Below are 57671 nucleotides of genomic sequence, written 5' to 3'. Positions count from 1 at the left end.
GCGCCGACCCTTCCGCTGCCGGAGACCGATGCGTTCGACAGGGTCAGGTCCCTGACGGTCCCCCACAAGGCGCCGATCAGTCCGGTGATTGTTTGCCCAGGACGGTTGATGGTCAATCCGTCCACCGTGTGCCCGAGACCGCTCAGCGTGTTGGCAAAGGAGGCGATCGGGATGAAGCCGGCGCCGGCGTTCCAACTGGCGGTCGCAGAAGCATCGATGTCGTTGCCCAGCGCGTAGTTCGTGCCGTCGACCATAGCCTGCAGGCCGGCCACATCGTGGATCAGCGTATAGGCGTTTCCCCCGATGGAGAGGCTCGCCGCCGATCCCGACAGGGTGACGCGAGCACCGTTGTTCAGGCTGTAGCCGGTTCCGTAAGTGAGAACCAGGCCAGCATTGGCACCGGTCGCCGTGATATCCTTATTGATCAGCACGCTGCCGGCGGCGCTCAGCGTCAGAATGGTGTTGGCGCTCCAGGTAATCGGTGTGGCGACCGTGATGTTGCCCGCCTGCGACCCGCTGCTCCCCGTCGTGACGGTGACATTGGCCAGCGCGAGTGCGTTCGTCAGCGTCGTCACATTGAGGACGCTGTCGGCGGCGCTGGCGTCGAAGCCCGACATCCCGCTGCTCGCCGCGCTTGAAATCGTCAGGTCGTAGGGATCGAGGAGCAGGTTGCCGAAGGCGCCGCTCTCGCTCCTGAGATCCGCCGCACCGTCATAGACCAGCACGGCCTTGCCCGATACTTCCGCGTCGCCACCCGAGGCGCTGCCTGCGCCGGTGGCGCTGATGGTGCCGGCAAATGTCGTCTTGTTATCCGACCACACAACGACATTGCCGCCCGCGCCCTGCGTGCCGTCCGCCCGGATGGCAGCGCCCTTGGCGATCGCCACCGTGTCGGCCGTTGCGACCGTCTCGGCCAGGTATTTCGTCGCAGCGTCCTTGCCGCCCTGGTAATCGCCTCCGATCAATACGGTACCGCCGGTTGCGCCGGAGGCATCCACCGCTGCAGCGGAGCCCAGCTTAATCTTGTCGCCGGTGACGACGACGGTGCCGCCGGAGCCTGTCGTGCCGGTTGCCTCGACCGTGCCGTTGATCGTGACGCTGCCGCCGGAAATGCGGATGTCGCCGCCGCTGTCCGGCCGCGCCTGCGGAACCGGGACGCGCGTCGGCAGGCTCGCGATCGCCGTTTGCGGGCGGGTCGCCTTGAGCTTGCCGGTCACCTGGACCTTGCCGCCTTCCCCCGCCGTCAGGAAGATGCGCCCACCTTCGCTCGTCACGCCGGTCGCCTTGACGACACCGCCGGTATTGCCGGCAAGCGCATAGACATTGCCGCCATTGGCGCGCAATTCCGAATTGGCGGCGGCAATCGCGCCGGAATTCGTCGCTTGCGTATCCGATCCACCGACTACGACCGCGAAGAGGCCGTTCTCGTCGGCCTTATCCTTCGCCAAGATCTCGTAACCGGCCACCAAGCCTACCGTGCCGTTCTCAGCGCTTATGCTACCCTTGTTTTCCACCGCGCGCGCGATCAGCGCGACGTCGCCCGCCTTCGAGCTGATCGTGCCAAGATTAACGACAGAGGCTGTCGACCGGCCGGCAAAGGTCATCGGGCCTCGGTCTAGGAAATCTTCATTGGCGACATCGTGAGTGGAGGCAAAGAAACTGCCGCCAGTCGAGATCATGCCGCTTTCTCCGACAACGATGCCGGCTCCATTGACAAGATAAAGTGACCCGGTTGCGGTCAGCGACCCGTCGATGCGTGAGCCGAGATTGCCTGTGACCCTATTGAGCGTCGCACCTGAGCCGTTATCGAAATGCACCGCCGCACCGGATCCGATCGAGAAGCTACCCCATTCGATAATGCCGGTCGCGCTTGTCTGATTGATGAGCAAGCCCGAGGCTGTACCCTCTACAGAGCCGGATCCTCGAATGAAGCTACCGCCGGAAGGAATGACGTCCTGGGAGAACGCAACGGAAGGAACCGCCACTGTTGCCAAGAGCAGGGCCACATGGCGCTGCCATCTAGATTTATGCATTCGATCCCCCAGAGCGGAGCGCAGCGCCCGCTCAAATCAAAAATCACGTCAAAATAGATATGAGTCTTCCTGATAAGATAAAGAATCCACCACCCGAGGCAACGCCGACTTCCAAGCTGAGTGAATAATTTCTAGAGCGAATGCAACAATTTGACGGTGGCTGCCGACTCGCGCTTGTCCTTATTTCCCTCATTCGATCGTTTTTCCGTTCTGTCTTCGAGTGGATGTCTTGCTCAGAATTTAACGCCGAGTTTGGCGGTAAAACCATGGTCTCGAGCGCCATTTGCGATTTGTCCCTGATAGGCGATGGTGAGGTTGGCGCCGGGTGCGACGTCGACATCGATACCAGCCTCCACCACGGCTGCGTCCCTTGCGATCGGATTGCCTGCCACGGTGAAGGCATCCGAACCGGCGAAGGCATGGGTGACGGTCGGCGTGGTGTCGCCAAACGCACGCCGCCAGCCCAGCATGCCGGTGATGCCGATCTGCATTCGTCCGATCGCAACCTTGTTTTCGGCACGAAGCCCGAGCGTGGTAAAGGTCGTATCGGTTGTCTGGCTGGAGGAGGTGAGGGCGGCCGCACCGCCGGTTTCCCGGTAGCCATCTGAGCCGACGCGAACATGGGCAAGATTGACGAATGGCTCCAAACGGGCGACCGTCGTTTCCATGCCATAGGCGAATTCCCCGAAGGCCTGGAAGGTGGCGGCGTCGTAGTTGGCCCCAAGGCTGTCGGCAAATCCGGTAAAGCCAACAGAGCGGTCGGTCGCGATGTCGTTCCAGGTATAGGCGAGGCCGGAGCGGAAGGCAAAATCGCCCGATCGCGAGCCGGCATAAAACCCGACATGATAGTTATCGCTCGAGGAAGACGAGGCGCGATCATTCGTGCTGGAGGACGACTGGCTGTAGCCAGCCAGAAATCCGACCCGCCACGCATCGGTCAACATGGCGTCAGCTCCGCCGACGAAGCCGCCGACGGAGCGATCGAGATGAGCGGCATTGCCGTTCTCGTCGGTCGATCCCCATGAGCCGAAACCGCTTCCCCAGACGGCGATGCCGGCATCGGCGGAGGCAGGGACGGGGGCAAGTCCATCGGCGCCATAGGCAATGACTGGATCCGTGGAGGCAGCCACTCCCTGAAAGGCCGCCCGCAGGCGGTCGTTGGCGGCGCTGCGGATATGGCGCGAATCCTCAATCAAGCCTGTCGTGACCGAGGCGTGGATCTCACCCGAGATCTGGTCGAAGGCTGCGCGTGCGGTCGTCTCATCGAGTTGGACGATCGCGTCGTAAAGATCATTGCCGAAGGTGAGGCTGTCTGCCCCTTGCGCTGCAGCGATCTGGTTGCGTGTCACGGCAGCCTGTGCAAAATCGATATCGTTCCGGCTCAGCATCAGCGTCACATTATTTGTGCTATAGCCGAGCTTCGGGTCGAGGAAGGCAAACGCGGACGTGACCGCATCAAAGGCGCCGCTTACCCCTTCGTCGGCGGTGATGATCGTGTAGGTGGCGGCCGGATCATAAGCACCTGTCATGCCGATATGGACGACGGTGCCGCCGTTGAGCGTGGCCGATCCGGTCACTTTGATCAAGTCGGTGTCCTTGCCGCCGGGGGCAACTTCCACCTCGTAACGAGAGCCGACATCAAGGACCAGATCTCCATCCACCGTCAGCGTTCCGATCGAGTTACCAGGCGCCAGGGTGGAACCGGGCGCAAGTGTCACCGTCGAGCCGTCGCCCGAGCCGATCGTACCTGAGCCTTGAAGGCGCCCGCCGTTTCCGATCAATGCCGAGCCGCCGAGTGCCTCGTTGACGATCAGGGTCGTGTCAGACACTTCGCTGAAGCCTGTAAAGGCTGCGTTGTCACCGGTGAGCGCGATTCGGCCCCCGCCAAGGAAGCTAACGGTTCCCGATCCCGAAATCGCTCCGTCATAGGTGCCGTCATAGATCTGGTCGAAGGTGAAGCCGGTACCCTGCGCCAGATCGAGGTCGCCTGCGAAGCGGTCTGTCGTCGAAACCATACCACCTTCCTCGATATCCCAGTCGAGCAGGGACACCCCAGTCAGTATGAGCGTGCCAGCTCCACGCTTGATCATCTCGCCCCGGTCACCGCCGAGACCGGCGATGTCGCCGGCAAAGGCGGCATCGGCGTCCTGCTCGAATACCACGGCGCCGGCATTGCCGATCGAACCGCGGATTGCGTCTGCACTACCGATCAGGGTTCCAGCGCGCACCAGCGTATTGCCCTCATAAAGGTTATTTCCCGCCAACTTCAATGTGCCGGTACCAGACTTCTCAATCCCTCCCGCCCCCGATATTGCGCCGGACAAGGCAAGCTCGCGATCGCCGAAAACGTCGAAACGGCCGATGTCGTCGAGGGTGATCGTACGACTGGAGTTAAAGCCTGTCGTGGTCGCCAGCGTTCCTCCATCAAAGATCAATCCACCCGACGCGGCGCCCAGATTGGCATCCGAGGACAGCCATAAGGTCCCGGAGGCAATCCGGGTGCCGCCCGTGTAGGTGTTCTTGCCGCTGAGGACCAGGGACCCGGCGCCGGTCTTTACCAGGCGCGACACTCCGCCAAGGGACGCGGATATTCCTGCGGCCATTCCACTGTCCGTTGCACCACCGTCGCCAACCCTGATGATGCTTTCGCCATTTATGCCCAAAAGCGTGACCGTATCGCCTGCGATGCCATACCCGTCGCTTGCAAACTGCATTCCCGTGACGCCGACTGCTCCTGCTGAATTGTCGACAGTCACCGCTCCGGAAGGTCCCTGAAAGATCGCGAAGGTCGGATTGGGTTTGAACGATCCGTTGAACGCACCATCGCCGGAGGTCCAGTTGCGCCCGTCGGCCGACCAGACGCCGGAACCGCCATCTACCGCACCGTTATCGTGCAATGCAGCATTGGCACCATCCCAGAAGCCAAGCTCTGCCCCCGCGGTCGAGATCAGGTTGACCTGACCGCTAACCGCCGTCTGGATCCTCAGATCGTCAGCCACGATCCCTGCCGGTGTCGGGCCGATCCCAAGGCCATGGTCGGTCAAGCTTCCAGCATAGTCGAAAAGCCGGTAGACACCGGCCCCGAACCCGCCCTGATCGGCGACCGCAAGCGTGCCGTCGAGCGTCAAGTTGCCGCCAATGTCGAACAATGCCGAGGTTAGAGCGCCACCGAGGGCGACGTCAATGATCGAACCGTCATCCAAATCGAGATCGCCGCCGATCGACAGCGTCGTACCCTGTGCACCCAAAAGAATGCCGCCGTTAGAGAGCGAAAGATCACCGTCAATCGTGCCGGTTCCTGTAACTGTTCCCATGTCAGATGCTGTCACATCGCCGCCGAAACTGCCGTTCACCAGCAGTTGCCCGCCACGAACCGAGGCTGAACCGCCGAACCGATCGGCGACCGTCAAACGGCCCCCCGTGACTTCCGTCACTCCCGTAAAATGGGACCCATTGCCACCCAAGATGGTGTCGCCGCTCTCATGCAGGATCGTTCCGTGTCCAACAATATCCGCAACGAACTTTACCGACGAACCATCGGCGAGGCCGCTATGATTGAATACCAGCGTGCCGGTTCCTGCTCCGAAGGCAAGTGATGCAACGTCTAGCGTGCCGGCCGCGGCCGCGGCATTGCCCGCTGCTGCACCAATGTTCAAGGTGCCGGTCGAGCCTGCCTGAGCGCCAAGTGTGATTGCGCCCCCTGCGGAGACCTTGCCGTCCTGCTCAACCGTCAGCGTTCCATAGCCCAGATCGCCGATGGCGAGATCCGTGCTGTTGATCCACGTCGAGCCAGCACCCGTCACCGTGGCAGACCCGTTGCTTCCACTGTTCCAGCCCAAAATCCCGAGCGCGCTGGAAACGGTGCCACCTTGCGCTATCGTCAGTTTGCCGGTGCCGACCAGTCCCACGAAAATGCGTTCGCCGGTCCAGGTAGTTTCCTTTCCCTGAACCACGACCTCGCCCGCGCCACCGGAGTGACGAGCGATAAAAGCGTCTTTGTTGATGACCGCGCCACCATTTGCGATCGTCAGGCTGCCTGTGCCCGAACCTCCGATAGTGAGGTCAGCGCTATTGGTCCAGGTCGAGCCAATGCCGGTAACCGTGGCTGTTCCCGTCGCCCCGGTTTCTTTCCCGATAAAGGCGAGGGCGTTTAAAATTTGCCCTCCGTCCTCGACAGATAAAGTGCCCGCACCGTTATTGCCAATCGTGACATCGGCAGCATCGTTCCAGGATGAGCCGATGCCACTGATTGTGATCGCGCCACTTGAACCAGCGAAGTCGCCGATAAACCCGCCGTAGCTGGAGATCCTCCCGCCATTCGTTACGGCAAGTTCGCCGTTGCCAAATACGCCGACACTAAGATTGAGTGCACTCGACCATGAAGAACCGGCCCCTGAAACGACAGCAGTGCCGACCGCTCCTACCCCGTAGCCGACAAAACTGCCCCAGCCGGTAACGACCGAACCGCCGTCTTCAACGGAGAGCCGACCTGTACCGGAATTGCCAATATTGAGGTCGCCCAGATTGTCCCATTTGGAATGCGCTCCAGTCACGATGACGGTGCCATCGGTTCCAGTGCCGGTGCCGCTGCCGATCACCGCGTAGCCATTGGCGACTGAGCCGCCATCTGCGATCAAAAGCCAGCCGCTGCCACCGGCATCGCCGACAAAAAGACTGTGGGCGGCGGTCCATTGCGAACCGGTGCCGGTGACGGTAACGCGGCCTTCCGCTCCGGACCCGGTGCCGACATAACCGAATCCGCTGCGAACTTGGCCTGCGGCCTCAACAGATAGCGTGCCGGCGCCGCCATCGCCGACAGCGAGATCATCGACCATGGTCCAGGTGGAGCCTGTGCCAGTGACGGTCGCTATGCCAGTGGAGCCGGATTTGGCGCCGATATATCCGTATTTGTTGTTGACGGTGCCGCCGGCCTCGATATCCAGCGTGCCATATCCGAAATGGCCGACATAAAGGTCTTGGCTGTTCGACCAGGTTGATCCGGCTCCAACCACTGTCACCCTGCCTATAGAGTGCGGGCTGAAGCCGACATAACCACTCGTGTTGTCGACAACACCGCCGTCCTCGATCGACAACGTACCATTTCCAGACTGGCCGATGGTCAGCGAGCCGGTATTGTGCCAGGTCGAGCCGTTGCCGGTCACGATCGTGGTACCGGTGGAGCCCGAATTGGCGCCGATATAACCGTATGTGGTGTTGACCGTACCGCCGCCTTCGATGTTCAAGGTGCCGGAGCCGAAATAACCGATGGAAACATACCCGTTATTCGTCCAGGTCGATCCGTGACCGATGACGGTTGCCGTGCCACTGGACCCTGCCTGATTGCCGACAGAGGCCGAGGTGTTGTTGACAACGCCGCCACCTTCCAGAACCAAGGAGCCGACGCCGACGTCACCGACATGCAGCTCGCCACCGACGTTCCAAACGGGTGACGTCGCGGGAGAGGGATTGACCTCTCCGGACGTCGTCACGCTTTGAGCCGATGCGGGAGCGTTGGCCACCAACCCGGCAAGACAATTCACGAGCGCCGTGGAAGCCAGAAGCGTCCAGGTGCGCCCAGACACGGTCCTTCTTCTCGAAGCTTGCTTGATCATCAAAACTTGATGCCAAGGCCGACCTTTACCGCATGCTGGTCAACATCGACGCTGACCCCTTGCAGTTCCTTTTTTCCAAAGTCGTTGTAACGATATTCGATGCGGCCAAAGATGTTGCCGGTGAAGGCGTAATCCAGACCCGCACCGACCGTGTAGCCGTTGAAGGTTTCTTCGTCCTTGCCCAATCCCGGCACGTCGACGTAACCTTGGGTGGCGGCCCATCCCGCTGTGGCGTAGATGAGAGCGCGATCGAACGCATATCCCACGCGGCCACGCACCGAACCTGCCCAATCGGTGCCGAAATCCGCCCCGAAAATCTCTTGTTCGTTCCAGTTGTATTCGACGTCGCCCTCGATGCCGACCACGAGATCATTGTCGAACTGGTAATTGTAGCCTGCAAAGGCTCCAAACAGACCGCCATTGGCGTCTTCGGAGCTGGAAATGCCGAGGCCGGAGAATTTCCCATTGGCCCAGCCGCCACCGCCCTGGATACCAAGATAGGCGCCCGACCAGGTGTAAGCCGGCGCCTCAAAAGCGACGGAGGGTGCGGGATGTTCGGCAACGACATCAGCAGCCTGTACCGTTGACGCACCGAGCGCAAGGAAAGTGGAAAGAACAAATATTCTCATGGGTGTCGTACTCCGATTGCCGGGAAGCTGGTTGGCTGGAAGAGGTTGTGGATCTGATCGTCGCCTGATGCCGGACGACGAATTTGCGGGACGACGGCTACGCGTCATCGTGGGGCGGGCAACAAGCCATGCGCAGGTTGTGCGATTATCGGCTAAGGCCACCAGGAGTATTGAGCCCGACAGGTCTGTTTGGAAAGACGCGACCTGGCGTCCGGTCAACGAAAGGCGCTCTGGCAATGCCTCGGGTAAGTCTTTCGGCCACACTTCGATTTTCCCCCGGCCCGCCAATCATTGAAAACCATCGCGCTGGCACGCCGTCGTTCTGCGTGGGGGCAGGCGAGGACGCGCCGAGTGCTAGGCGGAGCGAGGCTAAAAAATCAAAATTCTGAAACGAATATAAGAAGCTGCAAGCGCAGTGGGGTAAATCTATCCCAGCGCGCAAACGAGAGCCGATAACATACTCAAAGCGCGCAAGGCGGCGTCACCCATCAAGCACACAGGATCCGTTACCTCCCCATAAGGCGGCGCGAGCGAACCAGCTTTGTGATTCGTTTGTGCCGGATATCCAGTTCCTCTGTGCGACAGCCCGGATCTCGCGTGGCGTGAGTCCATGAAGACGCTGGAAGGCGCGTGTGAAGTTATGGGCGTAGACGAAGCCGTGTTCGAGGCCGATCGCAGCTATCGACTTGTGAGCTTGAGCCGGATCGCGAAGAGCCGAACGCGCCAGCGTCAATCGTCGCCTTTGAAGGTAGGAGGCGACGCCGCCATCGCCGGAAAAGAGGTAGGTGAGCTTGCGTAACGAAATGCCAAAAGCCGCGGCAATGCGGACCGGCGAAAGATCCGTATCAAGTGCGTTTGCATCGATGTAGCGTCGAATTTCACCAAGCTGCACTGCGGCTACGCCTTGCGATGTATCCTCTCTCGCACCGCCGTTGAGGGTGGCGGCAACAAGTTCGGCGGTCGGTAGGGCTAGCGCTGCGGCTTGCTTTTCATCGAGTAGCGGAAGGACCTGCCAAAGAGCGTCGAGGTGATTGCGAAGAAGTCCCACAATTGGCTCATGAGCCGCCAGAACCCTCATATTGTGCTCGTCGGGGCTCATCAACAATGGTGCGAGCAGTGACCGGGGAACGAAGAGGGTCAGATTGGAAAAATCGCTCGCAGATCCCGCGTGGGCTTGCGCGGTATCGTGAATGATCAGGTCTCCCGGTGCGGCGTGTGCTTCCTGCCGTCCGTCTTGGCGGCTCCAATGACCCTTGAGAAAAAACTGTATCTCGAAATGGTCGTAGCCATCCGCGGCAACGCGATAGCTGGAACGGTTCAGCTTTTGGGCGACGCTGATGCAATGGGTCAGCAGCAATTCTCCAAAGCGGAATGTGCAGTGGGTGGTGTGAAATGCTTCCGGTTGGGATATGGTGACGTCATAAAGCGAGCCAGCGGATTGCTGCCAGAATTCAAGAGCCGATTTTAAGGGCATCCCACGCGTGTTCGTCTTGAATAGAAGTGTCGGCCGGTCGCCCTTCATCGCCTCATTGTCAGACTTTTCAATCATGCAGCCTCATTTTCAATTGGCAGGGAGATGGGACCCTGTGATGGCTAAACGGCGACGAGAAAGAATCTTCGCGGTGATACTGCTTCTCTCACAGGCCATCGTCAAAGCTGCCATGCAAGTGACTTCCTATTCCCTCATCTCGCATAAAATAGCGAATGCTTCATAGGGCTTAAGGTCGACATTTTCTCCAAGCGTATCGACCGGCTCATAGTTCCAGATCAGGCATGTTCCCGGATTTGCGAGTTCGCGTGGAAGCGTCAGCTGAACCTTGTGAGGTGCAAAATTGGCGATCACCACCAGTCGGTCCCTGTCGAGCGCGCGGGAATAGACGAATGCATCCGGATGCTGGTCGAGCCAGGACTGATAGAGCCCATAGACGATGACGGGATGCGTCTTCCTGAGTGCGATGAGCTTGCGGTAATGGTTCCAGATCGACCGCTCGTCGGTCATCGCCGCTTCCGCGTTGACGGTCGCATAATTGGGATTAACTTCGATCCAAGGCACTCCTTTCGTGAAGCCTCCATGCGCAGCGGCGTTCCATTGCATCGGTGTGCGAGCATTGTCGCGTGCGCTCTGGTTGGCACCTTTGATGAAATCCTCCGGCGACAGCCCGGCCTCGACATGCAGCCGGTGCATGTTGAGCGTCTCGATGTCGCGATACTGATCGATTGTGGTGAATGGCACGTTGGTCATGCCGATCTCTTCGCCCTGGTAGATAAACGGGGTCCCCTTCATCAGGTGCAGCACGGTCGCCAGCATCTTGGCCGACTGCGAGTGATAACCGGCTGCATCCCCATACTGCGAGACCGCGCGCGGCAGGTCGTGATTGCCCCAGAAGAGCGAGTTCCATCCGTCCTCGGACAGAGCATATTGCCATTTGCTGAGCACAGACTTCAGCTTCACCAGGTCGAAGGCTTTCGGGCGCCACTTACCGTAGATCTCGTCCCATTGCTGGGTGACGTGTTCGAACTGGAAGACCATCGAGAGCTCGCTGCGGTCGCGGCCAGAATAAAGGAGCGCAGATCCCGGCGTGGCGCTCCAGCATTCGCCGACGGTGAGGATGTCGTGGCGTCCGAACGTCCTGCGGTTCATCTCCTGCAGGTATTCATGCAGGCGCGGCCCATCCTTCACCAGCCCCTGGTCGACCTGTTTGCCAATATAATCGATGACATCCATGCGGAAGCCGGCAATGCCGCGCTCAAGCCACCAGTTCATCATTTTGTAGATTTCCCGGCGGACCGCAGGGTTCTCCCAGTTGAGGTCCGGCTGGCGGCGCGAAAACAGGTGCAAATAATATTCGCCGCTCAATGGATCGAGCGTCCATGCTGGCCCACCGAAGGAAGACATAAGATCGTTGGGCGGTCCGCCGTCCGGCCCGGGTCTGCGCCAGATATAGAAATCACGAAACGGATTGCCCGGTCCCTTGCGGGATTCCAAAAACCAAGGGTGTTCGTCGGATGTGTGGTTGACGACGAGATCGAGCATGATACCGATGCCGCGCCTGCGCGCCTCGACAACCAGATGATCGAAATCGGCGAGTGTGCCGAATTCCGGGGCGATGTCCTGGTAATCAGAAATATCGTAGCCGTTGTCATCCATGGGCGACCTGTAGATTGGGGACAGCCAAATCAGGTCAATGCCAAGCGATTTGAGGTAGCCCAGCTTGGAGGTGATACCGGCAATGTCGCCGATGCCGTCACCATTTGAGTCGCAGAAACTGCGCGGATAGATCTGGTAGACCGTCGATACATGCCACCACTTGCGTCCGGCCGGTAAGGCTTCCTGCTCGCTGGCTCGATTCATGGGGTGATCGTGGAACGGATCCATCGGAGGCCTTTCGCAATCGTCTCGTTGAGCCGAACGTCAAGGACGAGTGCTGGTTCCGTCGTTTGGGTGTCTCCCCGAGACCTGCGCACGGAGACGGGCTCGCTTCGCCCGGAACTGACGATAACCAAATCTATCCAAGATAAGCCATCTTGCCGTCTTTGGGGCGGGCATGGTTCCGGGTGCCGAATATCTCCTTGGGCGCCGTCGCACCGGCAAGAAAATCGAGTTCCATGCGGCGGCGCCGGCGGGTTCGTTGCAGGCCATGTGCAATCAGGAAAGCCCAGGGGGAACTTGCCTCGTTTGGAGCCGTTTATGCCCTTTTAACAGGGCAATGACAGGAGATTGCAGGCGTGCCGAACCGGAGCAGCACCTGGTACGAAGAAGCAGTGATCTACTGCATCGATGTCGAGAAGTTCGCAGACGGAAATGGCGACGGTGTCGGTGACTTCGTCGGGCTCACCGAAAAGCTGGCCTATCTTTCCGAATTGGGTATCACCTGTATTTGGCTTTTGCCCTTCTATCGCAGTCCCGACCGCGACAACGGGTACGATGTCAGCGATTTTTATTCCATCAATCCCAAAGTCGGCACGCTCGACGATTTCCTGACATTTCTGCACGGTGCCGGAGAGCACGGCATTCGTGTGATCATCGATCTGGTCGTTAACCACACTTCCGACCAACATCCTTGGTTTCAGGCGGCGCGCCGTGACGACAAGGCGCGTTATCGCGATTATTATGTCTGGAGCGCCGATCCTCCACCGGTCGCTGCCGGCGCCAAATCGATCTTTCCCGGTGAGGTGGATAGTCTTTGGACGTACGATGAGGTTGCGCGAGCTTATTATTTCCATAATTTTTACGAGTTCCAGCCGGAGCTGAATGCCGCCAATCCCCAGGTGCGTGAGGAAATCCTCCGGATCGTGGACTATTGGATTGCCTTCGGGGTCAGTGGGTTTCGGTTGGATGCAGCTCCGCTCATCATCGCGGACAAAGGGCTCGAACATGCCAATCCTCGCGATCCGCACGGTATTCTCAGACAAATCGGCGGCTATCTGCAAAGCCGCCGGCCAGGCGGCGTGCTGCTCGGAGAAGTAAACCTTCCGCCAGAGGCGTCCGACGCCTTTTTCGGAGAAGGGGACCAAATCCAGCTTCTGCTCAACTTCATGCTGGCCTGCTATATGTTTGCCGGTTTTGCCAAGGAGGATGCTGCCGCAATCAACCAGGGATTGAGCCTTCTTCCGGAACCTCCCTTGAACTGTGGTTGGGTCAATTTCCTTCGCAATCTGGACGAGCTCGATTTTTCCCGCGTGCCGCCCGATCTGAAGCAGGCGGTTTTCGACGTCTTCGCGCCGAAAAAGGAAATGCAGGTATTCGAGCGCGGCGTCCGGCGGCGTGTCGCGCCGATGCTGAATGGTGATCAGCGCCGGATCGAGCTGGCATTCAGCATCGTCTTTTCGCTGAAGGGGCCGCCCCTCATCGTTTACGGAGACGAGATCGGTATCGGTGAAGATCTTTCCCAAGCCGGACGGAACTCTGTGCGGGTGCCGATGCAGTGGTCAGGCGAGAGGAATGGTGGCTTCTCAACCGCGAATGTCGGAAAGCTGTGTCAGCCGGTCGTCACCGAAGGGCCGTTCTCATACAAGAACGTGAATGTCGCAGACCAGAACAACGACGCCGGTTCGTTGTTGAACAGGATGAAGCGATTTATCAGCCTTCGCCGAAATCAGCCGATTTTCACGAAGGGCCGGCCGGTGAGGCTGAGTGCGGACGATCCAGCTGTTCTTGTCCACGGGTTCGAAGACGCGGGTGACCTGCTGTTGCTCGTCCACAACCTGGCGAGCCGACCGATCAAAGCCGAGATCAATTTTGGCGGCATGCAGCCCAGATACTTTCGTGATCTGATGGGCGACCTGGAATTCGATGTCGCGAAGAATTCACGACTGGAACTCGAACCTTACGCCTATCGCTGGCTCATTTCCGAAGGCAATGGACAATGACGCTCATCGGCTACCATGCCTCTCATGAACAGTTTCCGCCGAGCGAACTGATCGGCTACGTCCGGACCGCGGAAGCCGCGGGCTTTGGAGCGGTGATGTCTTCGGATCATCTGACCCCCTGGAGCGAGAGACAGGGCCAATCGGGCTTTGCCTGGGCGTGGCTGGGGGCGGCAATGCAGGCAACACAATCCATTCCGTTCGGCATCATCACCGTTCCGTCCGGGTGGCGTTATCATCCCGCAATCACGGCGCAGGCTGCGGCGACGGTCGCCGAGATGTTTCCGAGGCGTTTTCCATGGATGGCAGTCGGCAGCGGTCAGGCCATGAACGAGCACGTGACGGGACAACGCTGGCCGTCGAAGCGGGAGCGGAACGCAAGGCTGCAGGCGGCGATCGGGATCATCCGTGAACTGTGGTCGGGAGAACTCGTCAGCCGCGAAGGACCGATCAGGGTAGACGAGGCGCGCATTCATACTCTTGCCGAAGAAATGCCCCGCATCGTTGCCGGTGCATTGTCGCCCGAGACGGCGGAATGGGCGGGAAGCTGGGCGGATGCGCTGATCACCATCAATCAGCCGCGGGAAAACCTTCGCGATATCGTCGAGGCATTTCGGCGTGGCGGCGGCGAAGGCAAGCCGCTCTACTTGCAGGTGCATATCTCTTATGCCGCCTCCGACGATGAAGCGCGAGCCAATGCCTTCGACCAGTGGCGCAGCAACGCCGTTACCGCTGCGGTCGCCGAGACGCTCCGGCTGCCCGAAGAGTTCGATCAGGCATGTGCCAAAATACGGCCGGAAGATCTGGATGAGCATGTGCGCGTCTCGGCTGATCCGCATCGGCATGTCGAGTGGTTGAGAATGGACGCCGCGATGGGATTTCAGGAAATCTACGTCCACAATGTCGGCCGAAATCAGCATGAATTCATCGATGTCTTTGGGCAGGAGGTTTTGCCCCGGCTTAAAGATAGCGGTCCTGAAACCTAAAATCATTGCTGTCCAGGAACTCTTCCCCCTCTCCGCAGTTCGGACAGCCTGCTCGATCGGCAATGGAGGAGAGGGATATGTGGAAATTTCGAAGATCCGGCGCATTCTTCGGGGCATCGTTTACCGGGATAAGCGTCCTGGCGGTCGCAGCCGTTTCCGATCCACTGCCGCCTGATGCTACATACCGGCCATTGCCGACCATGCCATTTTCGGAAGTCCGCAAAATTGACGAGGCGCAGAAGCCGGACGTAATGCGGCGGCAACGCGATCTTCTCGATCGCCGCTACGATCTATCGGATCGTCCGATGCCGGAAGTCATGATGTCTGGCGGGATGAAGCCTGTGCAGGATGGGGTTCGCGTCAAGCTTCCAGCGGATACAAGCTGGGATCAATTAGCGGAGATGACACCGGCCGAGATCAGGGACAAAAACCTGTTCCCGGAAGGGTTTTTGCCCCTGCCGCATGTGAAACAGGCGACGGGCGGACAAGTCTTTCCCAACCGTCAGATCGATGAAATCCACGTGCAGGAAATGCGGGATCTTCGCCGGTTCGACGTCGACTTCGATCTTCCCGACAATCTGACGCCGGAATTTCCTCCGCCCATTTTTCTGACAACGCATCCCGAACTCGGTGACGTGTCGCGAGGACAATTGCTGACGATCAAGAACTTCTACGAGATCATGAACGGCATCATCACGCCGGTGCAGATGGAAGGATTGCGGTTGCTTTTGACCCCTTTTCCGCAGGAGGAGTTCAATCAGACCGAAGATCGCAAGGTTGCAGACCAGAGCACGGGTGTTTCCTGTCTCGATTGCCATTCCAATTTCCATACCAACGCAGCTTTCCACCTGACGCCGGATGTCCGCCCCCAAGCGGATCGTTTCCGGCTCGATACGACAAGTTTGCGGGGATTGTTCAACCAACATATCCATGGGTCCAAGCGATCACTGCGGTCGGTCGAAGATTTCACCGAATTCGAGCAGAGAACCGCCTATTTCAACGGCGACCATGTCAGTGCGACGCGCAAGGGCGTCAATCTGCCCGATCGGCCGAACCAGGTCGCGATGATGGCGCAGATGCAGAACATCATCGATTTCCCGCCCGCACCGAAGCTCGATCCGTTCGGCCGACTGGATCCGGCTCTTGCCACTGCGCAAGAGTTGTCCGGGGAGCAGATATTCATGGGCAAGGGGCGTTGTGCCGACTGTCACGTGCCGCAGACGGAGTTCATGGACAACAACATGCACGACCTGAAGCTCGAACGCTTCTACAAGATCGGTCAGGTTTTCAACGATTTCGTCACGCTACCCGACGGCCCCATCAAAACCTTCACGCTGCGGGGCATCAAGGATTCACCACCCTATATGCATGACGGACGCCTCATGACGCTTGCCGACACAGTCGAGTTTTTCAATCTGGTCCTGGGAGTCAAGCTGACCGAGCAGGAAAAGAAGGATCTGGTCGCATATCTGCTTACGCTGTGAAGGATAAAGGAGGAGAGCGCCATGTATCGCCATCGTATCATTTTGTTGGGAGGATTGATGTTGCTGAGCGGCAGCGCTGTTGCCCAGATTGGAAACCCAGCCGGAATGGGCGTCGACACGAAGATGTCGAAGCCCGGTGTGCCGGCGCCGCATCAGACCAACAATCAGGACCGGCTGTTTGCGCAACTTATCACCGCAGGCGGACTTGCAGAGGTGGAGTTGGGCAATTTGGCCAGCGGTAAGGCCAAGGCCGATGCCGTCAAGCAGTTTGCCGAGATGATGGTCCGCGATCACAAGGATGCCAATAGCAAATTGAAGGACCTCGCCGATGCCACCAAGATCCCGCTTCCGACCGGGCTTGATCCGGATCACCAGGTCGTGCGCGACCACCTGGATAAACTGAACGATGAGGCCTTCGACGTGGCCTATATCAAGGCGCAGATCGTTGATCATCAAAAGACGGCGCAATTGCTGGCATGGGAGATCTCATTGGGCGAGGATGGGGAAATGCAGCGGCTGGCGGCCTCAATGTTGCCCACCGTGCTCGATCATCTCCGGCGTGCCCAGGAAATAAACAGTATACTGACCGGGGCTGCGGTTCGTATTCCGCCGGTCGTGGCGATGAAGGAGCAGAAGCCATAGCCGCAGGAGTGGTCATTTCACTTGCGTCATTCCACGTCGGGAAAGCAGGTGGCCGACGGCTCTATGGCGCGTCGTCACATTCGGTTCCCGAACCACGTCGCGTGCGCGACGCAGACGCGTTGGTAGCTTTTAATGTTCCCGCCAGATTCACAGGCCGGCTTGCCGCGTGCTTTTGCCTGGGAGAGCCGCTGGGAGTTTCGAAGGCTTTCCGAACGGTGTCGGGGGCTTGCAGGACATGATTTCGGCCAGGCTCGCCAAGCGACCTCGTCAATTGTTTTTGAGATCGCGTGAATGAGGCAACCGCTTCTCAGTAGCCCGCCTTCGGCGCTGATAGCGACATCGTCTATGCGTTCGACAGTTGTAGGTTCGCCACGACCTCTGCAACCCGCTAGATCTTTCGGTGACGAGCGCTGCCCCTTCAGGAAAGAAGGTGAGACCCCAGGGCATGTCGAGGTTGGATGCAATCTCGGTCTGACCATAATTTCTTCGCCGGGACACGCTTCCGTCACCTGTGCCATTGGTGACGGAAGCTAGCTGTTATCGACTCAGGGTGGGAATCACTGGGCCGACTAGGCGATGCCTCCGTTCGCGTAGATGGCCTGGCCGTTCACCCAGCGGGCGTTGCCGCTGCACAGAAGCGAAATGACTTGGGCGATGTCTTCCGGTTCTCCCAGCCGCCCATGCGGCGTGCGCTGTACGAAACCTGCAATCTGCTGCTCCGTCTTTCCGTCGGTGAACAAGGTCGTATTGACGACGCCAGGCGCGATCGCATTGACGGATATGTTTCGCCCGGCCAGTTCCTTCGCCAAAACGGTAGCGTAAAGCTCTTGGGCCATTTTCGAGGCTGCGTAGGGTCCGTAGGTTTCTGTACGGAACTTGGCGATGGTGGAAGAAAGAGCAAATATCCGGCCGCCGTCGCGAACACGCCGAGCTGCTTCACGCAACGTGTGGAAGCTTCCGCGTATGTTGACGTCGATCATGTGATTGACGTCCTCGTCCGTCATCTCGGCGAAAGGCGCAAGATGCATCACGCCGGCATTGGCCACGACGACGTCGACGCCGCCGAATGCCTCTTCTGCCGCATCGAACAGCGCTCGCACCGCTGCCGGATCCCGCACGTCCGCCTGTCGCCAGATGGCTTGGCTTCCGTCTGCCTCGATATCTGCGGCCACCCGGGCTGCGAGATCAGTGTTCACGACGCAGTTGACGACCACTCGATAGCCGTCACGGCCAAGCTGCCGCGCGGTTGCTGCACCGATTCCTCTTGACGAGCCCGTTACCAGTGCAACTCCTGGATTGCCGGCAGTCCCCGACGCCGCTCCGGCAGTGGTGGCCGGGGATTGTGCCCGAGCTATGCCTGCTATGGTGGCCGTTGTGGCAAGAACACCGGCTCCGGCCAGCATCTTGCGCCGCGACACTGCAGGGATGACCGGTTCGTTCTGACGATCTGTCATTTTCATCTCCTTTTCGTGGTTGTGTCGACGTTGCGTCGACCGGTAGCGAGGTTCATGGCTCAATCGAGGTCGAAGCCCACGCTTTTCCTGCCTGACCCGCACGGCGGCGGACGTACCGATGAGAGGGCGCCCTCTTTGTTGGGAGATTTTTTACATCGAGGCGGGCTGGGAGACTTGCCGCGGTCTGCGCAAAACTTGCCTAATCCTGCAAGGTTGCTGAAATGCTCGCGCTGACGTGCTAGGTTCACGACAAAAACGGGAGCAAGCGATATGGATGCACTCAAGCAGGCTGTTCGCACGTATGCGCGACATCACGCGAACCGGGAGGGCTTGGCCATAACCCCGGTGCCAGGGCTGCGCATGATGTGCGTTGAAGAGTCTACTGGCGACTTGCACTCCGTCTATCGGCCACTCGTCTGCTTCGTGCTGCAAGGCGCAAAGCGCATGCTTGTGGGGACTGAGGAACGGATAGTCTCTCGTGGACAGTCGGTCATCGTGGCTGCCGACATGCCCGTGGTTGGCCGGATCATCGAGGCGACCCCTGAGGCGCCCTATCTTGCGATTGCCGTGGAACTGGAGATTGCGCTCCTGCGCGAGGTTGCGGCCCAGATCGGCACGGATGCCTCGAAACGTTCATCGGGAACGCAGAAGTTGTTCACGGGCGATACCGAAGCAGCGATGCTGGATTGTGGGTTGAGACTGATGCATCTTCTGGACCATCCGGATGCGACGCCCATCGTGCGGCCCGGCATCATGCGGGAACTGCATTACTGGCTCCTGTCGGGTCCGCATGGTCCCGCACTGCGCACACTTGCAGACCCCGATAGCTATGCCGGTCGCCTGGCTGAAGCTATCGCGATCCTCAGGTCGGAATATCGCGCACGTATTGCTGTCGAGCGCCTGGCAGCCGCAGCGGCTATGAGCCTGACTGCGTTTCACAAGCACTTCAAGATGATGACGTCGCTGACGCCGGGGCAGTACCAGAAGCGACTGCGTCTCATCGAAGCACGGCGCCTCATGCGCGATGAAGGCTTTTCGGCAAGCAACGCGGCGTTCGAGGTGGGATATGAGAGCGTTTCCCAGTTCACCCGCGAATATGGTCGCCTTTTCAAGGTGCCGCCAAAGCAGGACACTTTGCGGGTGCGCCGCAACCCGGCTGCCGAACGTAGACCGGAGGTGCGGGCAGGTGGGCTTACGTAGTCAGCTCGACTTACTCACGCACGCCGTACGGGGTAGCATTGCCATTGTGCCGAAGAGCCCGCTGAACTTTGCACCGGACCTCCAGACAGCTGCTGAGCGTAGGCCATCGCGAACCGTTGCGGTTTGTCCGCACGGACAGATACTCAGGAAGGCGACGGCCTGTTTATCAAAAGCGCAAACGCAGTCGCGAGTGGATGGGCCGATGCGTGCAATCGCGGCAGAGGCCGGCGTGGCGTCGATACCCTTCATCGGCACTTCTTGCGGTGCTCCGACATCATCCAGTGCGAGCAAGCATCTGCGGAGCTAGGCGTTCAGGGCCGCTAGGACCCGGTCGGGCAGGAACGGGTAGTGCCGGAGCCTCGCCCCGCCCGTGAGCCGCGCGACTGCGTTGGCGATTGCCGGCCCCACCGGCGGCAGGCCTACCTGGCCCATGCCTCCAACCGGGCTTCCACTTGTTGGAACCACCGACACCTCGATTTCGGGCGCCTCGGACATACGGATCACTCTATAGGTGTCGAAGTTTCCTTCCTGCACCTCGCCATCGACGATGTTGACCTGCTCGAACAGTGCATGGCCAGTTCCGTTCGTGATCCCGACGATCAACATGCCCTCAATGTGGCGCGGCTGGATCGCGACCCCCGGGTCCACAGCGCACCAAACCTTATGTACCCTGATCACCCCGGTTTCACGATTGAGCGACACTTCCGCAATCTGCGCACAATGAGAGCCAAAGGCATCGGAATAGGCGAGGCCGAGTGCTCGGCCATCGCGCTCCCGATCCCATTCGGCCATCCGGGCGACGGTCTCTATAACGTTGCGCGCCCGTGGCTGGTCCCGCAGCAGCTCCAGCCTGAGTTGCAGGGGATCGGTTCCCCTGGCGGCCGCGATTTCGTCGATAACGCATTCGATACCGAACCGGGTGTAGCCAACCCCGACCGCGAACCAGAAGCCGATGTCCAAGCCGTTATCTTGTCGAATGTACTCGATCCGATGAGCGGGAACGGCGTAGTTGAAATGCGCCCCCTCGGTCACGACGTCGTCGTGACCGCCCGCGTTTGCGAACAATTCGGCGTTGGTTCGAGCGAAGATGGAATCGGCCACAATACGATGCCGCCAGCCGGCGATGTTGCCATCGGCGTCCAGCCCGACCTGAATGTGCTGCGCTTCGAGTGGCCGGAATTTATCATGCCGGATATCGTCCTCGCGGCTCCAGATGACCTTGACCGGGCGTCCCTCCACCTCCTTGGCCAGCGACGCGGCATCGACAATGAAGTCCGCCTCGGCCTTGCGGCCGAAGCCGCCACCGAGCAGGGTCACATTGACCTTGACCTTGTCAGGTGTGGTGCCGATGACCTCCGCGGCAAACCCCTGTGTACCCGTCGGCCCCTGCGTCGGCGCCCAGATCTCCACGGTGTCCCCGGTCACCAGCGCCGTGGCATTCATCGGCTCCATGGTGGCATGGCAGACGAGATCGCTCATGTAGTCGACTTCGATGACAGTCGCCGCATTCGCGATCAGGGCATCTGCGTCACCTTCGGAGAAGGCCTCCACGCCCGTTTGCGAGAGGTCGCCCGCCACGCTGCGATAGTGTTCCAGCAGGCGGGTGCTTGCGTAGTTGCGAACCCGCGACGTCGTGCTCCACGTCACATTGAGAAGGTCCTTTGCCCGCAGCGTCGCCTCGACCGTATCGCCGATGATTCCGACCCCGTAGGAAAGCGGTACAATATGCGTCACGCCCGGCACGGTCCTGGCCGCGGTGTCGTCAATGGCCTCCGGTCGTTCACCCTGGACGGGTGCCCGCAGCACCGCGCCATACAGCATGCCGGGAAGCTGCACATCGATGCCATAGATCGCGGTGCCGTCGACCTTCGCCGGCACGTCGACACGGGGGATGTCACGCCTGCCGATATAGCGCCATTGATCGGCGGGTTTCAGGTCGGCCCCTGTGGCCTGCGGCAAAGGATCGGGAAGTGGACCGGCCGCCGCGATCTCGCCATAGCCGAGCGACCGACCGGATCGTGCATGTACTACGCGGCCTGGTTCCGTCTTGAGCTCGATCGCCGGCACGTTTAGCATTCCGGCTGCACTTGCCAGGATGACCTTTCTGGTCTGCGCGCCGATCAGCCGTAGCAGGTCGTAATAACCACGCGTGGATTCGCTGCCGCCCGTGAGCTGGATACCATAAAAGCCCGGATTGCCGTAGGTTTCCGCGTTGGACGGAGCCTGGACAATGCGGACCCTGTCCCAATCGGCATCCATTTCTTCCGCGATGAGAAGCGGCAGCGTTGTCATGATGCCCTGGCCCATCTCGGAGGCTGGCGACATGATACTGACTATGCCATCGGCCGCGATGGTCACCCAGGCGTTCGGGCGGTAGTCGCCCTCAACGGCTGGCGCCACGGCGGCACCCGATGCATTCCCGGGCAGACCGGCGAATGCAACCGCGACACCGAAGCCGCCCGCCGTGATCAGGAAACTGCGCCGCGAGATCGCGCGGCTGTGAAGCTTGAATGATTGGGTCATGTGTCAGCCCTCCCGTGCAGCGCGCTGAATGGCGCTGATGATCCGCACATAGGTCCCGCAGCGGCAGATGTTGCCATCCATATATTCGATGATCCGCTCACGCGTGGGGTTCGGCTCTGTCTCAAGAAGCGCCGCCGCCTGCATGATCTGTCCGGACTGGCAATAGCCGCATTGCGGCACCTGCTCGGCGATCCAGGCCTTCTGAAGCGGATGGCTGGCATCCGGCGAGAGGCCTTCGATCGTCGTGACCGCCTTGCCGGCGACATCCTCAAGGAAAGTCTGACAGGAACGTGTCGGCTCGCCATCGACGTGGACGGTGCAGGCCCCGCATTGTGCAATCCCGCAACCGAACTTCGTGCCGGTGAGCTTTAGATGTTCCCGGATTACCCAAAGAAGCGGTGTATCAGGTTCGGCTGTGACATCGACCGCGCGCCCGTTGATGGTGAAGGCTGTCATGATTGCTCCAATGAACTTTAATCGGCCGATTGGCCTTCCAGATACTGAATGATCGCCGCTCGCTGGGTTGCATTGGGGATCGCGACAGTCATCCGTGTGCCGCGAACCATGCGGCCCGGCGCCGTGAGAAAGGTGTCGAGGGATTGGCCGTCCCAAGTGATGCCGGAAGACCGCATCGCGTCGGAATAGGCGGCGCCTTCGATGTTGCCGGCAGTCCGGCCGATGACGCCTGACAGGTGCGGACCCAACTTGTTCTGGCCCGCTTCCAGGCTGTGGCAGGTCGCGCAGCGTTGCTGAAACAGGCGCGCTCCATCAGCATCCTGGGCGGCGGCCGGAAAAGGACAGAACAAGCCCGACGATGGCAGAAGGGCTGCCATCAGGGCGCGTCTTTGCCCTTTGCCCCGGTGGTCCCAAAGACCGGATATTTTGCGAAGTATGGTAGAGATCATTGCATCGCCTCCATGGCTAGAGGCACGATAGACAAGCGCGCTGATACGAGCTATTCGTCTCCATCCACAATATCTTTGCGATCGTCCAGGATTACCTCATGGACCCTCTGTCAGACGTGCTTTCGCTCCTGAAACCGCGCAGCTACGTGTCCTCCGGCTTCGATGCGGGCGGCGACTGGTCGATCCAGTTCGGCGATCAGAATGAGCGGATCAAATGTTATGCCGTCGTCTCCGGCGGATGCTGGCTGGCCGTGGAAGATGTTCCCCATGCGGTGCGATTGGAAAGCGGAGACTGCTTCGTGCTGCCGAGCGGCCGTCCATTCCGTCTTGCGAGCGATCTGAGCCTTCGCCCTGTCGAAGCTGGCACGGTCTTTCCGCCGGCCCGGGCCGGCGGTGTCGTCACGGTGAATGGCGGCGGGGATTTCTTTCTTGTCGGCAGCCGCTTTGCCGTCAGTGGGCAACATTCCGGCACATTGCTGCGAACCTTGCCTCCGATCGTGCACATCCACAAAGAGTCGGATCAGGCGGCTCTGCGTTGGTCCGTGGAGCGGATGATGCAGGAACTGCGCGAGCCACAGCCTGGGAGTTTCCTTGTCGCTCAACACCTTGCCCATATGATGCTGGTTCAGGCCCTTCGGCTCCATCTGGCAGACGAGGTGGAAGGCCGTGTCGGCTGGTTCTTTGCCCTCGCGGACAAGCAGATGTCCGCAGCGATCGCCGCCATGCACGCCGATCCTGCCCGTCGCTGGACGCTGCAGGAACTTGCCGAGCGCGCCTGCATGTCCCGATCCGCCTTCGCCATGAAATTCAAGGCAACCGTCGGCGAAACGCCCATGGACTATCTGACCCGCTGGCGGATGCTGCTGGCGGCAGACAGGCTGGCAAATTCGAATGACCCGATCTCAATCATTGCCCTATCGCTGGGTTACGAGTCCGATGCCGCATTCAGCACGGCGTTCAAGCGGAAGATGGGTTGCGCACCGCGACAGTATGGTCGCAATCGAAATCCGGTTCTTGCTTCGTCGGCCGGCGACGGAGCGGCTCGTTCCCAGACAACGGATGGGTATTACTAGTTTCCCTTTTTCGTGGTTCGAATCATATCAAGCGGGCTCGGCCTGGGGGCACAACGCCATGCAGATGATGGCCTAAAGAGCAATCTTGCTGCAATGGGGGCGTGGGGAACTGCGCTCATGGAAAAACACAGGCCGTTTTAAGTTTTTGAGCTGCTTCACGCTGGTTCAAACCAGCGTGGCGCCATCGATCCGCAGCAACGGGAAGGGGGTGATGTAAGATCGAGGAGGTTGGCCAGCCGATTGACCGCAGCGGTGGTGAGAAATCCGACTCTGCGGAATTGAATTTCATGCCGTCCGGTTGGATTCCATCGAATTTCATTGTCCGGAATTTCTTTTCATGACATTTCTTATCCAAGGACAGGATTTCACGGGTCAATATCGAAGTTCATGGCGCATGAGCAAAAGAAGCCATTTTCAGACGCGGTGAGCGTTTTTCACGGGCGCTGGTTGCCCGAGCGAGCGCTCCCTGTCGGCTACGCTGCCCTGATCGATGCTTTCGAACTGCCCGTACCCCTGCCGATCAGCCTTGCCGCCATCGGCCCACGCCACAAGATTTATCAGGCTGACGGGTGGAAGCTTTACACGCCGCGTCACCAACCCGAACCCAATCTCACGGGCCATCTGACCTTCGCGTTGCGTTACGAAGGACTGGATCTGGCCGTGCTCAAGTCCCTGTTTCAGGTGACCGGACCGCAGCCCGTTACCGAGATCGTGCGAGCTGCGCCGACCGGCGCGTATGCGCGGCGTCTCTGGTTTCTCTATGAATGGCTGCTAGACACCAGGCTCGATCTGGATGATGCCGCCCAAGGCTCTTATGCTCCCGTCGTCGATGCCGATCTGCAATGGGCGGTTGATGGGACGACATCGCCGCGCCATCGGCTGAAGAACAACCTGCCGGGAACACCCGCCTGGTGTCCGATGATCTTCCGGACACCCGCCCTGGACGCATTTGTCGCACGTAATCTCGGCGAGGAAGCACGGCGCTTGATTGCAGACGTGCCGGCCGATCTGCTCGCCCGCACCGCCACCTTCCTGCTCCTGAAGGATTCGCGGTCGAGTTTTCAGATCGAGGGCGAAAATCCGCCCCAGGATCGCATCCAGCGCTGGGGGCAGGTGATCGGGGAGGCTGGTCGCCATCCAGTCGACCGGGCCGAACTGGAGCGGTTGCAGCGCATTGTCATCGGCGACGCGCGTTTCGTGCACCTTGGCCTGCGCACTGATGGCGGTTTTGTCGGCGAGCATGATCGCGTGAGCGGCGCGCCAATTCCGGACCACGTCAGCGCCCGCTATGAGGACCTTCCGGATCTGATCGACGGACTGACTGCCTTCGACCGCGGTGCGCGGCAGCTCGATCCGGTTCTCGTGGCCGCCGCGCTCGCCTTCGGCTTCGTCTATATCCATCCGTTCGAGGACGGGAACGGACGCCTGCACCGTTACCTCATCCACCATGTGCTGGCTGAGCGCGGCTTCAATCCGCCAGGGCTGGTGTTTCCCGTCTCGGCCGTCATCCTCGATCGCATCGACGAATACCGGCGCGTGCTGGAGACCTATTCGCGCCGTCTGTTGCCCCATATCCGTTGGCGACCGACCGATCGCGGCAATGTCGAGGTGCTGAACGAGACGGCCGATTTCTATCGCTATTTCGATGCGACGCCCCACGCGGAGTTCCTGTTTGAATGCGTGGCGCGGACAATCGACGTCGATCTGCCCGCAGAGACCGCCTTCCTTAGAGCTTATTATAGCTTTAAGGCCGAGGTCTCGCGGATGATCGACATGCCGGACAGGCTGCTCGACCTCCTGTTCCGCTTTCTGCGCCAGAATGACGGCAAATTGTCGAAGCGGGCGCGGGAACGCGAATTCGCCGCCCTGACGGACGGGGAGGCCATGCGCATTGAGGCCATCTACGCCGATCTTCAACATCCCTGATCAGGATTGTCCCAGCACTGCAAGGCGCCGCGACTCCATTGCCAAGATACTCCCTGGATCAGTTGGGGCATCGAGATCGACCTTCACGGGGTGCGGCTCGGAGCCGCCTTACGCCTCGAGGACGCGCCCAGAACGCTTCGAAGAGGAGCAGGGGTGCTGCCGACTGCGGCCGGCGCACCCTCATTGCAGGCTTGCCTCCTGCCAAGCGAGGTGAAGAATTGGCCCCTCTTGCCTCACCCAAGAATATTAGTGAAGTTGAGGGGGCTGAGATGCCCCCTAATCTTCTCCCAAGGCGATTGCCGATTAGGACGGTGACAAGTATCGCGAACCACTTGCATGATGCGCCGGGTGAACACTGAGGCCACTATTCTCTTGATAGTGGAAATCACTCTTAGGTGGAGAGGTGACGGCCGTTGAAACCTGTCTGGATCTTCCAGTGTTTTTAGGCGCCTAAAAGTTATACGGAAGAGCGGGCGTTGGTTCGATTCCCCAAGAGTCCATGAACGAAATGCGGCGAAATAGCACCGCGCGAAACGCGTAATGACGATATCTTTACGATGCTTGTAAAGATGATGTCGTTACGCTATATAAATGCCTGCAAACAGGAGTTTCCATGCCGACCTCACGCCCGAGTAAAAGTCCAGACGCAAGTGTGCCGCTGAATATGCGCATCAAGCCTGCGACCCGCAACTTGATCGATCGCGCCGCCGAGTTGCTCGGTAAAACGCGCACGGATTTCATGTTGGAAGCTTCCGAGCGCCGTGCCGAGGAAGTGCTGCTCGACCGTATTATCTTCACGGTAAGCCCCGAAATCTTTGCCGAATACCTTGCCCGGCTTGATGCGCCCGCCCCGCTCAATGAGCGTCTAAAACGCACCATGTCGACCAAAGCGCCGTGGGATGAGGCGTGACCCTCAGTGCACCGGCCCCCCTGGCCGATCATCATGAACTGGCCGATTTCAATTCCGGTGTCCCTGAACTGGAGGACTGGCTGCGTCGCCGCGTCCGCGCCAATCAAGCAGGCGGCGCATCGCGTACTTTCGTCGTGTGCGAGGGAATCGGCGTTATCGCCTATTACGCGCTCGCCTCGGGCGCGGTAAAACAGCCGGAAGCACCTGGCCGTTTTCGGCGCAATATGCCGGATCCAATCCCAGTCGCTGTGCTTGGTCGCCTCGCCATTGATCAATCCTATCAGGGGCGTGGTATCGGCAGGGCATTAGTGCGCGACGCGGGCCTGCGCTTGCGTAATGCCGCTGAAGTACTCGGCATCCGCGGCGTGCTGGTCCATGCGATTTCCGATGACGCACGAGCCTTCTACGAGGCCGTCGGCTTCCTGCCTTCTCCGTCCGACCCCATGATGCTGATGGTCGGATTGCACGACCTCAACGACGCGCTGAACAGCTAAACGAAACTCATCAAAAATTTCGGTTGAGTCTACTCCATTTCGTCAATAAGTCACTGAAATTACTGATGTAATTCCGACAAGAAATGAGGTGTCGTGGGTTCGTATGCCAGCAATTGCAGCCAGACGTCGATTGACTGTTCTCAGATTGCGCTCCCATCGTGGCGAAGGGCTCGCGGGCTGAAAAAGGCGTTCCGCGACTACGAGCGGAATGACGAGGAGGCATGGCAGTGAAGATTGACCGCCGGATTTCAATCTCATTGCAAAGCGGCATACGAACTGCGATGTGCGCGACATTGGGAACTAGGAGGGGGCGCTGAAACCGGCGCCCCCAAACCGTTGTCGAGACAATTAACGGCTATCCGACAAGCGCATTGTCGGCGCGCTTGATTGCAACGACCGTCGAGCGTGGCAATTTGCCTTCGCCGTCGGGGAAGGGCGCGTCGGGGTGCTGAATGCCGACGAACACCGTCCGCTTGTCCGCCGACCAGGTCATGCCGGTGACTTCCCCGCCCTTCGGGCCGGTCAGGAAACGTTCGATGCGGCCGGTCGCCGGATCTCCGGCGAGCATCTGGTTGTTGCCCTGGCCGAGGAAGTCGCCTTCATTGGTGTCTTCACCATCCGTCTGGATCCACAAGAGGCCAGTCGAGTCGAACATCATGCCGTCCGGGGAATTGAACATGTTGCCGGAGTTGATGTTGGACGAACCGGCATAGGCGTCCTTGTGGACGTCCGGGTTGCCGGCCATCACGAAGAGGTCCCACTTGAACTTGCCGCCGGCATGATCCTCGTTTTCCGGATACCAGCGCACGATCTGGCCGTATGCGTTCTTCTCGCGCGGGTTCGCACCACCAACCGGCATTTCGTCGCCGCCGGCATTCTTCTTCACGCCACGATTGGTGTTGTTGGTAAGCGCGCAATAGGCTTCGATTGCGACCGGGTTGATGGCGACCCATTCCGGACGGTCCATGGTCGTGGCGCCGACCTTGGAGGCCGCCTGGCGGGTAAAGACGCAGATCTCGTCCATTTTCATACCGGTCGTTTCCGGCGTCAGCGCCAGCCACTCGCCGTTGCCGTCATCGACGAACTTGGCAACGTAGAGCGTGCCTTCGTCGAGCAGCTTGGATGTGTCGCCGCCCGGCACGTAGACGCCGTTTGAGACATATTTGTAGAGGAATTCGCCACGCTCGTCGTCACCCATATAGACGACCACCCGGCCATCGCGAGCGATCACGACGGCGGCGTTCTCATGCTTGATGCGGCCGAGCGCGGTGCGCTTGATCGGCGACGAGGAGACATCCGACGGATCGATTTCCACGACATAGCCGGCGCGGCGCGGCTCGTTCGGGTTCTTCGAGACGTCGAAACGGGGATCGAAGGTCTCGTAGCCATATCGCGTTTCGACCGCGATGCCGTAGCGCTTGAAGTCGTCGGGCATGATAAAGTTCGGATCGGTCGAGCCGAAGTAGCCGTTGAAGTTCTCCTCGCAGGTGAGATAGGTGCCCCACGGCGTCTTGCCGGCGCCACAGTTGTTGAAGGTCCCGAGACAGTCCGTGCCGTTCGGGTCGGCTTCGGTCTTGATGAGATCGGAGCCGGCGGCCGGCCCGGCGATCTTCATGGGCGTCAGATGGGTAATGCGGCGGTTGAACGGGCTGTCGAGCACGATTTCCCAGCCGTTTTCGCGTTCGGCGACTTCCATGACGGTGACGCCCTGCAGGTTCTGCAGGATCTTCACGTCGTCGGCGCTCTTCGGCATGCCCTTTTCATTGTGCGGAAGATTGGTTTCGTTGTTCACATATTCATGGTTGACGGCGATGACCTGATGATCGCCAATCACGAACAGTTCCATGCCGTCGGTGTTTTCGCCAAAGACCTTATCCGAGTTTTCGACGCTGACGCCGTTGACAGGATCGATATCCGGAACGTTGGAAAACAGGGGTTGGCCCCACTTTGCGAGCGGCTTCCAGGTATAGCCTTCAGGGACGTGCACGGTGTTGTCCGTGAAGGCCGGGATCGGCTTGAATGCGAAGCGCGAAGCGGCGTCCTGCGCCTGGGCAGAGGTGGAGGACGCCAGATTGCCGAGCGTTCCCATGACGGCGGCGGCCGAACCGACGGCGAGGATACCGCCGAGGAAGCCGCGGCGCGAAATGGCCGATTCGACAACGCGGTCGAAATCGGTCTCGGCCGGGGGCGGATTCTGTAACTCGTCCCATTCGTCCCAAGACAATTTGCTGGTGTCGATATCAGCCATAGCGGTTCTCCTTTGTTGCATTCGGGACAATTCCAACAAAGCGCTTATCTCTTTAAAAACACACCCTTGTGACACGTGAGGGTCCTCTAGCCTCAAGGTTGAAGCTCTTGACCGGCCGCCTCTCAGCGAAAAACCGAGGAAGGACGTGCGCGACGATCTGGCGAAGGGAACGGGTATTTGAGCCGGCATGGTTTACCCGGCGGCCATATGGACTGACTGATGGCGTCAATCCCAGTCCCTCCAACCTTCGCTCGAGCTTTTGCTAATCCGTTCTCTCGATGAGTTCGGTTTTCCGTTGCCTGGCGGATTCGCTTTCCGATCAGCTCCTTGCTGATTTGATCTAACCTGGCGAGGGTTCGGTTCCCTTCACAAGCGTCGCTCGGCCACAAAACAGCGGGTCAACAGCTCCTTCCCCATCCAGGAAAGAGCGCAGGCGGGGCCAAAGTCGCGCTGAGCCACAGTCTACAGGGATAATCCTAATCCAGCGGAGGGCGGTCAGTTGCTCGCCACCGGTGGATTGGCGGGCGCGGTGTCTCGGTCGTTATGTGGCCGTGCTTCGAAAGCTGGTTCGATCAGCGTGATCGTAAGCGTGATTTGTCGCTCTATGGCGATCGCCTCCTGGGTTTCCGTCAGGCGCCAATAACTCCATGTCGCATTCACCAGCGTATAGATGCTGATCCCGAGATCAAACAACTCGTTCTCGCTCCAAGGGGAACCTAGCCGCTTGAGCAACTGCACGTAATTGGATGCGAACAATTGCGAATGGGCACGAGCGATGCGCAGCAGGTCCTCGTAATAGTAGGAGGCGTCGACGATGGTCCGGTCAAGTCCGATGCCAAGCTGATAGCTCCATGTGTCGCGCAGGAGATCGGCAAGCTGCGTGCGCCAGGCTTTCCTTTCGATCTTCTGCGATCCTGCTTCGAGGAAACTTCGCACCTGCGCCAGCTTTTCCTCGTAGATCTCTGCGATGATCGCTTCCTTGTTGGGGAAGTAGTCGTAGATCGAACCGACCTTGACGCCGGCCCGTTCGGCAACCGCATTGGTGGTGATCGCACGGATGCCCCGGTCACGCATCACATCATGCGCTGCTTCCATGATGGTTGCCTTGATCTTGCGCGACCGCGCCTGAACCGGGCTTCTCTTCTCCGCCACGCCGTCATTTCCCGTTTATATGCCTTCTGGCCTGGCTTCTTTGCATATTTGGCAAGAAATTTGCACTGCAAAAAACATCCTCTTGCGCCGTTCACAAATCCGAGTAAATATTCGGATTAGAGGGGCGTGAGGCTCTATATGATCAGGGGCACCACGGAAAACATTCCCTCATAAAAAAGGGGAATTTCATGCTGAATCGCCGTCAATTCACGCTTGCATCGGCCTCGGCCCTGGGTGCGCTGGCAATGGGCATTTCCCAACCGGCTTTCGCCCAGGCCGAAAAAGTGGCGCGTTTTCGCCTAACCATTGATCCCGAGGGCCTTTATAATGTGCAGAGCATCTCGCTCGTGGTCAGTGAGGTGCTCGGAAACTATCTCCTGGAATCGCTCGTCTACCTGGACGAGAAAGGACAAGCGAAGCCCTGGCTCGCTGAAAGCTGGGAGCCAAGCGCCGACGGCAAGGTCATCACCTTCAAGCTGAAGCCCGGCAAGGTCTTTCATGACGGCACGCCTTTCAACGCAGCGGCCGTAAAATTCCATTTCGACACCGTCATGGACCCGAAGAACGCATCACCGTCGCGGGCAATGATCAATCCTCTTCAGAAGGTTGAGACCTCGGACGACATGACCGTTGTCTTCACCTTCTCCAAGCCATTCGCGCCGTTCATCAATCTGCTCGGCTTGTCCTATTTCGGCTTCAACTCGCCAACGGCCGTCAAGGCAGCTGGTTCAGCCTACCCGCGTCATCCGGTTGGAACCGGTCCATTCAAATTCGGTAACTGGACGCCTGGCACCAGCATTGAGCTCGTCCGGAATGCCGAATTCAAGCAATACCGCCCTGACGCCAAGAATCAGGGACCGGCCTATCTCGATCGCATTGTGCTCAACGTGCTGGCCGAAGAGGGCGTCGTCACCTCCGCGCTGCAGACAGGCGAATTGCAGGCGGCCCTTTTGACGGCGGATGCCGTGCGCCCGCTCGAAGGCGACAAGCAGTTCAACATCATAAACGACCAGAACGCCAAGAACCTGATGTTCATGGAGTTCGACTACAAGAAGCCGCCTTTTGACGACAAAGCTTTCCGCGAGGCCGTGAGCTACGCAATCGATCGAGAGTCCGTGTTGGCCGCCGCGTTCGGCGGTAATGGTAAGATCGCGCTCGGCCCGCTGTCGCGCGGTATTCCGGGTTACGATGACACCGTCGCTCAAAAATACGGCACGCCCTACGACCCGGAAAAGGCCAAGGCACTCCTTGATGCAGCTGGCTGGAAGGTTTCTGGCGACATCCGCGCCAAGGGCAGCATGCAGGCCAAATTCACTGTGCGCAGCTATGCCAGCAGCACGACGGAACGCGCCCTTGCCGTCATCCAGGCAAATCTTGCAGATGTCGGCATCCAGGTCGATGTCGGCACCGCCGACTGGGGCACCTTCTATCCGGGGCTGCTGAAACCGGACTGGGACATGGACCTCAACCGTTGGACCTGGCCCGACCCAAGCGTCATGTCGCAACTGTTCCGCTCGCCGGGCCATCGCCAGCTCCTGCCGGCCAATCCCGCCATCGATCAGGCGCTCGATTCTGCCGATGCAGCGCTCGATCCGGCAAAGCGCTTCCAGTTCGTCAGCGATGGGCAAAAGGCAATCCTCGAGGACCGCTTGATCCTGCCGCTGCTGACCGACTGGCCGATAACGGTGGTCCGCAGTGAGCTCGAAGGCTATCGCCTCGACTTCCTCGGCCGGCTCTACGCTTCCGACCTGAAGATCACGGGGTAATCCGCAATGGCGCAGTACGTTGTCAGACGTCTGCTGCTCCTGGTACCGGTGGTGATCGGTATTTTGCTGATCACCTTCCTCATGAAGGCGCTGATCCCGACGGACGCGGTCACCGCGATGTATCAGGGGCAGTTGTCGGAAAAGGAAGCGGCCCAGGCAATCGCCACACTTCGGGCGAAATATCACCTCGACCTGCCGTGGTACCAGCAGTTCTTCATCTATGTCGGCGACCTCATGCAGGGCGATTTCGGCGAGTCCATCCGATTGCGCAAGCCGGTGATCGACGAGATCGGCTATCGCTATGTCAATACGATCCTGCTGACAGCGCTGTCGCTCGTGATCGCGCTGGTATTGGGATTGACGACGGGCATTCTCGCGGCCGCCCGCCGCAATACGTGGCTTGATGTGACGGCGACGACGGTGGGATTGTTCGGCATATCCATGCCGGCCTTCTTCTTCGGCCTGCTGCTGATCCTCGTCTTCTCGGTCTGGCTCAGGATCCTGCCCGTCGTACCACATGGCTGGATGGCGATCATCCTGCCGGCCTTCGCGCTCGGCATCATCGAGGCGGCTCCGCTCTCTCAAGTGGCGCGCAGCAATATGATCGACGTGATGCGGCGCGATTATATTCTGGCGGCACGAGCGCGCGGGCAAAGCGAGACGGCGCTGATCTTCCGCCATGCACTCCCCAATGCTTTGATCGTCGTGCTGACCGTCGTCGGCTTACAGATCGGCAATCTGCTCGGCGGTGCTTTCATCGTTGAGACGATCTTCTCCTGGCACGGCATCGGCGAACTGGCGGTGAATGCTATCCAATGGCGCGATTTCGCGCTCACCCAAGCGATCATCCTGATCAGCGCTGCCACCTATCTCATTATCAATCTCGTGGCCGACATTATGTATGCCTGGCTCGATCCGCGTGTGGAGCTCGTATCATGAGCACCGTCGTCCTCGAAGAACCGATTGTTGCGATCATACCACGCTGGCGGGTCATGGCTGGCAAATTGCTCCGCAACCGTGCGGCCGTTGTCGGTGGCTCGGTGGTGCTTGCGTTACTGCTGCTCGCCGCCTTTGCTGCTTGGATCGCGCCTTACGATCCATTCAAGATCAATCCCGTTCAACGCCTCAAACCACCAAGCTTTCAACATTGGTTTGGGACAGACGAGGTCGGCCGCGATCTTTTGAGCCGCATCATCTTTGGAACGCGCTATTTCCTCCTCATCTGTCTGATCACGGCATCGATCTCGGCAACCATTGGCACGTTGCTTGGACTTATCGCCGGCGCAGGTTCGGCGCTCACTGACAGCATCATCATGCGGATCATCGATATCCTGTTGGCGTTTCCTTACATTCTACTCGTGCTGGTGGTCGTTGCGATCCTTGGCCCGAGCCTTTGGACCGGCATGGCAGCCGTGGGTATTGCAGGCATTCCCGGCTATGCGCGGCTGGTGCGCAGCTCCGTGCTGACGGTGAAGCGTGAGGATTATGTGACGAGCGCAAGGGCGCTTGGGGCAAGTGACGCGGAAATCCTGTTCGGCACAGTCTTGCCGAATGTCATGTCGCCGCTCATCGTCTATCTCGCCTTCGCCACGCCGCTCTCGGCCCTGATCGCTTCTGCGCTCTCTTTCGCCGGGCTGGGCACCCAGCCGCCGGCACCTGAATGGGGCGCGATGCTCGTCAATTCGCGCACGTATCTGTTCTCCGCCTGGTGGGCGGTGGCAGCCCCCGGCATGGCCCTGTTCATCTCGATCTTCGGCATGAACATTCTGGGCAACGGGCTGCGTGACGTCCTTGATCCGCGGAGCTGAGTTATGACAGCAGGAATCAGATCTCCTCATACATTGCTCGATATCAAGGGGCTGAAGACGCAATTCGGTTCCGGACGCAACCCCGTCAACGCCGTCCAAGGCATCGATCTAAAGATCGGCGCCGGCGAGATCCTTGGCCTCGTCGGAGAATCCGGTTCCGGCAAATCCGTGCTGGCGCTTTCCATCCTCAGGCTCATACAATCTCCGGGCCGTATCATCGGCGGCAGTATTCTGTTCGACGGCAAAGATGTGCTTGCCATGTCCAACCGTGAACTGTCCGGTTGGCGAGGCCGCGACATCGGCATCATCTTTCAGCAGCCGCAAAGTTGTCTCAATCCGGTAAGGCGCATCGGCTGGCAGGTCGCAGAGCCTCTGCGCCAACAGGAGAAATTGAGCCGAAAGGCCGCCTGGGACAAAGCCGTGACGCTCTTGCACTCCGTTGGCATTCCAGCACCAGAGGAAAAAGCACTCGCCTATCCGCATCAGCTTTCCGGCGGTCAGGCGCAGCGTGTGATGATCGCTGTCGCGCTCGCGCTGAGGCCTCGGCTGCTGATCGCCGACGAGCCGACAACGGCACTCGATGTCACCATCCAGGCCCAGATCCTCGAGCTTTTGCGTGACAGCTGTCGTGATTTCGGCACCTCGTTGATGCTCGTCACCCATGACCTCGGCGTCGTCGCTCGCCTCGCCGACCGTGTCGCTGTTATGTATGCCGGCCGCATCGTTGAGGAGGGACCGGTGGCTCCGATGCTTACGGTGCCCAGTCATCCCTATGCCCGCGGCCTGCTTGATGCTGCGCCACGGCTAGGCCAGATGGGCGGCCTGCGGCTAAGAGATATCCCTGGCAGCATACCGGATCTTAGCCAGCCGATGCCGGGTTGCGCCTTTGCCCCCCGCTGCGAGCTCCGCGCAAACCTTGGGCTTTCAGCTTGTCTCGGCGAGCTGCCGCCCTTCATCCCGATCTCCGAACACCATTCTGCCCGCTGCTGGGCTCTGCCCCAGGCGGACGGGATATATTCGACCCCGATGACGATGGGAGCCTGATCATGAGCCTGCCTCCACTTCTCGATGTCAACGGATTGCATGTTCGGTACCCCATCCGTAAGGGCCTGTTTGGCGGTGTCGTCGGCCATGTCAGCGCGGTCGATGGCGTCAGCCTGACCCTCAACCGCGGTGAAACGTTGGGACTGGTCGGGGAGTCCGGTTGTGGTAAGTCGACGCTTGGCCGCACTGTCATCGCCCTGCAGAGACCCAGCGCCGGCAATGTGCGGTTCCGCAATCAGGACCTCTTCGCGCTTAGCTCGGCCGAACTGAAGCAGCAGCGCCGCTTTGCTCAACTGATCTTCCAAAACCCACGCGCATGCTTCGACCCGCGCAGGACGGTCGGCTCGTCCGTGCGCATGGGGCTCGATATTCAGGAATTGCTCGACCCCAGCGAACGCGAAGAAGCCGTGGCCGGGATCTTCAGAAAGGTGGGATTGAGACCCGAACATCGGTTCCGTTATCCACACGAGCTATCCGGCGGCCAGTTGCAGCGCATCGGCATTGCTCGCGCGCTGATCCTCAAACCGAGCCTGATCGTTTGCGACGAGCCAGTATCCGCACTCGACGTTTCCGTGCAGGCACAGATCCTCAACCTGCTCAGCGACCTCAAGGCGGAATTCGAACTGGCGCTCCTATTCGTCTCGCACAATCTCGCAGTCGTTGAATATATCGCCGACCGAGTGGCGGTCATGTATTACGGCCGCATCGTTGAAATCGCACCCACTCACGCACTGTTTTCCAGTCCACGCCATCCCTACACGCGTGCTCTGCTCGCCGCGGTACCCACCATGGATATCGCCCGGCGCGACGACCCGGTGCCACGGCTCGGCGACCCTCCGGATCCCGCCAATCTGCCGACGGGCTGTCGCTTCCGCAATCGATGCCCATTGGCCTTCGCCCGTTGCGCCGAAGCGGAACCTTCACTGGTGACGGCAAAAGATGGCCATGGCGTCGCCTGCTGGGCTGCTGAAAGTGCTTCAATCGATGCGGGGCCCATGACGGCCGCGGCATCGAACGGTTAATCGAATACACATAAGGATGGGGAGTAAACTCATGACGGAATGGTTGGATGCAGCGCTCGCCTACGTCGAGCGCTGGATGGGTTTCCAGATGCAGCTGACGGAACAGCCCGGCTGTGTTGTGGCGGTCGCGAAGAAGAGCGAGCTCGTTTTCAGCCGCGCATTAGGGACGGCCGATCTGAGGACCGGCAAAGCACTGACGCCAGAACATCGTTTTCGCGTGGCTTCGCATTCCAAAACCTTCACCGCCACTGGCATCATGAAGCTCCAGGAAGCGGGCAAGCTGCATCTCGACGACAAGATCGGCAAATATGTCCCGGGTCTCGATGCCACGGTGGCTGAAACCACTATTGCGCAATTGCTTTCTCACGCAGCCGGCATCATGCGCGACGGGCGCCGTTCCTCCCATTGGCAAGTCACTGCTCCCTTCTTCGACGATCCGGCGCTGCGCGAAGAATTGGCATTGCCGCTGGTGATCGACGCCAATACCCGCTTCAAGTATTCCAATCTCGGTTTTGGCCTGCTCGGCTTCGCGATCGAAGCAATAACCGGCGAACCCTATATCGGCTGGATCTCCCGCGAAGTCGTTGCGGCCTCAGGCCTGGAGCAGACGACACCGGACATGCCGGTCGCGCCGGGTGCGCCGCTCGCCTTCGGCCATAGCGGTCGTCTGCCCTTTGGTCGCGGCGTGATCAACGGGCACCAGCCGACCTTCGCGCTTGCTGCCGCCACGGGTTTCGTGAGTACCGCAGGTGATCTTGCTCGCTTTTTTGCAAGCCTTGATCCGGCGGCGGAAACAAGCATCCTTTCGCCCGCCAGCCGGCGCGAAATGACGCGGCGGCATTGGCAGGTGCCGCATAGTTGCGAACCACGCTACTATGGCTTGGGCACGATGCTGATGGAAGCCAGCGGCCATGCCTTGATCGGCCACGGCGGCTCCTTTCCCGGTTTCATCAGCCGGTCGGCGACAATCCCGGACTGGGGTATCAGTCTCTCAGTCGTCACCAATTCCATTGATGGTCCGGCAAATGCCTGGCTTGAAGGCATCGTCTCGATCATGGACCGTTTCAGCAAGCATGGCGCCCCGGCGGAGCGCGTTGCAGATTGGGCCAGCCGATGGTGGTCGCTTTGGACCGCTATCGACCTCGTGCCGATGGGGGACAAGGTTTTCATTGCCAATCCCGGCGCCCCTAAACCGTTCACTGATGAGGCTGAACTCGAAATCACCGGCGCGGCCGAAGGAAGAATCGTACTTGCCAACGGGTTCGGCAGTCACGGCGAGCCGGTGAGACTTGGTTTCGATGCGACCGGCAGACCGGACCACCTTTTTCTTGGCGGCGGCGATTGGTCGTCTGATCCGCGACACCTGTCTATCTCTTATGACGGACTGGCCTCAGGTCCGAAATCCACGGCAGCCTGAAGCCGCAATCCCTCTTCAGCCGGTGCTGCACATGCGGCGTCGGCTCGCTACCATCTTTCGCCATCAAGGTTTTCGAACATGCCCGTTATTGAGCGCATCGCTGCTTACGCCCGCGAACTGACCGCCATCCGCCATGATCGTCATCAATATCCGGAAATCGGCTTTGAAGAGGTCCGCACGTCCGGCATTGTCGCCGAACTGCTCGGCAGCTGGGGCATCGATGTTCATCGCGACATCGGCAAAATCAGCATAGTAGGTTTTATGGCGCATATTCTGTCTATGCGCCACATTTCGACCCCTATGCGCCATTTAATGGCGTATAGGTTTGATAGTGGCGCTTATATGTGGCTTAATGGCGTATATCCGCAGTTAGATGGCGCATAAAAGTCTATACGCCATCAAGGAGTTAAAATGGCCAAGCCATTGCCAGAGGAGGAGTTGAAGGCAATCGAAGCCATAGTTCGCGCCCAATCGGGCGGTGTTACGCTTGGCCAAATTACAGCGGCGCTTACGGTGAACATTCCGACCCGTACCCTTCAGCGGCACCTTGCGTTCCTAGTTGAGAATGGCCGTCTCCTCCGAGAAGGGGAGCGCCGCTGGACGAAATACTATCCGCCTGCGGAAGCTCGAGGCGAGGCTGCACTCGCTGCTGCCGAAGAAGCGGTGATCCCCTTGTCCGGAGGTGGAAAAGAAGTGCTGGCGTACGTCCGCCAGCCTGTCGAACGCCGCAATCCAGTCGGTTACGACAGGGCGTTTCTGGATTCATACAGGCCGAATGTCAGCACATATCTGGATGAGCGTGAACGAGCACATCTTCAAAGAGTCGGCACAGCTGAAACCGGGGAACAACCGGCCGGCACATACGCCAAACTAATCCTGAACCGGCTGCTGATAGACCTGTCATGGAATTCGAGCCGACTTGAAGGCAACACCTATTCGTTGCTCGATACCAAGCGGCTGATTGACTTCGGTGAGGAAGCCGAAGGAAAAGAGCGTCTCGAAGCTCAGATGATCCTCAACCATAAGGATGCTATCGAGTTCTTGGTGGGTACTGCCGAAGAAATCGGCTTCAACCGCTATACGATTCTCAATCTTCACGCGATGCTGGCCAACAACCTGCTCGCCGATGAAGGTGCAGCAGGACGGCTACGCCATATCAGTGTAGGCATCGAACGGTCGGCATTTCATCCGCTCGAAAATCCTGCCGTTATCGAAGAATGTTTCGATCAGATACTCGCAACTGCGGCGGCCATCACGAGCCCCTTCGAGCAGGCGTTCTTCGTGATGGTGCAGCTACCTTACCTTCAGCCTTTCGACGATGTGAACAAGCGGGTTTTGCGGCTTGCTGCGAATATACCGCTCATCAAGCGCAACCTATCGCCGCTTTCGTTTACCGATGTACAGCGCCAGACATACACCGATGCTATACTTGGCGTGTACGAAATGAATCGAATCGACCTGCTCAAAGACATGTTCATATGGGCGTATGAGCGTTCGGCAGCGCGCTATGCTGCGGTGCGTCAATCACTCGGTGAGCCAGATCCGTTCCGCTTGCGCTATCGAGATGCGTTGCAAACCATAGTAGGCGAGATCGTGCGCAACGGTATGAATCGCAAAGCAGCTGTCGCCCATATTGGCTCGTCGGTAACGAAAAACATCGAAGAACCTGACCGCGAGCGGTTTCGGGAGATGGCGGAACGGGAAATTCTCAGCTTGCACGAAGGCAATTTCGCGCGCTACCGCATCCGGCCCTCCGAATTCGCGGCATGGCAGGAAATTTGGGCGGCGGTCCGTTGAAAGGGCAGATTTGGAAGCTAACTGATCCGCTACGCCCTACAAGCGAATCCTCCCATGGACTGTCTTTATTCACTCGTTAAGCAGGCGGATCGCCGCAGGTGCGATGGAAATGCTGACGTGATTGCCCGTCTTGAGTTGATCACTGCGGCTGGAGCGAACGAGGGCTTTGATCGTGATATCGCGATCGACAGTAACCCATAGGTCCAGGTGCGCGCCGAGATTGACGATCTTGGAAATAGTCCCGTCCAAGACGTTGGCACCTTCGGCAGAAGCCTCAGCGCCAATGATCCTGACGTCCTCGGGGCGAATGCAGCAAAATCTCGCCGCCGGTGGGCCGGCTTGATCGCTTCCGACAGCCAGCGAGATATTGCTGTGGTTGATCGTGATCTCCCGCTGATCTCCCGTCGCACGCACGGCAGACACGGGGAGAATGTTGGATTTTCCGATGAAATCAGCCACAAAGCTGGTGCGGGGCGCATTATAGATATTCTCCGGCTTGTCTTGTTGCGCGATCACGCCGCCTGACATCACGACCACGCGGTCCGACATCGCCATGGCCTCTTCCTGGTCATGGGTGACGTAAACGAACGTCATTGCGAGCTGTTGCTGGATTTCCTTGAGCTCGACCCGCATGGCCTCCCGCAGTTTGAGGTCGAGATTGGAAAGCGGCTCGTCAAGAAGGAGCACCGACGGTCGCGGCGCGATCGCACGGGCGAGCGCCGTGCGCTGCTGTTGTCCGCCGGACAACTCCTTAGGATAACGCGCTTCGAAACCCTCCAGATGAACGCTTTTGAGTGCCGTATTCACAGTCTGGTCGATTTCGGCGCGGGGGACGCCTTTCATCTTGAGGCCAAAGGCGACATTCTCGGCAACCGTCATATGGGGGAAGAGCGCATAGTTTTGAAAGACCAGCCCGATGTTGCGCTTCTCGGGTGGTACGCCTGCCTGGTTCCTGCCCCTGATCCGGATCTCTCCTCCTGTCGGCTCTTGAAACCCGGCAATCATGTTGAGGGTCGTCGTCTTGCCGCAGCCCGATGGCCCGAGCAGGCTGACGAACTCGCCCTTCGGAATGGACAGGCTGATGTCGCCGACGACGAGGGCGTTGCCGTAGGTCTTGCGGACAGAGATCAGTTCGATGTCGATATCGCTCATTTGCTTCCACCGTGGATCTGTGCGGAAAAGCCGCCCAGTTTTTCGAAGAGGAATATGGTTGTCAGGATGAAGATCAAGGACGCCACATTGACGGCGGCCAGAACCGGGTCGAGGCTGTATTCCATGTAGTTGATGACCGTGATCGGCAAAGTTGTCTGCCCGGGCCGCACGAGGAAGACCGACAGCGGAATGTTGTTGAAGGAAATGATGAATGCAAAGGTCATGCCGGAGAAAAGGCCGGGCTTAATAAGCGGCAGCAGGATGTGGCGGACGCGCTGCCATTTGCTGGCGCCCAGAATCTGCGCCGCCCGATCGAGGTTCTTGTCGAAATTGTAAATGGACGTCGCGATCATTCTCGCCGCAAACGGAAGCGTCAGGACGATGTGCCCGGCAATCAGTCCCGGAGTTCCGAGGAGCGTGTAGAGACCGGCCGAAGACAGGAAGAGTACGATCGCCACGCCCTTGACGATTTGCGGTACGGCAAGCGGCGACAGGAGAAAGGCCATGATCGCCTCGCTGCCGGGGCATTTTTCGTATGCGACCGCATAGGCTCCCAGTGCGCCGAGCACACCGCTGACCAGCGAAACGATGACCGCGATCTTGACACTGAGGATGAACGGGTCGAGCCATTTGGATGCCCACAGCGCGGCGTACCATTTCATGGTCCAGTCGGCCGGCGAAAAGGTCACCATGGACGAGGGGCTCAGCGATGCCGCCACCACGACGAGCAGAGGCAGCGTGATGAAGGCCAGGATGAGGCAGAGCGAAATCCAAAACAGGCCGGAAAGCAGACGGTTCATGGTGCCGGCCTCCTAGACGTTCAGTTTCTTATGGAGGCGGGTCTCCACCCGGCCGCCAGCAAAGGTGATTGCGAGCATCAGAACCAAAAGCACGATCGCCATGACCGCCGCCATGGGCCAGTTGATGTAAAACATGATCTGCTCGGAGATCATCGTCGCCAAAACCTTGAAGCGGGCGCCGCCCAGCAGGGCAGGGGTCGCATAGGCGCTCGCCGCCATGGTGAAGGAGATCAGGAGGGAGCTGACGATGCCCGGTATGGACAGCGGCAGCAGGATGTGACGGATGACCGAAAGGCGCGATGCCCCCAGAATTTGTGCCGCTTTTTCGATATTCGGATCGATGCCCTGAATGCTCGTGAGAAGAGCCAGAATGCCGAAAGGAAGCACAACATGGGTGAGCCCCACGACGACGCCGAAAAGGTTCTTCGCCAGGGGAAGCGGTGAGGAAGCGAGACCGAGCCAGATGAGGGCGTCGTTGACGAAACCCCTGTCTTCCAGGATGATCAGCCAGCCATAGGTTCGCAGCACCACGCCGGCCAGTTCCGGTGCGATCGCCAACGCGAAGACGATGGCTCTCCAGCGCGATGTCGATCGCGCCAGAAAATAGGCAACCGGGTAGGCCATCACCGTCACACAGATCGCCACGAGCCCTGACATCAGCATCGTGCGGAAAAGGCCGGCGATGATCAGTCCGTCGGTGAGGAAGCGCTGATAGCTTCCGAGGCTGAATTGGGCGGTCTTCGGATCCTGGAAGCTGATGCCGATCATCATGCCGATCGGCACGGCAAAGAAGAGCAGCAGCACGGCGAATGGTGGGAAAAGCGGAACATATCCGCGCAATGCGAACCTGCGGAGTGCCGGCGCCGCAGGTGAATCCGTTGCAACTATCGTCATCAGGCTTGCTTTCAGTTCGCAGCGTGAACGACTTCCCGTTCCCAGCGATCACCCCATTCCGGAAGCTTGGCGGCCATAATGGAAAGGTCGGGCAGGAGAAGCTTGTCCAGATCCTCTTCGGTGGTGATCTGTTTGGCACGTACGGCATCCGGCACATCGATGTCGCTGCGCGCGCTGCCCACTTTGTAGCCCGTCACCCAGGCTTCCTGGCTGGATTTTTCGAGAAAGAAATTGACGAATTTCATTGCGGCCTCCTTGTTCTGGGTTCCCACCGGAACGTTGAGCGTCGCAATAAGCGGAATTGTCCCCTCGGCCGGCTTGATATAGTCGACCGGCATGCCGGTATCGACGAGCAATTGCGCGCGGCCGTTCCAGAAGGGCATCGCCCATACCTGACCGTCCTTGACGTAGGTCTCCATCACGGCTGAGGACTGCTCGAAACCGACCGACTGTTTCGCAAGCTGCGCCATCGCCTTGAAGCCGGGATCGACGTTGTTCAACAGGTCCCCGCCATTCTTGACGGACAGGACCTGCATGAGGTTTGCCGCCATGATGTTCTGGAACGTCGGCAGGATGACTTTCCCCTTGAGCTCGCTGTCGAATAGGGCGGCCCACGAGCTTGGCGCGGCCTTCAGCTTGTCGGTCCGCCAGAGAAGGGACATGTACTGCAGTTCATGAACCGCACCGCATTCGCCGGCGATCTTGTTGATGGCCGGGCTCAGTTTTTCAAGATTGGGGACTGTCGCGGAGGTGAATTTTTCCAGCAGGCCGTCCTTGCAGCCATCAAGCGATTGAGATGCTGTCATGACGACGACGTCGAAACCTGGCCGACCGTTGGTCGCCTTGATCTTCGCGTAGTCCTGAGAGGACGAGCCTACCGGGTCGTAAACGACGCTGATACCGGTCTTGTCTTCGAACGGCTTGATGATCCGCTCCATAATAATAGCTTCATAGGGTCCGCCATAGCTATTAACGATCAGCTGCTCGCAATGGCCGACCGTGACTGTCGTCAACAATGCCGCCGCGGTGATTGTGGGTGTTTTCATGATTTTTCCCAGTTCCTGTTGGTTCCCGGGATGAATGTCGCGCGTCATCGCGCAGTTCGTCCAATTGAATTTGCATCCGATTTATAAACATCGCCAATCAATAAATGCCAAAGACCTATCAATGGCGATTGCCTGAATGTCGCCGAACAGGAGGGCCATCATCGTTGTCGAGCAATTTTCCTGGCCGGTTAGACGATGCAGCCATGGTTCACTTACAGCCGACGGGAAATGAGTTCTGCGAATTCAACGAAGGGAAGGATCCCAGGGATCGGATTGTCCGCGCGCCAGGCAATTCCCGTGGAAATTTCCTCGCTCAAATCCTCCACACGGCGCAGAACGACTTCGCTATCGACAATGCTCTCGATCCATTCCGGAAGGAAGGTAATCCCCAGCCCGGCCGAAGCCATTGCCAGTGCCGCAGTGGTGCTGGAAACCTTGAAGCTTGAATCCGCTTCGATCCCCGCTTCGATGATCTGGTCATGTATGGCTCTGAAACTTGAAAGCTCGAAGCGCTTCAGCGTGAACACGTCCTGTCCGATGAAGTCCGAAAGTCGCAACGATGGCCTGCGCGCCAGCGGAGAATTCTTTGGGATGACCGCCACGAAGCGATCCGACATGAGCGGGCGGAAACGGATGAAGTTGGCGTTGGTCGGCGGGCGCATGATGCCGATATCATATTCTCCGCGCTCAAGGGCGCGCAGAATCTCCGATGAATCGAAAATCCTGACATCCAGGCGCGTTTTGGGAAAGCGGTTGCGAAAACGCCGCAATATCAATGGCAGAAGCCGATGCGCTGCAGGGCCGATCGCGCCAATCTTGAGTTGTTCGCCGCCAGGCGACATGCCGCCCGCGGCCAGCTTCGACAACAGAACCGCCTCTTCGAGCTTGATCAGCGCTTCGCGGGCAAGAGGCAGAAATGTTGCACCCGAGGGCGTCAGTTCCACGCTTCGGGTCGATCGGATGAAAAGTTGAACGCCAAAAATGGATTCAAGTTTGCGAATTTGCTGGCTGAGCGTCGGCTGGGTCATGTTCAGCCGGGTCGCCGCCCGGCCGAAATGCAGTTCTTCGGCCAGAATGATGAAACACTTCATGCTCCAAAGATCCAGCGACTGGCTCATGCTATACGATGCACCTCCATTTCGATCGAGACTGATTTTCTGACGCGGTTTATCGCGCTGGCGACACCCGGTCGATAATCACTCCAAAGCAAGCAGACCCGCTTTCTAAGCGGCTGTCAAAGTCGAATTTTTCCAGACTGGGCTTGAAAGGCATTGCGGTCCGGCGATTGCTGGTGAAAATCTTGGCCGGCGTCGAGGGCAATCTTCCTGCGACAATCAGCAAGCAGGAACGCGGGGCGCAACTGACCTCGCCCCGCAAGCGGGCGATCATCGAGGCGGAGAAAGGTGTCCTCGTGCTTATGAAGCCTTCATTTTGGTGCCGGAAAGACGTGCTGCTTCCGCTTCGACGACTTTCTGGAGGGTCTCGGGATCGACGGTCTCGCCGGCGGCCAACATGCGGCGATGGACGTTGCCCACGAGTTGGCTGCCAATACGTTGGTCATAGGACAGCGCCATGGACGCCAACTGCCGTCGAATTGCAAGGGGCCAGACCCGGTCCTGCCGCTCCCGTTCGGCGCAGAAAGTGAAATCCGCCTGCCGAGCCCTTATTCGCTTGCTTCTTTGCACGGCCGTTGCGGCTTCGTCGATACAACCGTTCTCATCCAACACAACGGCATAAGCTTCCGCCGCCCGCTCAGGCGAGAGCATGTCATTGTCGATTTCGCCCTGGATTGCGGCAAGGTCGCGTTCCAGAGGGTCGCCGAATCCGCCGCCCGTGGGGCTGGTGATCCGCACCACATCGCCTCGCGACATTTCCAGCACCGAAATTTTCCCGATCGAACGCTCGTCGGGACGACCGGGATTGACGATCGTCGTGCCAAGCAGTCCCTGTTCGCCACCCTTGAAGCCCCAGGGCGCGAAGACAAAGCGATTCATATTGCGCACCGTCATCACGGCGCGGTTGGCGGTGTTTTCAAGTTCCATTTCGAGAGCCGCGCCACTGGCAAAGCGGCCTGCACGGCGGCTGTCCGGAACAATCCGGGTTGCACGCATGATGATCGGCGTTTCGATCTCGACGATTTCGACGGGCACGGCGCGCTGCGAATAACGCACCTCGGTACCGTCGACGCCGTCACTCCCGCGACGGCCGCCACCGCCACCATGAATGGTATTGATGACATTTACCCGATCGCGACCCGTCCGGGGATCGGGTGCCGAAACGACAATGACGCCCGCCATGCCCGCGCCCGCCGCCCCCAGACCTTCAGGCAGCGCCTGGTCGAGGCAGCCCATGATGATGTCGTAAGCGCGTGTTGCGGATGCTGCGCGAGAGCCGCCGGATGCCGGGAAGACCGCGTTCAGCACGCTGCCGCGGGGCGCGTGGGCATGGATCGCCCGCAAAATGCCGGAATTGCGCGGTGTCAGCGGGTCCATCGTCAGGATGAACGTGATGAGGCACTGAACCACGTAGGGATGGGTCGTTTTACCGGTTACCAGATTGTAGGCTGCCGATAGTTGCGGATCGGTACCGGTGAAGTCGACATCGATCTCGCCGTCGTGGACCGTCAGTGTCACGCTGAAATAGGCAAGCTGACCCTCGTGGATCCCTTCGAGATAATCGGAAAAGCTGTAAGTGCCGTTGGGAATGGTCCTGATGACCGCGCGAGCCTTGCCTTCCGCATATGTGATGACGTCGTTCATGCCTTCTTCGACCGCATCGCGGCCATAACGGTCGCACAGCTCGCCGATGCGCCTGTCCATGCTTTTCAGGCCGGAAATCATTGCCTGGATGTCGCCCCAGAGTTCGACGGGGATGCGGCTGTTGTCCTCGAAGATCGATTTGATCGCCTTGTTGAGCACGCCGCCTTCGTAGAGCTTCACCGGCCGGACCCTGAGGCCTTCCTGAAACACTTCCGTGAACGCGGGGGAAATGCTGCCCGGAACGGCACCGCCGATATCCGATGCATGCACGAATGACCAGCCGACGGCGATCAGCTTGCCATCGCGAAAGATCGGATAAAGAAGCGTAACGTCCATCAGATGGGTCACCAGGCCATCGGTTGCGAACGGATCGTTGGTGATGATGATGTCCCCCGGCTTTAAGTTTTCGCGCCCGATCGCGTTGAGTGTCGGTCGCAGGGGCGAACCGATGAAGACGTTCACGCCCGACATCATCGGATAGGCAAACATGTCTCCATCGGCAGTTGCGAGTGCGCATTGGTAGTCCTGAACAAGTTTCACGAAGGTGGTATGCGCGGTGCGATAGACGGCGGCTGATGCCTCCTCGACGATCGCATTGAAACGGTTGCTCATAATGGCTGTTCGGACGGCATCCATAGGTCAGCTCCGGCTCATGAATATTGCGCCATAGGCGCCGACGCGTGCGGTGAAATCAGGCGGCACGACGATTGTCGCTTCGGGCTGCTCGATGACGGCGGGTCCATGGACAGTGTCATTCAAGCTGAGGCGAGCTCTGTCATAGATGCTGACCTGCGGGAAAAACTGCCCCTGAAAACGCATCGGCCGCACGCCCTTCACCGGGTCGCCGCCGTCGAACATCGTCGGAGAAGCAGGCTCGGGGACGGACATGGCCCCCCTTACACGCATGCGCAGATCAACGAACTCGACCGCTGCCGTTCGATCGGCATGGCTGTAGATCCGCTCGTGCTCCCTGTGGAAGGCGTCATGCATCGCTGATAAGTCCTCGCTGTCGACGGCCGAGTTCGGCAGACGGACATCGACCTGGAAGGATTGCCCGACATACCGCATCTCCGCCCAGCATTCGTATGCCTCCGAGACGAGGCGTTCGGGTGGGGATTGTCGCGACAGCCATTCGGCGGCCTGCTCCCGCAGGGCTGCAAACTTCCTCGTGATGAGCGCGCCGTCGATGTCGAGCCCGTGCACGGTTTCCATTGCATCATGGCTGAGTTCAGAGACCAGACCGCCGAGAGCGCAGAAAACGGACGGCGTGGTCGGCACGAGGACGCGGCCGACACCGATTTCCGCCGCAAGGAGAGGGCCCTGGATCGCGCCGGCCCCACCATAAACCAGCAGGGTCAGTTCTTCCGGATCGACGCCCTGGCGCGCAAGATATGGCAGGACGCCAGCCACCATATTCGAACTGGCCACCGCGACGCACATTTCGGCGGCGTTGAGAATGTCGGTGCCTAAGGCTGCAGCGATTGGCGCCATGGCGTGTTCGGCTGCATCCCGGTTCAACTGCATGTTTCCGCCGAGCAGGGCTTGAGGCAGATAACCCGCGACCAGATAGGCATCGGTGAGGGTGGGGGCGCCGCCCCCGCGTCCGAAGCAGGCCGGACCTGGATAAGAACCGGCGCTTTGCGGCCCTATGCGCAAGACTCCGCCGTCAATCGTCGCGATCGATCCTCCGCCCGCCCCGATTGCCTCAATCCCGGTCACCGGCATGACGACAGGGAAGTCGCCGACTTCAGCGACCGTCGAGGTGAGGGCCTCTCCATCACGCACCAGCGAGATATCCGTGCTCGTGCCACCCATGTCCATGGTGAGGATGTTGCGCTCGCCGATAGAACGGCCAAGATATTGTACGGCGGTCACGCCGGACGCGGGACCTGAAAGAAGCGTGTGGACAGGGTAGTTGCGCGCTTCCGATGCTGCCATCGCGCCGCCGTTCGAACGAGTAACGAAGAGCTGCGAGCCAGGAAGTCTATCGGCGACATAATCTTCGACGGCACCGATATATTCATTCATGCGGCGCCGCACAAACGCGTTGAGCACGCTAACGATCGCGCGCTCATACTCGCCGATGCGCGGCCAGATTTCACTCGAAAGACTGACCTCCGCATCGGCGCCGACAGCCCGTCGGATAGCTCTCTCGACCGCTTTTTCGTGCTGCGGATTGGCATAGCTGTGGAGAAGCGCGACGGCATAACCGGCTGCACCGGCTTTGGCCGCCCGCCGGGCCAGGATTTCCACCGCCGTCTCATCGATTGCCGTTTCGACCGCGCCGCCGCGCAGGAGCCTTTCCTCGACCTCGAACACCATCGCACGTTCGACCAGCGGCTTTGTGCGGTTTTCGAAAATATTAAGCGGGTTGCGCACGCCCATGCGCTGCAGCTCCAGAAGGTCCCGGTAACCCTTGGTCACGAAGAATGCGATCTTCGGACCCTTTCGCTCGATCACGGCATTGGTGCTGACAGTCGTGCCATGCATCACCAACGCTGCCTCGCCCGCCTTCGGCGAGAGGCGCTCGAGAAGATTTTCAAATCCCTGCCGGAAGCCATTTTCGAAAGAAGGCGGTGTCGAGGGAACTTTCAGGCTGAAGATCTCGTGCCCACCCTCACGCCATCCACAGAAGTCGGTAAATGTGCCGCCTATGTCGACGCCAATCCTAAGCATAACGCGCGTCTCTCCGCATATTGAACCAGAAGACACATGGATGAAGCCGAGGCGGCTGTCGCCGTTTCGCCTTTCATGAATTTGTCTCCTCGTCGGGGTCAGATAAAAGTGTCGAGGAGGAGACTATGACGACGGTTCTTTGCGAGAGAAGTTGCGATTCCTGAACATTAATTGAAGATTCCAATTAATGCGGGCGTCGGCACGTGGGGCAATCGACAAAGGCCTTTCAGACGTTGCACCCCACGGCCTCGGCATGATGGGCGGCAGGGTATAACCTCTGGGAATGGATATCCCAAAATAGCGACTTTGACACTTATGGAGCCCTGTCCTTAACTCCTGTCAAACAACAAGGAGGCGAACGTGCAAAAAACTGGAAACAGACTGCTGGCAGCTCTTGCGGTGTCATTGATGGCTTCGATTGCCCTTCCACAGACAGGGCTTGCAGAAACGCTAAGAGTCGGAATCAATGCCGCCGACATCACGACGATGGATCCGACCCGGGCGACCGCCACCGCCGACGTGGCTCTTGTCTCCTGGATGTTCAACGGGCTGGTGCGCTTTCAGCCGGGCAGTGCAGATCCGTCGAAGATCGAGCCCGATCTGGCCGAGAGCTGGAGCAGTTCTGCGGACGGACTGGCTTGGACGTTCAAACTGAAGAAGGACGTCAAGTTTCACGGCGATTATGGCATTCTCACTGCAGAGGATGTGGTTTTCTCGCTGACCCGGGCCAAGGACCCGAAAACCTCTTCGTTTTCCAGCGATTTCGCCGCTGTCAAGTCGATCGAAGCTGTTGATCCCATGACAGTCCGCATCACTTTGAACGAACCGGTTCCAGGATTTCTTGGCCTCATCGCCAATTATCACGGCGGCAATATCATCAGCAAGAAAGCTGCGGAAAAGCTGGGAGCCGATTTCAAGAGCCACCCGATTGGCACCGGTCCATTCATGTTCGACCGCGCAATCACGCAGCAGACGGTGCATCTGAAAGCCTTTCCGGAATATTTCCGAGGCGCGCCAAAGATTAGCGACATCCAGTTCGATCTGATCCCGTCCGATTCCAGCCGTGAGCTTGCCTTCCGTTCCGGCGAGCTGGATCTGATCTACGGCAAGCGCGAACAGCGCTGGGTCGATCAGGCCAAGGCTTGGGACGATGCCGTCGTCGATATCTTTGCCCCCGGTGAATACCGGACGATCTTCCTGAACATGGCACATCCGCCGCTCGAAAAGATCAAGGTCCGGGAAGCAATTGCCCATGCGATCAACGTCGACCAGATCGTGCAGTTCGTGGGGGCAGGAGTAGGACCGCGTGGCTGTTCGGTGGTGCCGACGGGTTATCTGGGTGAAGATTGTTCCTGGGCCTACAAGTATGATCCGGCTCTGTCCAGCAAGCTGCTCGAAGAGGCTGGGTTCGCAAAGGGATTGCAGCTCTCCGCCGTCGTTTCGTCGAGTTCGTCACAGCAGCCGATCATGGAGGTCATCCAGGCGCAATTGGCGGAAGTCGGCATCGACATGCAGATGAAGGTCGTCGACCATCCCACTTATCAGGAACAGGTGCGAAAGGATCTCAGCGATGTCGTCTTTTATGGTGCTGCGCGCTATCCGGTGGCAGACAGCTATCTGAGCCAGTTCTATCATTCGGATGCGGCAATCGGAAAACCGACGGCGGTCACAAACTTCGCTCATTGCGATGCGGCTGATGCCGAAATTTCCGCGGCTCGGAAGGCGGTGAGCGACGAGGAGCGGTTGAAGCTCTGGTCTGCTGCACAAAAGAAAATACACGAACAGGTCTGCGGCGTGCCGCTGTTCAGCCTGATGCAGGTCTGGGTGCGCAGCAAGGCAGTCGACTACGGATATGAACTGAAGGGCTCGCTCAATCTTGCGCCACCCATTACCGAACAGACGACACTGAAGCGTTAGCGCGCTCCTGATCCCCGACGCTCCCCGAAACCCGCGACCATCCCCTAATCCAAATGGGGATGGTCGCGGTCGAGGTTGAAGCCCTCGGGCGACATCCTCGACTTTGAAGCCGCCGCATGCACTTCTTCGACGAAGTCGGCGACGAGCTTGCTGTTGCGGGCTCGTATCGGCCGGATGATCTGGTTGTCGATGTTGAGGGTTGGCCGAAACGGCCGAACGGTGACCCGGCCTGCGGCGAACTCCATTGTCAATGGATCGGCGACAGTCACTCCAAGGCCCGCCGCAACGAATTCCGCTATGTTCGGCGCCGTTGACGCCTCGATGACGATCTTGGGTCGCAGCCCTTCAGCCTCGAAGACGGCATCGACCTTCCGACGTGTCAGGCCCGATGGCGCGAAGGCGATGAATGGCTCTTCGGCGAGATCCCTTGGACTGAGCGTCTTTTTTTCGCAAAGACGATGACCGTGCGGCAGCACCACCACCGCCGGAGGGCTTTTTAGCGTTTCCACCTGGATAGAACTGTGTTCAAGGCCGCTGATAACCAGCGCCGCGTCCAGACGGCGCAGTAGAACGGCTTCCGTCAAGAACTGCGAGCTACGTGCTTCCACCGACACGAAAACATCGGGATGACGCGCACGAAACCCCACCAGAACCCGGCTCATGAATGGTCCGGACAATGCGGGCAGCGTGCCCACGACCAACTGGCCGTGCTCTTCCCGGCGAATAGCATCCACAGCGCGCGCCAACTGATGAACGCCGCCGAAAATGCGCTCGACCTCTTCGTAGAGCCGCATTCCGCGGCCGGTCGGGACCAGACGGCCACTTTCCCGTTCAAAAAGCTGCAGGTCCGTATCCGCCTCCAGATCCTGGATGAGCTTGCTCGCGGCCGGCTGCGATATTCGCAGGATCTCGGCCGCACGGCTGACCGTGCCGGCTTCGATCACCGCCATCAAGGCTTCGAGCTGCCTCAGGCTGGGGTTTCTCATGGTATAACCTGCATGAATAGTGACACAAAGTATTCGACTTTGACTTTCTACCGGCACTTGGCGACCATGACAAGAACTGAGGGAGATCGAATTGGACGCGGACGTCATCATCATCGGCGCAGGAGTGGTCGGCGCGGCACTTGCCTATGGCATTGCCCGGAAGGGGCACAAGGTCCTGGTACTGGATGGGAAGGATCGGGACCTGCGCGCAGCCCGCGCAAACTTCGGCCTCGTCTGGGTTCAGGGCAAAGGTTCCGATACGCCGGCATACACGGATCTTACGCTGCAAAGTTCCGATCTGTGGCCGACCTTCGGGGAGGAACTGGCCGAAGCGGCCGGATCGCGCGTTGATTATTCCCGCCGGGGAGGGCTGGCGTTCTGTCTGAGCGAAGCCGACTACAAGGCTCGCACGGCTCTCATAGAGCGGACGCACAACCGGCAGACGGAAGCCTACACCGAAATGCTCGAGCGGCCTGCGCTCGAGCGAATGTTGCCGGCCGTTACCCTGGGCAATGCCGTCGTGGGCGCAAGCTACTGCAAACTGGACGGCCATACCAACCCGCTGCAGCTCTACGCGGCTTTGCTGGGTGCTGTCTCGGCACTCGGTGGTCAGGTCAGGTTCCGTAATCCCGTCACCGCGATCAAACCCATATCGGGCGGTTTTCAGGTCGATACCCCGCAAGGCAACATCCGGGCTCGGCGCGTCATCGTTGCGGCAGGCCTGGCCACACCCGGCCTCACCGACCCTCTCGGCCTCGTCGTGCCGCTGCATGCCGAACGCGGGCAGATTCTCGTGACCGAGCGCCTGGCACCCATGCTGCCGCTTCCGGCAAGCGGGCTCCGGCAGACCGCGGAAGGTACCGTGATGATCGGTACGACGAACGAGAAGGCGTTCGATACGGGTGTGACGATGCAGTCGGCCATCAAGCTTGCGCGGCGGGCGCAACGTATCATCCCGGCGCTCGGGTCTGTCCGGCTCGTGCGCCAGTGGAGCGGATTGCGGGTACTTTCGCCTGACAAGGCACCGATCTATGCCGAGTCGACCCGCCATGCCGGCCTTTTTGCGGCGGTTTGCCATTCCGGCGTGACGCTTGCGGCGGCGCATGCGGCGATCGTCGGACCTGCCATGGCCGAAGGGCGGTTGCCGCAGAACCTTGCGGCCTTTTCCAATGGAAGATTCAATGTTCAGAAGTGTGCTTGAGGGGTCGGCGGCAGCGCCGGATATGATGGTCGTGGTGAATGGAGTCGAAACACCCGCCTGGAATGGCGAAACGGTCGCCAGCGTATTGCTGCGCGTTCCCAATGCAGGCCGGATATCGCCGGTAAGCGGCAAGCCCCGGCTTCCCTATTGCCAGATGGGGGTGTGCTTCGACTGTCTGGCCGTCGTCGACGGCATCGCCTCCACGCAGGGGTGCCTGGTTCCGGTGAAGCCGGGAATGCGCATTGATATCCAGCGTGGCCCCAGGGAGATTGCCCGATGACCTATGATGTCCTGATCGTCGGCGCCGGGCCGGCCGGCATGTCCGCTGCAGTGCAGTTGAGCAGAGACGGCCTGGCGGTCGCGGTCGTTGATGAACAGCCGGCGCCCGGCGGCCAGATCTGGCGAGGGGTCGAAAGAAATATGTCCGGTCCGTTCTTCCGGGCTCTCGGAGAGGATTACCGCAAAGGCCTCGCGCTCGTTGAGGCGTTCCGGGCATCGGAAGCCGAATACATGCCCGAGACCCAGGTATGGCAGATCGAGGAGGGATGGAGCGTATTCCTGACGTCTGGCGGCCGCGCGCGCCGCGTTTCCGCGCGAATTGTCCTGCTTGCGACGGGGGCCCAGGAGCGGCCTGTGCCTTTCCCTGGCTGGACCCTGCCTGGAGTGATGACGGTTGGTGCCGCCCAGATCCTCTTGAAATCCGGTGGGATGCTGCCTGAGGGCCGCGTCTGGATTGCGGGGGCGGGACCCTTGCCACTGCTCTACGCCACCCAGGCCCTTGACCTGGGGGGACGGCTTGCTGGTTATCTCGACACGGCCGGCCGGCCGGGTCTGGCCGCGCTGCAAAAACTGCCCGGAGCCTGGCGCGACCTGGCGGGACTTGCGAAGGGCGCAGGCTGGCTTCGCACGCTTCGCCGCAAGGTCGATATCGTCCGAGACGTCAAGGATCTGCGCGCCGAAGGCGAGGGGCGCCTCGAACATATCGAGTGGAGCAGGCACGGCAAGCGCGAGCGGGTGAAAGCCGACGTGCTGCTTGTCCACGAAGGTGTCGTGCCGCGTATTCATGAGACGCTGGCCCTCGGCTGCGCCCACGATTGGAGAGCTGGTCAGGGGTATTTCGCACCGAGGCTGGACTGCTGGGGAGAGACCAGCCGATCGGGATTGTTCGTTGCCGGCGATGCAGGCGGGATTGGCGGCTGGTCGGCCGCGATGGTGTCCGGTGAAATCGCCGCGCTTGGAATTGCGGCGCGTCTCGGCAAAGGCGGCGATGTGGGAGAGCGCCGTCGTCAGGCCCGGCTCGATGACCGACGTGCCCGTGCGCTTGCCTTGCGGCCGCTTCTCGATGCCCTTTACCCTCCGCCTCGAAAAAGGCTTCCGGACGAAACCATCGTATGCCGCTGCGAGGGAGTGACGGCGGGGACGATCCGGGCGGTCACCCGCGCCAGCGTGCCCGATCCGAACGCGGTGAAGGCCGCGACGCGATGCGGGATGGGACCCTGCCAGGGGCGGCAGTGCGGCTATACGGTTCAAGCACTTCTGGCGGAGGTCCACGGCGTACCGGCAGGCGAGGTGGCATTCTTCAACATCCGCCCGCCGCTCAAGCCGATCACGCTTGCAGAGATCGCCTCCCTCGAGGATATGGAGACGGCCGGATGAATGCCGATGTCCTCGTGATCGGCGGCGGTTTGCACGGCCTCTCGGCTGCATTGCAGTCGGCCAGGCGAGGGGCTTCGGTCACCCTGGTTGAACGGCATTTTCTCGGTCGACATGCCTCGGGCGCCACGGCGGCCGGTGTGCGTACTCTTGGGCGGCATCCCGCCGAGCTGCCGTTGAGCCTGGAAGCGGCGGGAGACTGGCACCGGATGAGCGAACTGGTGGGCGACGATTGCGGCTTTGTCGCCTGCGGCCAGTTGCAGGTCGCCGAGGACGAGGCGGCGCTCTCGGCGGTGAAAGCGCGCGTCGAGCGGCTGCAGGCAAAAGGTTTCACCCACGAGCGCATGGTCGAACCTGATGAATTGCGGACGCTGGTGCCGGACCTTTCCGCGCATTGTCTGGGCGGAGCCTGGGCAATCGCAGACGGCTCGGCCGATCCGCACCGAACGATCCGCGCTTTCCGTGATGCCGCTTTGGCGGCCGGGGTGCGCATGACGGAGCAATGCAAGGTCACCGCTTTGACGCGGCGTTCGGACTTTTGGCGGGCGGAAACCTCTCAGGGTTCGATCGAGGCGAAGGTGGTCGTCAACGCGGGCGGCGCATGGGCCGCGGAGGTCGCCGCACTGGCGGGCGACCCGTTGCATCATGCAATCCGCACGTCGATGATGGTCGTGACGGAGCGCACGGTGGCACGTATCGGGCCGGTCGTCAGTTCCTTAGGGCGGAAATTGTCCTTCAAGCAGACTGCGCAGGGCACGCTTCTGATCGGCGGTGGCTCGCAAGGCAAGCTCGCTGCCGACAGGCAGTCCGCGACAGTCGATGTCGTAGCGCTGGCAAGCTCGGTCAAGGCGGCCGTCCGTCTTTTCCCCACGGTTGGTGGGCTGCGCATCGTGCGGACATGGGCGGGCATGGAGGCGATGACCGAGGACCATCTGCCCGTGATCGGCTTTTCCCGCAGGGTCGAGGGCCTCGTCCACGCCTTCGGGTTTTCCGGCCATGGTTTCCAGTTGGTTCCGTCGGTCGGCCGCGTCCTGGCCGATCTCGTCTGCGAGGGCCGCACGAAACACGATCTTGCTGCTTTTGACACAAACCGCGTCGCCGCAGAAAGGGCTGCCGCATGATGCACTATGCCATCCGAAGACTTCTTCTCGCGATACCGATCTTGATTGCCATGCTGACTATGGTCTTCATCCTGGTCCGCCTGGTACCGGGTGACGCGGCGGTCGCCATGCTTGGCGACCGGGCGAGTGACGAGGCCTTGCGGGCGCTGCGCGCGGAACTCGGCCTCGATCAGCCGATCGCCATGCAGTATCTGCGCTTCATCACCGACATGCTAAGCGGCAATTTCGGACGCTCTTCCGTTAGCGGACGAAGTGTCCTGGAAGAGGTGGCGCTGGTGCTGCCCTATACCCTCGAACTGGCCTTTGCCGCTGTTGTGATCGGCACGCTCTTCGGGATTCCTCTGGGCATAGTCGCTGCATGTTGGCGCAATCAGTGGCCGGATTATACCAGTCGGCTTCTGTCCCTGCTTGGGCTGTCGTTCCCCGGATTTGTTTCAGCGATCCTGATGCTCCTGGCTTTTGCCGTCTGGCTGCAATGGCTGCCGGTGATGAGCCGCGCCACGACCGACCCGATCAATCATTTGCGCAATCTCGTCCTGCCCGCCCTCAATCTCGGATTGATCATGACCGCCTATATCGCGCGCGTCACACGCTCCTCGATGCTGGACGTGATGGGCGAGGACTATATCCGCACCGCCCGCGCCAAGGGTGTGCGTTCATCGAGGCTGATCCTGCGGCATGCGCTCGGCAACGCGCTGATCCCGATCGTGACTGTCGTCGGCCTGTATTTCGGCACCCTCATCGGCAACTCCGTTCTTACCGAGATCGTGTTTACGCGGCCTGGGCTGGGGAAACTTATCCTCGGCGCGCTGCAGTCGCGCGACTACACGATGCTACAGGGGCTGATGGTGGTGTTCGCGACCTTCGTGATCCTCGTCAACACGGTCACGGACCTCGTCTACGCCCTTGTCGATCCCAGAGTGAGCTACGCAAAATGACGGACGCGACTTTTTCCCTGACCACGGCGGAACGGCAGGCAAATCCCGTTCTTATGGCACTGCGCCGCAACCGGTTTTCCTGGATCGGTATCGGGCTGCTGGCTCTCATCCTGCTGGCCGCCCTCCTGGCGCCGGCCATCGCGCCCGACGATCCGCTGAAGCAGAACATATTGCACCGGCTAAGCCCGCCTTCCGCCGAATTTTGGTTGGGCACGGACAGCTATGGTCGCGACGTGCTCTCGCGGCTTCTTCATGGGGCACGGATATCGCTTTCGGTCGGCTTCCTTTCCGTCCTGATCGCCATGGTCGTGGGCTCCGCTCTGGGGATCGTGGCGGGCTATATCGGCGGCGTTTTCGATCAGCTGGTGATGGGGCTGGTGGACGTGATGCTGTCGTTTCCGACGCTGCTGCTCGGCTTGATGGTCGCGGCAATGCTGGGCGCGAGTTTCGAAAACCTGGTGATTGCCATCGCCATCACGGAGACGGCTCCCTTCGTGCGCGTGGCGAGAGCTCCGACAATCGCGGTGAAGCGACGAGAATTCATCGAGGCGGGCAAGTCCATGGGGTTTTCGCCGCTGCGCATTATGGGCGTCCATATCCTCCCCAACATCCTGTCGGACATCGTCGTCGTCGCGTCGCTGTGGATGGCTTCGGCGATCCGTACCGAGGCTTCGCTCGCCTTCGTCGGCCTCGGCGTGCCTCCGCCGGCCGCGACCTGGGGCGGCATGATCCGCGAAGGTTTCGACAATATCCTGAGCGCATGGTGGCTGGTCGTCTTCCCATCGCTTGCCATTCTCTTGACCGTGCTCGCATTGAACATTCTTGGAGATGCCTTGCGTGACGCGATCGATCCGAAGACGAGGAGCGGGCGATGACAGTTGTTCAAGACAATAGGCATCTGCCAGCAATTCCTCTGCGGGCGGTTCATGGTAACCCGGTGCTTTCTGGCACTGCAATGGAACAGACTGGTAGTTCGGTGACACCGGTGCTGTCGGTGAAGAACCTTTCCACGTCGTTTCGTGTGAACGATGAATGG

At 59.8% G+C, this 57671-nt stretch carries 43 protein-coding genes and 1 pseudogene (1 of these 44 running past the window's edge); 24 read left to right on the top strand and 20 right to left on the bottom strand.

All coding sequences use genetic code 11. The annotated features are described in order from the left end of the window. The 5 genes from JL39_RS04030 to JL39_RS04010 all read right to left on the bottom strand — a co-directional run. Window positions 1-2033 carry the 5' end (the start) of an MBG domain-containing protein gene (locus tag JL39_RS04030; protein ID WP_081952705.1) on the bottom strand. It extends 4717 nt beyond the left edge of the window, so the window shows 2033 of its 6750 coding nt (coding positions 1-2033); its start codon is at window positions 2031-2033; its stop codon lies beyond the left edge, outside the window. A 233-nt stretch (window positions 2034-2266) separates the two neighbouring features. Continuing rightward, on the bottom strand, window positions 2267-7615 hold the full coding sequence (locus JL39_RS30790) for an autotransporter domain-containing protein (protein ID WP_161784735.1): 5349 nt from the start codon (window positions 7613-7615) through the stop codon (window positions 2267-2269). Between the two features lie 29 nt (window positions 7616-7644). After that, complete coding sequence (locus tag JL39_RS04020) at window positions 7645-8274, bottom strand: outer membrane protein (protein ID WP_037146518.1); 630 nt, start codon at window positions 8272-8274, stop codon at window positions 7645-7647. A 481-nt stretch (window positions 8275-8755) separates the two neighbouring features. Beyond that, the gene (locus JL39_RS04015; protein WP_152601040.1) at window positions 8756-9823 is read right to left on the bottom strand and encodes a helix-turn-helix domain-containing protein; all 1068 of its coding nucleotides are present in this window, start codon (window positions 9821-9823) and stop codon (window positions 8756-8758) included. Window positions 9824-9949: 126 nt separating this feature from the next. Further along, a complete protein-coding gene (locus JL39_RS04010) occupies window positions 9950-11626 on the bottom strand; it encodes an alpha-glucosidase (RefSeq protein WP_052182671.1) in 1677 nt (558 codons plus the stop codon). 374 nt (window positions 11627-12000) lie between these two features. Between JL39_RS04010 and JL39_RS04005 the strand changes: the two genes are divergently transcribed. The 4 genes from JL39_RS04005 (at window position 12001) to JL39_RS03990 (ending at window position 16753) form a co-directional block, all read left to right on the top strand. Beyond that, complete coding sequence (locus JL39_RS04005; protein WP_037146513.1) at window positions 12001-13644, top strand: alpha-amylase family protein; 1644 nt, start codon at window positions 12001-12003, stop codon at window positions 13642-13644. Beyond that, window positions 13641-14627, top strand: a complete 987-nt coding sequence (locus JL39_RS04000) for a TIGR03885 family FMN-dependent LLM class oxidoreductase (protein WP_037146511.1) — start codon at window positions 13641-13643, stop codon at window positions 14625-14627. The genes JL39_RS04005 and JL39_RS04000 overlap by 4 nt, the downstream gene beginning before the upstream one ends. A gap of 77 nt (window positions 14628-14704) precedes the next feature. Further along, on the top strand, window positions 14705-16111 hold the full coding sequence (locus tag JL39_RS03995) for a hypothetical protein (protein ID WP_037146509.1): 1407 nt from the start codon (window positions 14705-14707) through the stop codon (window positions 16109-16111). A 21-nt stretch (window positions 16112-16132) separates the two neighbouring features. Next, entirely contained in the window at window positions 16133-16753 is a 621-nt protein-coding gene (locus tag JL39_RS03990; protein ID WP_037146506.1) for a DUF4142 domain-containing protein, read from the top strand. A gap of 569 nt (window positions 16754-17322) precedes the next feature. Here JL39_RS03990 and JL39_RS03985 read toward each other — a convergent pair. After that, the gene (locus tag JL39_RS03985) at window positions 17323-18213 is read right to left on the bottom strand and encodes an SDR family oxidoreductase (protein WP_052182655.1); all 891 of its coding nucleotides are present in this window, start codon (window positions 18211-18213) and stop codon (window positions 17323-17325) included. A gap of 264 nt (window positions 18214-18477) precedes the next feature. Between JL39_RS03985 and JL39_RS03980 the strand changes: the two genes are divergently transcribed. Then, complete coding sequence (locus tag JL39_RS03980) at window positions 18478-19407, top strand: AraC family transcriptional regulator (protein ID WP_052182654.1); 930 nt, start codon at window positions 18478-18480, stop codon at window positions 19405-19407. Window positions 19408-19710: 303 nt separating this feature from the next. On the opposite strand, the gene JL39_RS03975 is transcribed toward JL39_RS03980, so the two are convergent. The 3 genes from JL39_RS03975 to JL39_RS03965 are packed head-to-tail and all read right to left on the bottom strand — an operon-like array spanning window position 19711 to window position 22763. Beyond that, on the bottom strand, window positions 19711-21930 hold the full coding sequence (locus tag JL39_RS03975) for a molybdopterin cofactor-binding domain-containing protein (protein WP_037146504.1): 2220 nt from the start codon (window positions 21928-21930) through the stop codon (window positions 19711-19713). A gap of 3 nt (window positions 21931-21933) precedes the next feature. Beyond that, window positions 21934-22386, bottom strand: a complete 453-nt coding sequence (locus JL39_RS03970) for a (2Fe-2S)-binding protein (RefSeq protein WP_037146502.1) — start codon at window positions 22384-22386, stop codon at window positions 21934-21936. A gap of 17 nt (window positions 22387-22403) precedes the next feature. After that, entirely contained in the window at window positions 22404-22763 is a 360-nt protein-coding gene (locus JL39_RS03965) for a c-type cytochrome (RefSeq protein ID WP_037146500.1), read from the bottom strand. A gap of 170 nt (window positions 22764-22933) precedes the next feature. Here JL39_RS03965 and JL39_RS03960 point away from each other — a divergent pair, with 170 nt between their 5' ends. Then, complete coding sequence (locus JL39_RS03960; protein ID WP_037146498.1) at window positions 22934-23908, top strand: AraC family transcriptional regulator; 975 nt, start codon at window positions 22934-22936, stop codon at window positions 23906-23908. A 115-nt stretch (window positions 23909-24023) separates the two neighbouring features. On the opposite strand, the gene JL39_RS31460 is transcribed toward JL39_RS03960, so the two are convergent. After that, window positions 24024-24284 carry a hypothetical protein gene (locus JL39_RS31460; protein WP_152601039.1) on the bottom strand — a complete coding sequence of 87 codons (261 nt, stop codon included), beginning with the start codon at window positions 24282-24284 and terminating at the stop codon, window positions 24024-24026. 11 nt (window positions 24285-24295) lie between these two features. Between JL39_RS31460 and JL39_RS03955 the strand changes: the two genes are divergently transcribed. The 3 genes from JL39_RS03955 (at window position 24296) to JL39_RS03945 (ending at window position 27238) form a co-directional block, all read left to right on the top strand. Next, window positions 24296-25834, top strand: a complete 1539-nt coding sequence (locus JL39_RS03955) for a Fic family protein (RefSeq protein ID WP_037146497.1) — start codon at window positions 24296-24298, stop codon at window positions 25832-25834. Window positions 25835-26447: 613 nt separating this feature from the next. Continuing rightward, the gene (locus JL39_RS03950) at window positions 26448-26744 is read left to right on the top strand and encodes a DUF1778 domain-containing protein (RefSeq protein WP_037146495.1); all 297 of its coding nucleotides are present in this window, start codon (window positions 26448-26450) and stop codon (window positions 26742-26744) included. Next, window positions 26741-27238, top strand: coding sequence for a GNAT family N-acetyltransferase (locus tag JL39_RS03945; RefSeq protein ID WP_037146493.1), 498 nt, complete (start codon window positions 26741-26743; stop codon window positions 27236-27238). Before JL39_RS03950 ends, JL39_RS03945 begins: the two co-directional genes overlap by 4 nt. A 355-nt stretch (window positions 27239-27593) precedes the next feature. Here JL39_RS03945 and JL39_RS03940 read toward each other — a convergent pair whose 3' ends face one another. After that, window positions 27594-29486: a PhoX family phosphatase gene (locus JL39_RS03940; protein WP_037146492.1), complete on the bottom strand. Its 1893-nt coding sequence runs from the start codon at window positions 29484-29486 to the stop codon at window positions 27594-27596. A gap of 495 nt (window positions 29487-29981) precedes the next feature. After that, window positions 29982-30638, bottom strand: a complete 657-nt coding sequence (locus JL39_RS30440) for a TetR/AcrR family transcriptional regulator (RefSeq protein ID WP_052182652.1) — start codon at window positions 30636-30638, stop codon at window positions 29982-29984. A gap of 188 nt (window positions 30639-30826) precedes the next feature. Between JL39_RS30440 and JL39_RS03930 the strand changes: the two genes are divergently transcribed. From JL39_RS03930 to JL39_RS03895, 8 genes and pseudogenes are all read left to right on the top strand, one after another. Then, window positions 30827-32404, top strand: a complete 1578-nt coding sequence (locus JL39_RS03930; protein ID WP_037146490.1) for an ABC transporter substrate-binding protein — start codon at window positions 30827-30829, stop codon at window positions 32402-32404. A 6-nt stretch (window positions 32405-32410) separates the two neighbouring features. Next, complete coding sequence (locus JL39_RS03925; protein WP_037146488.1) at window positions 32411-33343, top strand: ABC transporter permease; 933 nt, start codon at window positions 32411-32413, stop codon at window positions 33341-33343. Beyond that, complete coding sequence (locus JL39_RS03920; RefSeq protein ID WP_200883912.1) at window positions 33340-34212, top strand: ABC transporter permease; 873 nt, start codon at window positions 33340-33342, stop codon at window positions 34210-34212. The genes JL39_RS03925 and JL39_RS03920 overlap by 4 nt, the downstream gene beginning before the upstream one ends. Window positions 34213-34215: 3 nt before the next feature. Further along, window positions 34216-35256 (top strand): ABC transporter ATP-binding protein, encoded by a 1041-nt coding sequence (locus JL39_RS03915; RefSeq protein WP_037146487.1) that lies wholly within the window; start codon window positions 34216-34218, stop codon window positions 35254-35256. A 2-nt stretch (window positions 35257-35258) separates the two neighbouring features. Beyond that, a complete protein-coding gene (locus JL39_RS03910; protein ID WP_052182651.1) occupies window positions 35259-36278 on the top strand; it encodes an oligopeptide/dipeptide ABC transporter ATP-binding protein in 1020 nt (339 codons plus the stop codon). Window positions 36279-36309: 31 nt separating this feature from the next. Then, window positions 36310-37695 (top strand): serine hydrolase domain-containing protein, encoded by a 1386-nt coding sequence (locus JL39_RS03905; RefSeq protein ID WP_081952703.1) that lies wholly within the window; start codon window positions 36310-36312, stop codon window positions 37693-37695. A gap of 78 nt (window positions 37696-37773) precedes the next feature. Next, a pseudogene (locus JL39_RS30785) lies at window positions 37774-37953 on the top strand (amidohydrolase); the annotation flags it as partial. Window positions 37954-38106: 153 nt separating this feature from the next. After that, the gene (locus JL39_RS03895; RefSeq protein WP_037146485.1) at window positions 38107-39492 is read left to right on the top strand and encodes a Fic family protein; all 1386 of its coding nucleotides are present in this window, start codon (window positions 38107-38109) and stop codon (window positions 39490-39492) included. A 69-nt stretch (window positions 39493-39561) separates the two neighbouring features. Here the strand turns inward: JL39_RS03895 and JL39_RS03890 are convergent, their stop codons facing one another. From JL39_RS03890 to JL39_RS03860, 7 genes are all read right to left on the bottom strand, one after another. Continuing rightward, window positions 39562-40644 carry an ABC transporter ATP-binding protein gene (locus tag JL39_RS03890; protein ID WP_037146484.1) on the bottom strand — a complete coding sequence of 361 codons (1083 nt, stop codon included), beginning with the start codon at window positions 40642-40644 and terminating at the stop codon, window positions 39562-39564. After that, the gene (locus JL39_RS03885) at window positions 40641-41444 is read right to left on the bottom strand and encodes an ABC transporter permease (RefSeq protein ID WP_037146483.1); all 804 of its coding nucleotides are present in this window, start codon (window positions 41442-41444) and stop codon (window positions 40641-40643) included. The genes JL39_RS03890 and JL39_RS03885 overlap by 4 nt, the downstream gene beginning before the upstream one ends. Before the next feature lie 12 nt (window positions 41445-41456). Then, entirely contained in the window at window positions 41457-42338 is an 882-nt protein-coding gene (locus tag JL39_RS03880; RefSeq protein ID WP_037146482.1) for an ABC transporter permease, read from the bottom strand. An 11-nt stretch (window positions 42339-42349) separates the two neighbouring features. Next, complete coding sequence (locus JL39_RS03875; RefSeq protein ID WP_037146481.1) at window positions 42350-43384, bottom strand: ABC transporter substrate-binding protein; 1035 nt, start codon at window positions 43382-43384, stop codon at window positions 42350-42352. A gap of 212 nt (window positions 43385-43596) precedes the next feature. Beyond that, the gene (locus JL39_RS03870; protein ID WP_037146480.1) at window positions 43597-44502 is read right to left on the bottom strand and encodes a LysR family transcriptional regulator; all 906 of its coding nucleotides are present in this window, start codon (window positions 44500-44502) and stop codon (window positions 43597-43599) included. 297 nt (window positions 44503-44799) lie between these two features. Next, on the bottom strand, window positions 44800-46779 hold the full coding sequence (locus JL39_RS03865) for a hydantoinase B/oxoprolinase family protein (RefSeq protein WP_037146478.1): 1980 nt from the start codon (window positions 46777-46779) through the stop codon (window positions 44800-44802). Window positions 46780-46782: 3 nt separating this feature from the next. Continuing rightward, entirely contained in the window at window positions 46783-48819 is a 2037-nt protein-coding gene (locus tag JL39_RS03860) for a hydantoinase/oxoprolinase family protein (RefSeq protein WP_037146476.1), read from the bottom strand. A gap of 408 nt (window positions 48820-49227) precedes the next feature. Here JL39_RS03860 and JL39_RS03855 point away from each other — a divergent pair, with 408 nt between their 5' ends. Continuing rightward, window positions 49228-50736: an ABC transporter substrate-binding protein gene (locus tag JL39_RS03855; protein ID WP_037146474.1), complete on the top strand. Its 1509-nt coding sequence runs from the start codon at window positions 49228-49230 to the stop codon at window positions 50734-50736. A gap of 44 nt (window positions 50737-50780) precedes the next feature. Here JL39_RS03855 and JL39_RS03850 read toward each other — a convergent pair whose 3' ends face one another. Beyond that, window positions 50781-51722 carry a LysR substrate-binding domain-containing protein gene (locus tag JL39_RS03850; protein WP_037146472.1) on the bottom strand — a complete coding sequence of 314 codons (942 nt, stop codon included), beginning with the start codon at window positions 51720-51722 and terminating at the stop codon, window positions 50781-50783. A gap of 91 nt (window positions 51723-51813) precedes the next feature. Here JL39_RS03850 and JL39_RS03845 point away from each other — a divergent pair, with 91 nt between their 5' ends. The 6 genes from JL39_RS03845 to JL39_RS03820 are packed head-to-tail and all read left to right on the top strand — an operon-like array spanning window position 51814 to window position 57510. Next, the gene (locus JL39_RS03845) at window positions 51814-52923 is read left to right on the top strand and encodes an FAD-binding oxidoreductase (RefSeq protein WP_081952702.1); all 1110 of its coding nucleotides are present in this window, start codon (window positions 51814-51816) and stop codon (window positions 52921-52923) included. Further along, window positions 52904-53203 (top strand): (2Fe-2S)-binding protein, encoded by a 300-nt coding sequence (locus tag JL39_RS03840; protein WP_037146470.1) that lies wholly within the window; start codon window positions 52904-52906, stop codon window positions 53201-53203. The genes JL39_RS03845 and JL39_RS03840 overlap by 20 nt, the downstream gene beginning before the upstream one ends. Then, window positions 53200-54579, top strand: a complete 1380-nt coding sequence (locus tag JL39_RS03835) for an NAD(P)/FAD-dependent oxidoreductase (RefSeq protein WP_037146468.1) — start codon at window positions 53200-53202, stop codon at window positions 54577-54579. Before JL39_RS03840 ends, JL39_RS03835 begins: the two co-directional genes overlap by 4 nt. Beyond that, window positions 54576-55697 carry an FAD-dependent oxidoreductase gene (locus tag JL39_RS03830; protein ID WP_037146466.1) on the top strand — a complete coding sequence of 374 codons (1122 nt, stop codon included), beginning with the start codon at window positions 54576-54578 and terminating at the stop codon, window positions 55695-55697. Before JL39_RS03835 ends, JL39_RS03830 begins: the two co-directional genes overlap by 4 nt. After that, entirely contained in the window at window positions 55694-56635 is a 942-nt protein-coding gene (locus JL39_RS03825) for an ABC transporter permease (protein WP_037146464.1), read from the top strand. The genes JL39_RS03830 and JL39_RS03825 overlap by 4 nt, the downstream gene beginning before the upstream one ends. Then, on the top strand, window positions 56632-57510 hold the full coding sequence (locus JL39_RS03820; RefSeq protein WP_052182650.1) for an ABC transporter permease: 879 nt from the start codon (window positions 56632-56634) through the stop codon (window positions 57508-57510). The genes JL39_RS03825 and JL39_RS03820 overlap by 4 nt, the downstream gene beginning before the upstream one ends. The last annotated feature ends 161 nt before the right edge of the window (window positions 57511-57671 follow it).

The sequence above is a fragment of the Rhizobium sp. YS-1r genome (assembly GCF_000757525.1).
Taxonomy (GTDB): domain Bacteria; phylum Pseudomonadota; class Alphaproteobacteria; order Rhizobiales; family Rhizobiaceae; genus Neorhizobium; species Neorhizobium petrolearium.
This window is presented reverse-complemented; position numbering and strand designations above follow the sequence as displayed.

Bases quoted from the DNA above. Each gene is read 5' to 3' on its own strand.
- JL39_RS03820 (WP_052182650.1), top strand. From the start codon at position 56,632: ATGACGGACGCGACTTTTTCCCTGACCACGGCGGAACGGCAGGCAAAT.
- JL39_RS03880 (WP_037146482.1), bottom strand. From the start codon at position 42,338: ATGACGATAGTTGCAACGGATTCACCTGCGGCGCCGGCACTCCGCAGG.
- JL39_RS03990 (WP_037146506.1), top strand. From the start codon at position 16,133: ATGTATCGCCATCGTATCATTTTGTTGGGAGGATTGATGTTGCTGAGC.
- JL39_RS03925 (WP_037146488.1), top strand. From the start codon at position 32,411: ATGGCGCAGTACGTTGTCAGACGTCTGCTGCTCCTGGTACCGGTGGTG.
- JL39_RS03905 (WP_081952703.1), top strand. From the start codon at position 36,310: ATGACGGAATGGTTGGATGCAGCGCTCGCCTACGTCGAGCGCTGGATG.
- JL39_RS03920 (WP_200883912.1), top strand. From the start codon at position 33,340: ATGAGCACCGTCGTCCTCGAAGAACCGATTGTTGCGATCATACCACGC.
- JL39_RS03950 (WP_037146495.1), top strand. From the start codon at position 26,448: ATGCCGACCTCACGCCCGAGTAAAAGTCCAGACGCAAGTGTGCCGCTG.
- JL39_RS03965 (WP_037146500.1), bottom strand. From the start codon at position 22,763: ATGGCAGCCCTTCTGCCATCGTCGGGCTTGTTCTGTCCTTTTCCGGCC.
- JL39_RS03840 (WP_037146470.1), top strand. From the start codon at position 52,904: ATGTTCAGAAGTGTGCTTGAGGGGTCGGCGGCAGCGCCGGATATGATG.
- JL39_RS03855 (WP_037146474.1), top strand. From the start codon at position 49,228: ATGGCTTCGATTGCCCTTCCACAGACAGGGCTTGCAGAAACGCTAAGA.
- JL39_RS03825 (WP_037146464.1), top strand. From the start codon at position 55,694: ATGATGCACTATGCCATCCGAAGACTTCTTCTCGCGATACCGATCTTG.
- JL39_RS03875 (WP_037146481.1), bottom strand. From the start codon at position 43,384: ATGAAAACACCCACAATCACCGCGGCGGCATTGTTGACGACAGTCACG.
- JL39_RS03940 (WP_037146492.1), bottom strand. From the start codon at position 29,486: ATGGCTGATATCGACACCAGCAAATTGTCTTGGGACGAATGGGACGAG.
- JL39_RS03980 (WP_052182654.1), top strand. From the start codon at position 18,478: ATGGATGCACTCAAGCAGGCTGTTCGCACGTATGCGCGACATCACGCG.
- JL39_RS04020 (WP_037146518.1), bottom strand. From the start codon at position 8,274: ATGAGAATATTTGTTCTTTCCACTTTCCTTGCGCTCGGTGCGTCAACG.
- JL39_RS03970 (WP_037146502.1), bottom strand. From the start codon at position 22,386: ATGACAGCCTTCACCATCAACGGGCGCGCGGTCGATGTCACAGCCGAA.
- JL39_RS03915 (WP_037146487.1), top strand. From the start codon at position 34,216: ATGACAGCAGGAATCAGATCTCCTCATACATTGCTCGATATCAAGGGG.
- JL39_RS03890 (WP_037146484.1), bottom strand. From the start codon at position 40,644: ATGAGCGATATCGACATCGAACTGATCTCTGTCCGCAAGACCTACGGC.
- JL39_RS03835 (WP_037146468.1), top strand. From the start codon at position 53,200: ATGACCTATGATGTCCTGATCGTCGGCGCCGGGCCGGCCGGCATGTCC.
- JL39_RS03910 (WP_052182651.1), top strand. From the start codon at position 35,259: ATGAGCCTGCCTCCACTTCTCGATGTCAACGGATTGCATGTTCGGTAC.
- JL39_RS04010 (WP_052182671.1), bottom strand. From the start codon at position 11,626: ATGAATCGAGCCAGCGAGCAGGAAGCCTTACCGGCCGGACGCAAGTGG.
- JL39_RS03975 (WP_037146504.1), bottom strand. From the start codon at position 21,930: ATGACCCAATCATTCAAGCTTCACAGCCGCGCGATCTCGCGGCGCAGT.
- JL39_RS03885 (WP_037146483.1), bottom strand. From the start codon at position 41,444: ATGAACCGTCTGCTTTCCGGCCTGTTTTGGATTTCGCTCTGCCTCATC.
- JL39_RS03995 (WP_037146509.1), top strand. From the start codon at position 14,705: ATGTGGAAATTTCGAAGATCCGGCGCATTCTTCGGGGCATCGTTTACC.
- JL39_RS03985 (WP_052182655.1), bottom strand. From the start codon at position 18,213: ATGAAAATGACAGATCGTCAGAACGAACCGGTCATCCCTGCAGTGTCG.
- JL39_RS04015 (WP_152601040.1), bottom strand. From the start codon at position 9,823: ATGATTGAAAAGTCTGACAATGAGGCGATGAAGGGCGACCGGCCGACA.
- JL39_RS03865 (WP_037146478.1), bottom strand. From the start codon at position 46,779: ATGGATGCCGTCCGAACAGCCATTATGAGCAACCGTTTCAATGCGATC.
- JL39_RS03860 (WP_037146476.1), bottom strand. From the start codon at position 48,819: ATGCTTAGGATTGGCGTCGACATAGGCGGCACATTTACCGACTTCTGT.
- JL39_RS03850 (WP_037146472.1), bottom strand. From the start codon at position 51,722: ATGAGAAACCCCAGCCTGAGGCAGCTCGAAGCCTTGATGGCGGTGATC.
- JL39_RS04000 (WP_037146511.1), top strand. From the start codon at position 13,641: ATGACGCTCATCGGCTACCATGCCTCTCATGAACAGTTTCCGCCGAGC.
- JL39_RS03955 (WP_037146497.1), top strand. From the start codon at position 24,296: ATGGCGCATGAGCAAAAGAAGCCATTTTCAGACGCGGTGAGCGTTTTT.
- JL39_RS03870 (WP_037146480.1), bottom strand. From the start codon at position 44,502: ATGAGCCAGTCGCTGGATCTTTGGAGCATGAAGTGTTTCATCATTCTG.
- JL39_RS03830 (WP_037146466.1), top strand. From the start codon at position 54,576: ATGAATGCCGATGTCCTCGTGATCGGCGGCGGTTTGCACGGCCTCTCG.
- JL39_RS03930 (WP_037146490.1), top strand. From the start codon at position 30,827: ATGCTGAATCGCCGTCAATTCACGCTTGCATCGGCCTCGGCCCTGGGT.
- JL39_RS03960 (WP_037146498.1), top strand. From the start codon at position 22,934: ATGGACCCTCTGTCAGACGTGCTTTCGCTCCTGAAACCGCGCAGCTAC.
- JL39_RS03895 (WP_037146485.1), top strand. From the start codon at position 38,107: ATGGCCAAGCCATTGCCAGAGGAGGAGTTGAAGGCAATCGAAGCCATA.